At 71.5% G+C, this 56,187-nt stretch carries 52 protein-coding genes and 7 tRNA genes (1 of these 59 only partly in view); 42 read left to right on the top strand and 17 right to left on the bottom strand.

All coding sequences use genetic code 11. The features are described 5' to 3' along the window. Window positions 1-28 precede the first annotated feature (28 nt). Both ACGFZW_RS18935 and ACGFZW_RS18930 read right to left on the bottom strand, forming a co-directional pair. Window positions 29-466 carry a hypothetical protein gene (locus ACGFZW_RS18935; RefSeq protein WP_393894272.1) on the bottom strand — a complete coding sequence of 146 codons (438 nt, stop codon included), beginning with the start codon at window positions 464-466 and terminating at the stop codon, window positions 29-31. Then, window positions 459-827 carry a hypothetical protein gene (locus ACGFZW_RS18930; protein WP_393894271.1) on the bottom strand — a complete coding sequence of 123 codons (369 nt, stop codon included), beginning with the start codon at window positions 825-827 and terminating at the stop codon, window positions 459-461. Before ACGFZW_RS18930 ends, ACGFZW_RS18935 begins: the two co-directional genes overlap by 8 nt. A gap of 117 nt (window positions 828-944) precedes the next feature. Here ACGFZW_RS18930 and ACGFZW_RS18925 point away from each other — a divergent pair, with 117 nt between their 5' ends. The 9 genes from ACGFZW_RS18925 to ACGFZW_RS18885 all read left to right on the top strand — a co-directional run bounded on the left by ACGFZW_RS18925 (window position 945) and on the right by ACGFZW_RS18885 (window position 13,725). Further along, complete coding sequence (locus ACGFZW_RS18925; protein WP_393894270.1) at window positions 945-1,592, top strand: HAD family hydrolase; 648 nt, start codon at window positions 945-947, stop codon at window positions 1,590-1,592. A gap of 385 nt (window positions 1,593-1,977) precedes the next feature. Further along, complete coding sequence (locus ACGFZW_RS18920) at window positions 1,978-3,099, top strand: methionine ABC transporter ATP-binding protein (protein ID WP_393894269.1); 1,122 nt, start codon at window positions 1,978-1,980, stop codon at window positions 3,097-3,099. Further along, the gene (locus ACGFZW_RS18915; RefSeq protein WP_393894268.1) at window positions 3,096-3,836 is read left to right on the top strand and encodes a methionine ABC transporter permease; all 741 of its coding nucleotides are present in this window, start codon (window positions 3,096-3,098) and stop codon (window positions 3,834-3,836) included. Before ACGFZW_RS18920 ends, ACGFZW_RS18915 begins: the two co-directional genes overlap by 4 nt. A 115-nt stretch (window positions 3,837-3,951) precedes the next feature. Beyond that, complete coding sequence (locus ACGFZW_RS18910) at window positions 3,952-4,806, top strand: MetQ/NlpA family ABC transporter substrate-binding protein (protein WP_393894267.1); 855 nt, start codon at window positions 3,952-3,954, stop codon at window positions 4,804-4,806. A gap of 219 nt (window positions 4,807-5,025) precedes the next feature. Next, window positions 5,026-5,661, top strand: coding sequence for a GNAT family N-acetyltransferase (locus tag ACGFZW_RS18905; RefSeq protein WP_393894266.1), 636 nt, complete (start codon window positions 5,026-5,028; stop codon window positions 5,659-5,661). A gap of 143 nt (window positions 5,662-5,804) precedes the next feature. Next, a complete protein-coding gene (gene cbiE / locus ACGFZW_RS18900; RefSeq protein ID WP_393894265.1) occupies window positions 5,805-7,025 on the top strand; it encodes a precorrin-6y C5,15-methyltransferase (decarboxylating) subunit CbiE in 1,221 nt (406 codons plus the stop codon). A gap of 235 nt (window positions 7,026-7,260) precedes the next feature. After that, window positions 7,261-11,427, top strand: a complete 4,167-nt coding sequence (gene cobT, locus ACGFZW_RS18895) for a nicotinate-nucleotide--dimethylbenzimidazole phosphoribosyltransferase (RefSeq protein ID WP_393894264.1) — start codon at window positions 7,261-7,263, stop codon at window positions 11,425-11,427. Window positions 11,428-11,600: 173 nt separating this feature from the next. Then, on the top strand, window positions 11,601-12,833 hold the full coding sequence (gene cobA, locus ACGFZW_RS18890) for a uroporphyrinogen-III C-methyltransferase (RefSeq protein WP_393894263.1): 1,233 nt from the start codon (window positions 11,601-11,603) through the stop codon (window positions 12,831-12,833). 73 nt (window positions 12,834-12,906) lie between these two features. Beyond that, entirely contained in the window at window positions 12,907-13,725 is an 819-nt protein-coding gene (locus ACGFZW_RS18885; protein WP_393894262.1) for a TrmH family RNA methyltransferase, read from the top strand. Between the two features lie 52 nt (window positions 13,726-13,777). On the opposite strand, the gene ACGFZW_RS18880 is transcribed toward ACGFZW_RS18885, so the two are convergent. Continuing rightward, complete coding sequence (locus ACGFZW_RS18880) at window positions 13,778-15,154, bottom strand: protein kinase (RefSeq protein WP_393894261.1); 1,377 nt, start codon at window positions 15,152-15,154, stop codon at window positions 13,778-13,780. 694 nt (window positions 15,155-15,848) lie between these two features. Between ACGFZW_RS18880 and ACGFZW_RS18875 the strand changes: the two genes are divergently transcribed. From ACGFZW_RS18875 to ACGFZW_RS18865, 3 genes are all read left to right on the top strand, one after another. After that, window positions 15,849-16,058, top strand: coding sequence for a hypothetical protein (locus ACGFZW_RS18875; protein ID WP_393894260.1), 210 nt, complete (start codon window positions 15,849-15,851; stop codon window positions 16,056-16,058). Between the two features lie 224 nt (window positions 16,059-16,282). Next, window positions 16,283-17,329 (top strand): phosphotransferase family protein, encoded by a 1,047-nt coding sequence (locus tag ACGFZW_RS18870; protein WP_393894259.1) that lies wholly within the window; start codon window positions 16,283-16,285, stop codon window positions 17,327-17,329. A gap of 73 nt (window positions 17,330-17,402) precedes the next feature. Next, window positions 17,403-17,681 (top strand): zf-TFIIB domain-containing protein, encoded by a 279-nt coding sequence (locus tag ACGFZW_RS18865; RefSeq protein ID WP_393894517.1) that lies wholly within the window; start codon window positions 17,403-17,405, stop codon window positions 17,679-17,681. Window positions 17,682-17,728: 47 nt separating this feature from the next. Here the strand turns inward: ACGFZW_RS18865 and ACGFZW_RS18860 are convergent. The 5 genes from ACGFZW_RS18860 to ACGFZW_RS18840 all read right to left on the bottom strand — a co-directional run bounded on the left by ACGFZW_RS18860 (window position 17,729) and on the right by ACGFZW_RS18840 (window position 18,205). Then, window positions 17,729-17,800 (bottom strand) — tRNA-Val (locus tag ACGFZW_RS18860). A 39-nt stretch (window positions 17,801-17,839) separates the two neighbouring features. After that, window positions 17,840-17,911: transfer RNA gene (locus ACGFZW_RS18855), tRNA-Val, on the bottom strand. Between the two features lie 37 nt (window positions 17,912-17,948). After that, window positions 17,949-18,020: transfer RNA gene (locus ACGFZW_RS18850), tRNA-Val, on the bottom strand. Between the two features lies 1 nt (window position 18,021). Further along, window positions 18,022-18,095 (bottom strand) — tRNA-Cys (locus tag ACGFZW_RS18845). Between the two features lie 37 nt (window positions 18,096-18,132). Further along, a tRNA-Gly gene (locus ACGFZW_RS18840) sits at window positions 18,133-18,205 on the bottom strand. Between the two features lie 177 nt (window positions 18,206-18,382). On the opposite strand from ACGFZW_RS18840, the gene ACGFZW_RS18835 reads away from it, so the two are divergent. The 3 genes from ACGFZW_RS18835 to ACGFZW_RS18825 are packed head-to-tail and all read left to right on the top strand — an operon-like array spanning window position 18,383 to window position 21,144. After that, window positions 18,383-19,453, top strand: coding sequence for a chorismate-binding protein (locus ACGFZW_RS18835; RefSeq protein ID WP_393894258.1), 1,071 nt, complete (start codon window positions 18,383-18,385; stop codon window positions 19,451-19,453). Beyond that, complete coding sequence (locus ACGFZW_RS18830; RefSeq protein WP_393894257.1) at window positions 19,450-20,274, top strand: aminotransferase class IV; 825 nt, start codon at window positions 19,450-19,452, stop codon at window positions 20,272-20,274. Before ACGFZW_RS18835 ends, ACGFZW_RS18830 begins: the two co-directional genes overlap by 4 nt. A 39-nt stretch (window positions 20,275-20,313) precedes the next feature. Beyond that, a complete protein-coding gene (locus ACGFZW_RS18825; RefSeq protein ID WP_393894256.1) occupies window positions 20,314-21,144 on the top strand; it encodes a GNAT family N-acetyltransferase in 831 nt (276 codons plus the stop codon). Between the two features lie 30 nt (window positions 21,145-21,174). On the opposite strand, the gene ACGFZW_RS18820 is transcribed toward ACGFZW_RS18825, so the two are convergent. Next, the gene (locus tag ACGFZW_RS18820; protein WP_393894255.1) at window positions 21,175-21,696 is read right to left on the bottom strand and encodes a DsbA family protein; all 522 of its coding nucleotides are present in this window, start codon (window positions 21,694-21,696) and stop codon (window positions 21,175-21,177) included. A 181-nt stretch (window positions 21,697-21,877) separates the two neighbouring features. On the opposite strand from ACGFZW_RS18820, the gene ACGFZW_RS18815 reads away from it, so the two are divergent. Both ACGFZW_RS18815 and ACGFZW_RS18810 read left to right on the top strand, forming a co-directional pair. Beyond that, window positions 21,878-22,336 carry a hypothetical protein gene (locus ACGFZW_RS18815; protein WP_393894254.1) on the top strand — a complete coding sequence of 153 codons (459 nt, stop codon included), beginning with the start codon at window positions 21,878-21,880 and terminating at the stop codon, window positions 22,334-22,336. 68 nt (window positions 22,337-22,404) lie between these two features. Then, window positions 22,405-22,560 (top strand): hypothetical protein, encoded by a 156-nt coding sequence (locus ACGFZW_RS18810; RefSeq protein ID WP_393894253.1) that lies wholly within the window; start codon window positions 22,405-22,407, stop codon window positions 22,558-22,560. Window positions 22,561-22,596: 36 nt separating this feature from the next. Here ACGFZW_RS18810 and ACGFZW_RS18805 read toward each other — a convergent pair whose 3' ends face one another. Together ACGFZW_RS18805 and ACGFZW_RS18800 are read right to left on the bottom strand one after the other, a co-directional pair. After that, complete coding sequence (locus ACGFZW_RS18805) at window positions 22,597-23,163, bottom strand: CGNR zinc finger domain-containing protein (protein WP_393894252.1); 567 nt, start codon at window positions 23,161-23,163, stop codon at window positions 22,597-22,599. A gap of 228 nt (window positions 23,164-23,391) precedes the next feature. After that, window positions 23,392-23,805, bottom strand: a complete 414-nt coding sequence (locus ACGFZW_RS18800) for an SsgA family sporulation/cell division regulator (protein WP_003959770.1) — start codon at window positions 23,803-23,805, stop codon at window positions 23,392-23,394. 189 nt (window positions 23,806-23,994) lie between these two features. Between ACGFZW_RS18800 and ACGFZW_RS18795 the strand changes: the two genes are divergently transcribed. The 4 genes from ACGFZW_RS18795 (at window position 23,995) to ACGFZW_RS18780 (ending at window position 25,286) form a co-directional block, all read left to right on the top strand. Beyond that, window positions 23,995-24,426, top strand: a complete 432-nt coding sequence (locus ACGFZW_RS18795) for a TIGR02611 family protein (protein WP_393894251.1) — start codon at window positions 23,995-23,997, stop codon at window positions 24,424-24,426. A 53-nt stretch (window positions 24,427-24,479) separates the two neighbouring features. After that, a tRNA-Val gene (locus ACGFZW_RS18790) sits at window positions 24,480-24,551 on the top strand. A gap of 86 nt (window positions 24,552-24,637) precedes the next feature. Next, window positions 24,638-25,099, top strand: coding sequence for an SRPBCC family protein (locus ACGFZW_RS18785; protein ID WP_393894250.1), 462 nt, complete (start codon window positions 24,638-24,640; stop codon window positions 25,097-25,099). 115 nt (window positions 25,100-25,214) lie between these two features. After that, window positions 25,215-25,286: transfer RNA gene (locus tag ACGFZW_RS18780), tRNA-Val, on the top strand. A 159-nt stretch (window positions 25,287-25,445) separates the two neighbouring features. Here ACGFZW_RS18780 and ACGFZW_RS18775 read toward each other — a convergent pair. Then, window positions 25,446-26,171: an exonuclease domain-containing protein gene (locus tag ACGFZW_RS18775; protein WP_393894249.1), complete on the bottom strand. Its 726-nt coding sequence runs from the start codon at window positions 26,169-26,171 to the stop codon at window positions 25,446-25,448. Between the two features lie 277 nt (window positions 26,172-26,448). On the opposite strand from ACGFZW_RS18775, the gene ACGFZW_RS18770 reads away from it, so the two are divergent. The 3 genes from ACGFZW_RS18770 (at window position 26,449) to thrS (ending at window position 30,286) form a co-directional block, all read left to right on the top strand. Further along, complete coding sequence (locus ACGFZW_RS18770) at window positions 26,449-27,015, top strand: DUF4365 domain-containing protein (RefSeq protein ID WP_393894248.1); 567 nt, start codon at window positions 26,449-26,451, stop codon at window positions 27,013-27,015. Continuing rightward, the gene (locus ACGFZW_RS18765; protein ID WP_393894247.1) at window positions 27,015-28,202 is read left to right on the top strand and encodes a hypothetical protein; all 1,188 of its coding nucleotides are present in this window, start codon (window positions 27,015-27,017) and stop codon (window positions 28,200-28,202) included. Before ACGFZW_RS18770 ends, ACGFZW_RS18765 begins: the two co-directional genes overlap by 1 nt. Window positions 28,203-28,306: 104 nt before the next feature. Further along, window positions 28,307-30,286, top strand: a complete 1,980-nt coding sequence (gene thrS / locus ACGFZW_RS18760) for a threonine--tRNA ligase (protein WP_393894246.1) — start codon at window positions 28,307-28,309, stop codon at window positions 30,284-30,286. A gap of 57 nt (window positions 30,287-30,343) precedes the next feature. On the opposite strand, the gene ACGFZW_RS18755 is transcribed toward thrS, so the two are convergent. Continuing rightward, window positions 30,344-30,985, bottom strand: a complete 642-nt coding sequence (locus ACGFZW_RS18755) for a potassium channel family protein (protein WP_393894245.1) — start codon at window positions 30,983-30,985, stop codon at window positions 30,344-30,346. A gap of 67 nt (window positions 30,986-31,052) precedes the next feature. On the opposite strand from ACGFZW_RS18755, the gene ACGFZW_RS18750 reads away from it, so the two are divergent. The 3 genes from ACGFZW_RS18750 (at window position 31,053) to ACGFZW_RS18740 (ending at window position 33,729) form a co-directional block, all read left to right on the top strand. Next, window positions 31,053-31,610, top strand: coding sequence for an HIT family protein (locus ACGFZW_RS18750; protein WP_393894244.1), 558 nt, complete (start codon window positions 31,053-31,055; stop codon window positions 31,608-31,610). 92 nt (window positions 31,611-31,702) lie between these two features. After that, complete coding sequence (locus ACGFZW_RS18745; protein ID WP_393894243.1) at window positions 31,703-32,521, top strand: polysaccharide deacetylase family protein; 819 nt, start codon at window positions 31,703-31,705, stop codon at window positions 32,519-32,521. After that, window positions 32,521-33,729, top strand: coding sequence for a hypothetical protein (locus tag ACGFZW_RS18740; RefSeq protein ID WP_393894242.1), 1,209 nt, complete (start codon window positions 32,521-32,523; stop codon window positions 33,727-33,729). The genes ACGFZW_RS18745 and ACGFZW_RS18740 overlap by 1 nt, the downstream gene beginning before the upstream one ends. A gap of 37 nt (window positions 33,730-33,766) precedes the next feature. Here the strand turns inward: ACGFZW_RS18740 and ACGFZW_RS18735 are convergent, their stop codons facing one another. Both ACGFZW_RS18735 and ACGFZW_RS18730 read right to left on the bottom strand, forming a co-directional pair. Beyond that, window positions 33,767-35,443 carry a hypothetical protein gene (locus ACGFZW_RS18735; RefSeq protein WP_393894241.1) on the bottom strand — a complete coding sequence of 559 codons (1,677 nt, stop codon included), beginning with the start codon at window positions 35,441-35,443 and terminating at the stop codon, window positions 33,767-33,769. A gap of 160 nt (window positions 35,444-35,603) precedes the next feature. After that, window positions 35,604-37,802: an elongation factor G-like protein EF-G2 gene (locus ACGFZW_RS18730; RefSeq protein WP_393894240.1), complete on the bottom strand. Its 2,199-nt coding sequence runs from the start codon at window positions 37,800-37,802 to the stop codon at window positions 35,604-35,606. A 300-nt stretch (window positions 37,803-38,102) separates the two neighbouring features. Here ACGFZW_RS18730 and pgsA point away from each other — a divergent pair, with 300 nt between their 5' ends. The 15 genes from pgsA (at window position 38,103) to ACGFZW_RS18655 (ending at window position 53,886) form a co-directional block, all read left to right on the top strand. Beyond that, on the top strand, window positions 38,103-38,759 hold the full coding sequence (gene pgsA, locus ACGFZW_RS18725) for a phosphatidylinositol phosphate synthase (protein WP_393894239.1): 657 nt from the start codon (window positions 38,103-38,105) through the stop codon (window positions 38,757-38,759). Next, complete coding sequence (locus ACGFZW_RS18720; protein WP_393894238.1) at window positions 38,756-39,835, top strand: phosphatidylinositol mannoside acyltransferase; 1,080 nt, start codon at window positions 38,756-38,758, stop codon at window positions 39,833-39,835. Before pgsA ends, ACGFZW_RS18720 begins: the two co-directional genes overlap by 4 nt. After that, complete coding sequence (locus tag ACGFZW_RS18715) at window positions 39,832-41,037, top strand: glycosyltransferase family 4 protein (protein ID WP_393894237.1); 1,206 nt, start codon at window positions 39,832-39,834, stop codon at window positions 41,035-41,037. Before ACGFZW_RS18720 ends, ACGFZW_RS18715 begins: the two co-directional genes overlap by 4 nt. 49 nt (window positions 41,038-41,086) lie before the next feature. Further along, the gene (locus ACGFZW_RS18710; protein ID WP_393894236.1) at window positions 41,087-41,632 is read left to right on the top strand and encodes a hypothetical protein; all 546 of its coding nucleotides are present in this window, start codon (window positions 41,087-41,089) and stop codon (window positions 41,630-41,632) included. A gap of 129 nt (window positions 41,633-41,761) precedes the next feature. Further along, window positions 41,762-42,673 (top strand): pyridoxal 5'-phosphate synthase lyase subunit PdxS, encoded by a 912-nt coding sequence (pdxS, locus tag ACGFZW_RS18705; protein WP_393894235.1) that lies wholly within the window; start codon window positions 41,762-41,764, stop codon window positions 42,671-42,673. A 7-nt stretch (window positions 42,674-42,680) separates the two neighbouring features. Continuing rightward, window positions 42,681-43,274, top strand: a complete 594-nt coding sequence (gene pdxT, locus ACGFZW_RS18700; protein ID WP_393894234.1) for a pyridoxal 5'-phosphate synthase glutaminase subunit PdxT — start codon at window positions 42,681-42,683, stop codon at window positions 43,272-43,274. Window positions 43,275-43,380: 106 nt separating this feature from the next. Next, window positions 43,381-44,133 carry a YebC/PmpR family DNA-binding transcriptional regulator gene (locus ACGFZW_RS18695; protein ID WP_393894233.1) on the top strand — a complete coding sequence of 251 codons (753 nt, stop codon included), beginning with the start codon at window positions 43,381-43,383 and terminating at the stop codon, window positions 44,131-44,133. 217 nt (window positions 44,134-44,350) lie between these two features. Continuing rightward, window positions 44,351-44,929 (top strand): crossover junction endodeoxyribonuclease RuvC, encoded by a 579-nt coding sequence (gene ruvC, locus ACGFZW_RS18690; protein ID WP_393894232.1) that lies wholly within the window; start codon window positions 44,351-44,353, stop codon window positions 44,927-44,929. Beyond that, window positions 44,926-45,546: a Holliday junction branch migration protein RuvA gene (gene ruvA, locus ACGFZW_RS18685; RefSeq protein WP_393894231.1), complete on the top strand. Its 621-nt coding sequence runs from the start codon at window positions 44,926-44,928 to the stop codon at window positions 45,544-45,546. Before ruvC ends, ruvA begins: the two co-directional genes overlap by 4 nt. A 121-nt stretch (window positions 45,547-45,667) precedes the next feature. Then, on the top strand, window positions 45,668-46,771 hold the full coding sequence (ruvB, locus tag ACGFZW_RS18680) for a Holliday junction branch migration DNA helicase RuvB (protein WP_393894230.1): 1,104 nt from the start codon (window positions 45,668-45,670) through the stop codon (window positions 46,769-46,771). A gap of 162 nt (window positions 46,772-46,933) precedes the next feature. After that, window positions 46,934-47,473, top strand: a complete 540-nt coding sequence (gene yajC, locus ACGFZW_RS18675; protein ID WP_393894229.1) for a preprotein translocase subunit YajC — start codon at window positions 46,934-46,936, stop codon at window positions 47,471-47,473. Between the two features lie 151 nt (window positions 47,474-47,624). After that, complete coding sequence (secD, locus tag ACGFZW_RS18670; RefSeq protein WP_393894228.1) at window positions 47,625-49,409, top strand: protein translocase subunit SecD; 1,785 nt, start codon at window positions 47,625-47,627, stop codon at window positions 49,407-49,409. A 1-nt stretch (window position 49,410) separates the two neighbouring features. Next, complete coding sequence (gene secF / locus ACGFZW_RS18665; protein WP_393894227.1) at window positions 49,411-50,529, top strand: protein translocase subunit SecF; 1,119 nt, start codon at window positions 49,411-49,413, stop codon at window positions 50,527-50,529. Next, entirely contained in the window at window positions 50,526-51,074 is a 549-nt protein-coding gene (locus ACGFZW_RS18660; RefSeq protein WP_393894226.1) for an adenine phosphoribosyltransferase, read from the top strand. The genes secF and ACGFZW_RS18660 overlap by 4 nt, the downstream gene beginning before the upstream one ends. 172 nt (window positions 51,075-51,246) lie before the next feature. Next, window positions 51,247-53,886 carry a RelA/SpoT family protein gene (locus ACGFZW_RS18655; RefSeq protein WP_393894225.1) on the top strand — a complete coding sequence of 880 codons (2,640 nt, stop codon included), beginning with the start codon at window positions 51,247-51,249 and terminating at the stop codon, window positions 53,884-53,886. A gap of 96 nt (window positions 53,887-53,982) precedes the next feature. Here the strand turns inward: ACGFZW_RS18655 and ACGFZW_RS18650 are convergent, their stop codons facing one another. Together ACGFZW_RS18650 and ACGFZW_RS18645 are read right to left on the bottom strand one after the other, a co-directional pair. Beyond that, window positions 53,983-55,212, bottom strand: coding sequence for a DUF349 domain-containing protein (locus ACGFZW_RS18650; RefSeq protein WP_393894224.1), 1,230 nt, complete (start codon window positions 55,210-55,212; stop codon window positions 53,983-53,985). Window positions 55,213-55,466: 254 nt separating this feature from the next. Continuing rightward, window positions 55,467-56,187, bottom strand: the 3' portion of a protein-coding gene (locus ACGFZW_RS18645; protein ID WP_393894223.1) for a peptidylprolyl isomerase. It continues 101 nt past the right edge of the window; only the last 721 of its 822 coding nucleotides appear in the window; the start codon falls outside the window, past its right edge — the gene reads right to left on this strand; its stop codon occupies window positions 55,467-55,469.

Raw genomic sequence — 56,187 nt, 5'->3', positions numbered from 1 at the left:
AGATTCCGCGCCCCGCGGGGCGCGGCGGCTACGCCGACCGGCCCCGGCGCAGCCAGATCAGACCGGTGACGGGCAGGAAGATCGGGATGAAGAGATAGCCCATGCCGTAGTCCGACCAGACGGTGGCATCGGGGAAGGCGGACGGGTCGAGCAGCGTCCAGGTGCCGATCCCCAGGACCCCGAGCAGCTCCAGCGCGCAGCAGGCGAATGCCGCCCTGCGGGCTCCTTCGCCGCCGCGCACCAACGAGAACGTGATGAAGCCGTAGACGGCCGCGGACACCGCGGACAGGCTGTAGGCCAGCGGCGCCCGGTCGAACTGTGCGATCAGCTGGTAGAGCGAGCGGGACGCGGCGGCGACGGTGAAGACGCCGTAGAGCGTGACCAGCAGGCGTCCCGGGCCGGTGCCGAGCGAACGCCTCGCCGGGGCCGTGCCGTCCGACGCGGTGGTCGTGGTGTTCTCAGGCACTGCCGCCTCCCCAGATGTCGAACAGCCGCACTTCCAGCACCGCCAGCACCACGGCCCCCGCCGCGACGGTGGCCGAACCCCAGCGGGTGCGCTCCGCGAGGGACATGAACCCGGTCGCGGGTACGCACGCGGCGGCGCCCAGGAGATAGGAAACGAAGATCGCGGTGCCCTGCTCCGGCGACTGGCCCCGCGCCAACTGCACGACAGCGATGACCAGTTGAACGAGGCCGAGCAGGGAAACGGCGGCCATGCCGATGAAGTGCCAGTCCTTCGTCGGCTGGTCGCGGTACGCGGCGAAGCCGCACCAGACGGCCAGGGCGAGAGCGGTCACCCCGACCACCATCGTCAGTGCGTCGATCACCGGGACCTCCGTGCGGCGTGGCTGCGCGCCGGGGAGTAGAGGGGCATGGGGCGACTTTAATCGGCGTCCGGAGGGCGGCTGCGCCCGGCCCCGTGGCCGCCCGTACGCTGGTGAAACATGAAGATCTCCGCGCAAGCGCTCCTTTTCGACAACGACGGCACCCTCATCTCCTCCCTGGACTCCGTATACCGCTGCTGGACCCGGTGGGCGAAGGAGTACGGCATCACCGAGGAGGACTTCGCGGCGGTCGAGCTGCACGGCCGTCCGGCGGCGGAGATCGCTGCCGATCTGCTGCCGGCCGAGCGGGTGCCCGAGGCGCTGGCCCGGATCGAGCAGCTGGAGATCGAGGACGCCGCTGGCGGAGTGGTCCTGCTGCCCGGGACCCGCGCCCTGCTGGAGAGCGTGCCCGCGGACCGGTGGGCGGTCGTCACCTCCGCCACGGGCCGGCTGGCCGAGGCCCGGCTGGCCGAGGTCGGGGTGCGTGCCAAGCACCTGGTCTCGGCCGACGACATCACCCGCGGCAAGCCGGACCCGGAGCCCTTCCTGCTCGGCGCCCGGCGGCTCGGTGTGGACCCGGCCCACTGCGTGGTCTTCGAGGACGCTCCGGCCGGACTCCAGGCGGGCCGCGCCGCCGGGATGACGACCGTGGCGTTGACCACAACGCACCGGACGGAGGAGCTGGTCGCGGACGCCGTCGTCCCCGACCTGTCCGCGGTATCGGTGCAGGCCACGAACGGCGGGCTGGAGATCACCACCGCGGACTGAGCGCGGAAGGGCCACTGTCCACGGACCGGTCACCCATGTCCGCTATCCGGACTGGGTTGATCGGCCCGTACTCGTGTCTGGTTTACTTGCCGCCATGACCACGACGAGCAGCCGCACCCCTGCGACCGAGGCGATCACGACGCCCGGTGCTCGTTGCCTGTGTCGAATGTGTGACCGCTGAGGGCCCCCGCCTGAGCCTCGCGCCCCGAAGCGAGACCCTGCTTGTGCCGTGTCTTCGTCCACGACGGAACCGGCCGCCCCGCGTCACGGAACCCGGAGCCGGGCCCTGCCCGCCGCCTTCGGCGTCTCTCCTCTGCCGCACTCGCAAGAATGCCCCGTGCCCGGTGGGCGAGCCACCGGGCACACGACAGTGACGGAATTCCCTGTGATCACCACAACGGGCCTGACCAAGGTCTACCGCTCAGGAGACCGCGAAGTCACCGCCCTGGACGGCGTCGATCTGCACGTCCGTGAGGGCGAGGTGTACGGCGTCATCGGACAGAGCGGCGCCGGTAAATCCACCCTGATCCGCTGCCTCAACCTCCTGGAGCGTCCTACCTCCGGCACGGTCACCGTTGCCGGCCAGGACCTCACGGCGCTCGCCGGCAACCAGAAGCGCGCGAACGCCGCCCTGCGTGCCGCACGCAGCCATATCGGCATGGTGTTCCAGCACTTCAACCTGCTGTCGTCGCGCACCGTGCAGGACAACGTCGAACTGCCCCTGGAGATCCTGAAGGTGGACCGCCGCGAGCGGTCCCGCAAGGCCCTGGAGCTGCTGGACCTGGTCGGCCTCGCCGACAAGGCCAAGGCGTACCCCGCGCAGCTCTCCGGCGGCCAGAAGCAGCGGGTGGGCATCGCCCGCGCGCTGGCAGGCGACCCCAAGGTGCTGCTCTCCGACGAGGCAACCAGCGCCCTGGACCCCGAGACCACCCGCTCGATCCTCCAGCTGCTGCGCGACCTCAACCGCAAGCTCGGGCTGACCGTCGTGCTCATCACGCACGAGATGGACGTCGTCAAGACGATCTGCGACTCGGCCGCGCTGATGAGGAACGGACGCGTCGTCGAGCAGGGCACCGTCGCGGACCTTCTGGCGACGCCCGGCTCCGAACTCGCCCGGGAGCTGTTCCCGGTGGGCGGCGAGCCGTCCGCCGAGGACCGTACGGTCGTCGACGTCACCTTCCACGGCGCGGCCGCCACCCGCCCGGTGATCTCCGAGCTGTCGCGCACGTACAACGTCGACGTCTCGATCCTCGGTGCCGCCATGGACACCGTCGGCGGCAAGCAGGTGGGCCGGATGCGCATCGAGCTGCCCGGCCCCTTCGAGGAGAACGTCGTGCCCATCGGCTTCCTGCGCGAGCAGGGTCTCCAGGTCGATGTGGTGGACGCGGCCGAGGACGCCGACACGACCGAAGGCGCCGACTCCGACGAGGCCGCAGGCGCGGCCGCCGACAACGACCGTGCGATCCCGGCTCCCGCCGCCGCGCTGCTGAAGGAAGGTGCCAAGTGAGCTGGACCGACATGCAGCCGCTGCTGTACGACAACACTCTCGACACCCTCTTCATGGTGTGGTGGTCGACGTTCTGGGCCGTCCTCATCGGCATCCCGGTCGGTGTGCTGCTGCACCTGACCGATCGTGGGGCCGTCCTGCAGAACGTCGTGGTGAACAAGGTCGTCGGCGCGATCGTGAACATCGGACGGTCCTTCCCGTTCCTGATCCTGATCGTCGTGCTGATCCCCTTCACCCGGATCGTCGTCGGCGTCTCCATCGGCCCGACCGGTGCGGTGGTGCCCCTGGCCATCGCGGCCATCCCGTTCTTCGCCCGGCTGGTGGAGGCGGCGCTGCGCGAGGTCGACCACGGCCTCGTCGAGGCGGCGCAGGCCATGGGCGGCGGCACCTGGACCATCGTGTTCAAGGTGCTGCTCCCGCAGGCCCTGCCGGCGCTGGTGGCGGCCGTCACGACCACCGTCATCACGCTGATCGGCTACTCCGCGATCGCCGGCGCGGTCGGCGGTGGCGGCCTGGGCAACCTGGCCTACACCTACGGCTACCAGCAGTACGAGACCTCGCTGATGATCACCACTGTCGTGGAGCTGATCGTCCTCGTCACCGTCGTGCAGCTGCTCGGCGACCTCGTCGTCCGGCGGCTCGCCGGCCGGGGCACCCGCGGCTCCGCACGCGTCGGCCTGCGCCGGGCGCGGCGCGTCACCGAGGAGCCGGCCCTCGCCGCGGGGGAAACCGCCTGATCCGCGGGCCCTCCCGCACCACCCGTACCCACCGCATCACCCAAGAGCCCGGACCCTTTGCCGGGTGTACACCACGCGCGACCCCGCTCGCGCGAACCGGAAAGAGGCACTCTTCGTGCGCAACACCGTAAAGATCTCCGTGGCCGTGGCCGCCGCTTCCGCCGTCGCCCTCGGCGCGAGCGCCTGCAGCGCCCCCTCCGACACGACCGCCGGCGACAAGGGCGACAAGAACGCGCCCCTCGTCGTCGCCGCCAGCCCCACGCCGCACGGCGCCATCCTGGACTTCGTCAAGAACAAGCTGGCGGACAAGGCGGGGCTGAAGCTGGTCGTCAAGCCGTTCAACGACTACAAGATCCCCAACAAGGTCACCGACGACGGCCAGGTCGACGCCAACTTCTTCCAGCACAAGCCGTTCCTCGACACCTTCAACAAGGAGAACGGCACGCACATCGTGCCCGTCCAGAACGTGCTCATCGAGCCGCTCGGCGTCTACTCCAAGAAGCTCGACAAGCTCTCCGAGCTCAAGGCGGGCAGCACCGTCTCGGTCCCCAACGACCCCTCCAACGAGGGCCGTGCGCTCAAGCTGCTCGCCGACAACGGCGTGATCACCCTCAAGCCCGGCGTCGGCTCGGACGCCAAGCTGACGGACGTCAAGGACGACAAGGGCATCAAGATCACCGAGCTGGAGGCCGCCCAGACCGCGCCGCGCATCGACGACGTCGACGCCGCGATCATCAACGGCAACTTCGCCATCGGCGCCAAGCTCAAGCCCTCCACCGACGCGCTGGCCCTGGAGAAGGCGGAGGACAACCCCTACGCCAACTTCCTGGCCGTCAAGAAGGGCAACGAGGACGACCCGCGGATCAAGAAGCTCGCCAAGCTCCTGAACTCCCCCGAGGTCAAGAAGTTCCTCCAGGACAAGTACAAGGACGGCTCGGTCATCCCGGCCTTCGGCCCCGCCAAGAGCTGACCCCGCCTCGCGGGCGGCCCGTCGAAGGACGGTCTTCCGCTTCGCCGCACCGTGGGCCCCGGACGTGCAGTGCGCGTCCGGGGCCCTGCGCGTGGCACATCCGCAGGCAGATGCTGCATGCTGGTGCACTCAAGACGGTCAGGGCGGCCCGTGACTTCACGGCATGAACGGCCCGTGACGTTCCCGGAGCACCACGGTCAACGGCGTTGGAGCAGCGGCATGACATCCACCTTTCCGGACATCTCCATCAGCACGGACCGGTTGGTGCTGCGCCCCTTCGAGGAGGCCGACGTGCCCGCCCTCGCCGAGATGATGACCGACGAACTCGTCACCGCCTGGACGACCGTGCCGCACCCGTACACCGTCGACGACGCCCGCGCCTGGGTGACCCGCAAGGCCGCCGCGGTCCGCACCCAGGGCCGCGGCATCGCCCTGGCGGTCACCGAATTTCTCACCCAGCGGCTGGTCGGCACCATCCACGTCGACCGCACCGACTGGCGGGTGCGCAGCACCGAGATCGGCTACGTCACGGCCCCTTGGGCGCGCGGTGAGGGCTACGCCTGCGAATCGGTCCTCGCGGTCGCGCAGTGGCTCTTCCGGGACCTGGAGTTCGAGCGCGTCGAGCTGCGCACGGCCGCCGACAACACCGCCTCCCAGCAGGTCGCCCAGAAGATCGGCTGCATCAGCGAGGGCGTGCTGCGCAACGCCTGGATAGCCCGCAGCCGCACCGAGGACGGCGGCTGGACGGACATCCGTACGGATCTGATCGTGTGGAGCCTGCTGCCCGAGGACCTCGACGGCCTTCCCGCCCGGCTGGCCGACGCCAACGGTTTCACCTACCCCGGGTGGAATTGACCCCACGCCCTCGCTCGGGTCCGGACCTCGCGAGGTAGTCTCGGCCTGCCGCCCTTCGCCACCGGCGAGGACCGGCGCCCCACACACCACGGAACTCGTGTCCTCGCGCGCACCCACAAGCAGCCCCCAGGAGTCTGACGAGCATGGCCGACCGGGTCACGGTGATCGGATGGGACGGCTCTCCGCTGACCGACGCCGCCCGCTCCGCCCTCGGCGCCGCGACGCTGGTCGCCGGAGCCGCCCACCACCTCGCACTGCCCGAAGTCCCGCCGAAGGCCGAGCGGATCCGGCTCGGCAGCGTGACGCTCGCCGCCCGTCGCATCGCCCAGCACCGCGGCACCGCCGTCGTCCTCGCCGACGGCGACCCCGGCTTCTTCGGCGTCGTACGCACCCTCAGGGCCCCCGAACACGGCCTGGAAGTCGAAGTCGTCCCCGCCGTCTCCTCCGTCGCCGCCGCCTTCGCCCGCGCCGGAATGCCCTGGGACGACGCCCAGATCGTGGTGGCCAACAGCCGTGAGCTGCGCCGTGCGGTGAACGTCTGCCGCGCGTACAGCAAGGTTGCGGTGCTCACCTCGCCCGGTGCGGGGCCCGCCGAACTCGCGCTTCTGCTGGGCGGTGTGCACCGCACCTTCGTCATCTGCGAGGAACTGGGCACCGACCGCGAGCAGGTGACAGTCCTCACATCCGACAAGGCCGCCGACCACGTCTGGCGCGACCCCAACGTCGTCATCGTCGTCGGCGGGTCGCCCGCCGGCGCCGCCGCCCAGGGGACCGGCTGGATCGCCGCCCACGAGGTGGGGCACCCGACCGGCCCGCGCGGCTGGGGACTTCCGGCCGGTGCGTACGGCGGCGCCCTCGGCGAGGGCGAGTCGGTCCAGCTGAGGTCCGCTCAACTCGCCCGCCTGGGACCACGGGTGGGCGATCTGGTCTGGGACATCGGCGCCGGCAGCGGAGCGGCCGCCGTGGAGGCCGCGCGGTTCGGCGCCGCCGTCATCGCGGTGGACGCCGACCCGGAAGCCTGCGGGCGCACCGCCGCGGTCGCCCGCCGCTACGGCGTCCAACTCCAGGTCGTGCACGGCCGCGCGCCGCAGATCCTCGAAGACCTGCCGGAGCCCGACGTGGTGCGGGTCGGCGGTGGGGGAGCGGCGGTCGTCACCGCCTGCGCGGCGCGCCGCCCGGAGCGGATCGTCACCCACGCGGCGACCCGCGACGAGGCCGAGGCGATCGGCAAGGCGCTGGCGGACGGCGGCTACGAAGTCGAGTGCGCGCTGCTGCAGTCCGTGGACCTGGACACTTCCGTCTGGGTCGAACGCGAGCGCTCCGTCGTCTTTCTGCTCAGCGGCTATCGCGTTCCACACCCTTGACCTGTACGGCAACCCGCGGAGGGTAGGCTGGCGGATCGTTGCGCCGCCGTTCCGCGTTCGGCTTCGTACGCCAATATCCGGAAAAAGCCGTGGTTTTGGCCGAATATGAAGCTCTAGAGGGCGGACGTGCCGCGAGACGTGCTCGCTCGTTCTAGCTATGAGCGTCGGCGCGTCCCCGGTCGAGCGCGTCGCACGAGCGGTTGGAAGGAGCACTACCAATGGGCGAGGGGTACGCATGACCGACACCGGCCAGGTCCCGGGCGAGGGGCAGCCGGAGAACGCAGGCGGACATCCCGGGCAGCCGCAGCCGGCGGCCGCTTCCTCCCCTGCCGACGCCGGACCGATGGAGCAACCGGGCATGGTCACGCCGCCGGACGCCTACCCCTACCTCGACCCGGCCGACGGCGCCCCCGAGGACGACGATCTGCTGCTGATGCCGAGCGCCCAGGGCGCGTGGAGCGAGCAGCAGGCACAGCAGCCGCTGCCGCAGCCGAACGCACCGGAGCAGAGCGCGCCGTTCGAGGCCGACCCGTCTGCCGCGGGCTTCGCGCCGATGCCCGCCCCGGCCGGCGACCACGAGAGCGGCGGCCGGGATTCCGGTTCCGTCGACCTCGGTGCCGTGCGCATCCCGCAGCCGACCGCGCCCCAGCAGAGCCGTGCCCAGGCGCCCGCGCAGGCCACGCCTCCGCGCCGGCCGCTCCACATGGGTCCGCCCGTCCCGGACGCGACCGGCGGCGTGGTCCGTTCGCTCGCCGACCGCGGTCCTGCGGGCGCACCCGCGCAGCCGGCCGCCCGGCACGCCGGACCGCCGGCCACGGGCCCGGAGTACCTCGACGCCCCCGCGCAAACCGGTGGGCCCGCGGCGGGCGAGCAGCCCGCAGGCGCCGTGACGCAGGGCCTCACCGGTGACGCGCAGCCGTCCGCCGGGCAGTCCTTCCACGACGTGGCGTACGTCGAGCAGGCCTTCGCGGCACCGTCCTACGGCGAGCAGCCCTACGGCGGGCAGTCCTATGCCGAGCAGGCGTACGGCGCAGCGGGCCAGGGGCCGTTGCCCGGTCCGCAGCTCGGCGAGATCCCGTCGCAGGTGCCGGCCTGGAACGACGCCTCGGCACAGGCCGTGGCGACCCCGGTCGAGGAAACCGCGACCCCCGAGGCCCCCGTCGCGCAGGCCGCCGAGGCGCCCGCCGCCCCCGCGCCGCAGGACGCCCCGCCGCCCGCCGAGCAGCCCCAGCCGCTCCCGGCCGAGGGCGCGGCGGAGGAGCCCGTGGCAGAGGAGCCCTCGGCGGAAGAGGCCGCGGAGGACGCGACCGCCGATGCGGACAACGACGCCGTAGTCGCCGACGAGGCGCCGCTGGAGGCCCTCGCTCAGCCGCAGGACGCGGTGGCGGAAGCGCTTCCGGACGCCGCGGTCGCGGAAGCGGGCGGCCCGGCCGCACCGGAAGCGCCCGAGGCACCGGAAACCCCCGAAGCGCAGGAGGCGGCGGAACCGACGGTTCCTGAGTCCCCCGAAACGCAGGAAGCCTCGCAGGCACCCGAAGCTGCCCCGGCACCCGAAGCTCCGCAGGCCGCGGACGCCCCCGAGGCCGTGAGCCCGCCGGCCCCGGAGGCCGCCGACGCGCCGCAGCCCGAGGCGTCCGCGGAGGCGCCGCAGCAGCCCGTCGAGGAGAGCCCCACCGCTCCCGAGGACGAGGCGCCGCTGCCGACAGCCGAGACCCCGGCCACCGACGCGGACGGTGCCGACGAGGCGCAGCCCGCGGCCGACCCGGCCGAGCAGCCCGCCGAAGAGCCTCAGCCCGTGGCCGAGGCGCAGGCCGTCGAGGCCGTCCCGGCCGGCCCGCCCGCGGAGGCCGCCGAGGCCGCGCAGCTTCCCGCCGCGGAGGACCCCGGGGCGCCCGCTCCGGAGGCCGCCCAGGAAGCCGCGTCGATGCCCGCCGCAGCCCCCCAGGGCCCCGTCGCGATGCCCGCCTCTCAGGAGGGCGTCGGCGATGCCGTCATAGAGCAGCCCGAGGCGGAGCGCCCGGACGCCGGTGCACAGCCCGGTGACCCCGAGGACGCCGCAGGGCAGCAGAACTCGGCCGACGAGGCCCCCGCGGACACCGAGGAGCAGGCCGCAGCCCGGACCACCACGGGCGACGAGCAGCCCGGGCCGGCCGGCCCGGACGAGGCGGCGGCACCCGCCGGCGAGTCCGCGGACGCGGCACCCGCCGATGTGGCACCCGTGGATGTGGAAGCGGCCGCCGAAGTCCGGCCCGTGGCCGTGCACATCCCCGCCCAGGCGACGGGTGAACACCTCGCGGCCGAACCGGTTCGGGAACCGTCCGTCTCCTCGGCGGAGGCTCCGGCCGGCGAGCAGCCCGCCGACACCCCGGCCGACGACGCTTCGGCAGACGCGCCTCCCCAGGACCAGGACGGCGCCGAACTCGTCCAGCTCGGCGAGGGCTACGAGGACTCCCAGGACCAGGACCCTGCCGGAGGCGCCGAGCAGGACGACCTCGCGGCAGTGGCCGACGGCCGGCAGCCGCCCGCCGACCCCGACGACCCCGCCGCTCCTTCCGATGAGCCCGGTGCCCCCGGCACTCCCGTTCAGGTTCTGCTCCCCACCCAGCCCCAGCACCAGGACGGCCCGCTCGTGGACCACGGCACGGACCCCAGCGGTCTCCCGATCCCGGCTCCGGCCACCGGATATGACGACTCCGAGCGCGCCGCGGTGCACCGCGTGATGCGCGAGCGCCGCGACATCCGCAACGGCTTCCGCGGCGACCCCATCCCCAACGACGTCCTGCTGCGCGTCCTGGAAGCGGCGCACACCGCGCCGAGCGTCGGCCACTCCCAGCCCTGGGACTTCGTCGTCATCCGCTCGGACGAGACCCGCGAGAAGATGCACCAACTCGCCACGGCGCAGCGGGAGGCGTACGCCAAGTCGCTGCCCAAGGCGCGCGCCAAGCAGTTCCGCGAGCTGAAGATCGAGGCGATCCTCGAAACGCCGGTGAACATCGTCGTCACCGCCGACTCCACCCGGGGCGGCCGGCACACCCTCGGACGCCACACCCAGCCGCAGATGGCCCCGTACTCCTCCGCGCTCGCCGTGGAGAACCTCTGGCTCGCGGCTCGCGCCGAGGGCCTGGGCGTCGGCTGGGTGAGCTTCTTCGACGAGCGGGAGATGGTCCGCGAACTGGGCCTGCCCGAGCACCTCGAAGTCGTCGCCTACCTCTGCATCGGCTTCGTCGACGAGTTCCCGGACGAGCCGGAGCTGATGCAGGCCGGCTGGGCCAAGCGCCGGCCGCTGTCCTGGGTCGTCCACGAGGAGACGTACGGACGCCGGGCGCTGCCCGGCGAGGCCCCGCACGACCTGCTCCAGGAAACCCTGCAGGGCATCCGCCCGCTGGACGCCAAGGCGCTCGGCGAGGCATGGGAGCGGCAGAAGCGGATGACCAAGCCCGCCGGGGCGCTGGGCATGCTGGAGATCATCTCCGCGCAGCTGAGCGGGTTGTCCCGCAAGTGCCCGCCGCCGATCCCCGAGCCGGCCGCCGTCGCGATCTTCGCCGGCGACCACGGGGTGCACGCCCAGGGCGTGACGCCGTGGCCTCAGGAGGTCACCGGCCAGATGGTCGCCAACTTCCTCGGCGGCGGCGCGGTCTGCAACGCCTTCGCCAATCAGGTGGGCGCCGAGGTGTGCGTGGTGGACGTCGGCGTGGCGGGTGACCTTCCCGCCACCCCGGGGCTGCTGCCCCGCAAGGTCCGCCCCGGCACCGACGACTTCACCGTCGGCCCGGCGATGTCCCACGAGGACGTGCTGAAGGCGATCGAGGTCGGCATCGACACCGCCCGCGACCTCGTCGCGGCCGGTAACAAGGCGCTGCTGACGGGCGAGATGGGCATCGCCAACACCACCACCTCGGCCGCGCTGATCGCGGTCTACACCGGCGTCGACCCGGTCGAGGTCACCGGCCGGGGCACGGGCATCAACGACGAGACCCACGCCCGCAAGGTCGATGTGGTCCGCCGCGCCCTGGAACTCCACCAGCCCGATCCGGCCGACCCCATCGGCGTCCTCGCCGCGGTCGGCGGCTTGGAGCACGCCGCCCTCGTCGGTCTGATCCTCGGCGGCGCCTCGCTGCGCACCCCGGTCATCCTGGACGGCGTCAGCGCCGGCGCCGCGGCTCTGGTGGCCCGCGCCGTCGCCCCCGAGGCCCTGGCAGCCTGCATCGCCGGTCACCGCAGCGCTGAGCCCGGCCATGTCGCGGCCCTGACCAAGCTCGGCCTGCGCCCGCTGGTCGATCTCGACCTGCGCCTCGGTGAGGGCACCGGCGCGCTGCTGGCCCTCCCCGTGGTGCAGAGTGCCGCCCGCGCCATGCACGAGGTCGCCACCTTCGACTCCGCCGGTGTGACGGAGAAGAGCTGACCTGCGGCCCGCCCGCGCATGACCCCCGGCCCGCAGCCCCATAGGCTGTGGGCCGGGGCCATCACTCCTCACGTACCGCCCCGGGGCCGTACGACCCCCTCCAGCCGCTCCAGAGCCGCAGTGGCTGAGCCAGTCGCCGTACTCGCATCACCCGCACAAGGAGCCGTACCACCATGGCTGAGCACGTCGCCGAACACGCTGCCTACCCCGTCGGACTGCGGCTGTCCGGCCGTCGCGTGGTCGTCCTCGGCGCCGGCCAGGTCGCGCAGCGCCGGCTCCCCTCGCTCATCGCCGCCGGCGCCGACGTCCTGCTGATCTCGCCCTCCGCCACGCCCTCCGTCGAGGCGATGGCCGACACCGGGGAGATCCGCTGGGAGCGTCGCCGCTACGAGGCCGGTGACCTCGACGGGGCCTGGTACGCGCTGATCTCCACCGACGATCCCGCCGCCAACACGGCGGCGTCCCAGGAGGCCGAGGACCGCCGGGTGTGGTGCGTCCGCGCGGACGACGCGGAGGCCGCCACCGCCTGGACCCCGGCCACCGGCCACAGCGAGGGCGTCACCGTCGCGGTGCTCACCGGCCGCGACCCGCGCCGCTCCGCCGGCGTCCGCGACGCCATCGTCGAGGGGCTGCGCGAGGGCACCCTGGCCGCCCCGCACCACCGCAGCCGCGCCAAGGGCGTGGCCCTGGTGGGCGGCGGACCCGGCGACCCCGATCTGATCACCGTGCGCGGCCGCCGCCTGCTCGCCGAGGCGGACGTCGTCATCGCCGACCGGCTCGGCCCCCGCGATCTGCTGGCCGAACTCCCGCCGCATGTCGAGGTCATCGACGCCGCGAAGATCCCCTACGGCCGTTTCATGGCCCAGGAAGCGATCAACAACGCCCTGATCGAGCACGCCAAGGCGGGCAAGGCCGTGGTCCGCCTCAAGGGCGGCGACCCGTTCGTCTTCGGCCGCGGCATGGAGGAGGCCCAGGCACTGGCCGAGGCCGGTATCTCCTGCACGGTCGTCCCCGGCATCTCCAGCACCATCTCCGTCCCCGGCGCCGCGGGCATCCCCGTCACCCACCGCGGGGTGGCCCACGAGTTCACCGTCGTCAGCGGCCATGTCGCCCCCGACGACGAGCGCTCACTGGTCGACTGGCCCGCGCTCGCCAAGCTGCGCGGCACCCTCGTCGTCCTGATGGGCGTGGAGAACAGCGGTGCCATCGCCGCCAAGCTCATCGAGCACGGCCGCCCCGCCGACACCCCGGCCGCTGTCGTGCAGGAGGGCACCACCGCCGCGCAGCGCAGGGTCGATGCCACCCTCGCGACCCTCGGTGAGACCGTACGGGCCGAAGGCATCCGTCCCCCGGCGGTCATCGTCGTCGGGGACGTCGTCGGCGTCAGCGCACCGTCCCCCGAGTAGCCGCCCGTTCCCGCAAGCAGCCGATGCCGTACGCGGCATGGGAACCTCGACACCGACAAGGCACTATCTTCCCGTGGCAGAAATCATCACCGTCGATGACCCGGACGACCCGCGCCTGAGCGACTACACCGGCCTCACCGACGTCGAGCTGCGGCGTCGGCGCGAGCCCGCCGAGGGGCTCTTCATCGCCGAGGGCGAGAAGGTCATCCGCCGCGCGAAGCACGCCGGCTACCGGATGCGGTCCATGCTGCTCTCGGCCAAGTGGGTCGACGTCATGCGCGATGTCATCGACGAGGTCCCTGCACCGGTCTACGCCGTCAGCCCCGACCTCGCCGAGCGCGTGACGGGCTACCACGTCCACCGCGGCGCCCTGGCGTCCATGCAGCGCAAGACCCTGCCCGAGGCCACGGAACTTCTCGGCACGGCGCGCCGGATCGTGGTGATGGAGGCGGTCAACGACCACACCAACATCGGGGCGATCTTCCGCAGCGCCGCGGCCCTCGGCATGGACGCGGTGCTGCTCTCCCCGGACTGCGCGGATCCGCTCTACCGCCGCTCGGTGAAGGTCTCCATGGGCGCGGTGTTCTCCGTGCCGTACGCCCGCCTGGAGAGCTGGCCCCGGGACCTGGCGGTGGTACGGGAGGCGGGTTTCAAGCTGCTGGCGCTGACCCCGGCCGAGCAGGCGACCGCGATGGACGAGGCCGCCCCGCACACACTGGAGCGTGCTGCCCTGATGCTCGGCGCGGAGGGCGGCGGCCTGACCACCGGAGCCCTGCGTGCCGCCGACGAATGGGTCCGTATCCCGATGGCGCACGGCGTGGACTCGCTCAACGTCGGCGCGGCCGCCGCGGTCGCCTTCTACGCCGTCGCGACGGGCCGTCCGGAGTCCTGACCGGCCGGCGAGAAGCTCCGACCGGCCACAGGACCGCGCGAGCCCCCTGCGGTCAGCTTCCCGTCCGCCCGGCCACGGAGCGGCCGGTGTCCAAGCCGTCGCCCGGTGCGTGACCGGTCTCGGCGCGGGTGACCGGCCCCGGCCGGTCCCCGCCCATCCCGCGCGCCGGGCCCTGGCAGCCCTGCGCCGCCGCGATACCGAGCGCCACCAGCAGCGTCACCGTCACGAAGACGATGATGCGCTGCCGGAGCAGCTTGCGGTCGGGACCGGGCCGGCGCCCTCCCGACGTCGTACGCACCGAGGAGCGCGCCCCGCTGCGACCGGGCCGCGCCGCCGGAACGCGCCCCGAGCGCCGTCCGCCGGGCCGTGGCCGTGACCCGGCACCGGAGGCCGGTCCGGCGGGCCGGGGAGTGGCCTCCCGCGGCGACGGGGGCCGGCTCGCCTGCGGTCTCGGCGTGGAGGTGCCCGTCGCCCGCCGCTCGGTGCGCTGACGTGCGTACTCCTCGGCACGCTGCCCCGTCGGCCGGTCCGCCGTCCGGCGCTCCCCATGGCTCCAGCCGCTCGCCCCGCCGGCCGGCTCACCCTCCAGGGGGCCGCTCGACAGGCCGTGCGCCTCGCGGGCGGCGATCTCCTTCAGCCGTAGCGACAGTGACAGGGTGCTCGGGCGGTCCGCCGGGTCCTTGGCGAGACAGGAGGCGAGCAGTGGTGCCAGTGCGTCAGGCACCCCCGCCAGTTGGGCCTCCTCGTGCACCACGCGGTAGAGCATGACCTCGGAACTGCCCTGGCCGAAGGGCGAGTCGGCGGTGCAGGTGTAGGCGAGCGTGGCACCCAGCGCGAAGATGTCCGTCGCGGGCGTCACCGCGGCCCCGCGCACCTGTTCCGGCGCGAGGAAGCCCGGCGAGCCGACGGCGGTGCCGACGTGCGTCAGGGTGCTGGCGCCGGTGGCCCACGCGATACCGAAGTCGATGATCCGTGGCCCCTTGGGCGACAGCAGGATGTTGGACGGCTTGAGGTCGCGGTGCACCACGCCCGCGTCGTGGACGGCGAGCAGGCCCTCGGACAGCGCGGCGCCGATCGAGGCGACCTGCGCGGGGGACAGCGGCCCTTCCTCGTTGACCTTGTCGTGGAGGGACGGGCCGGGGACGTACTGGGTGGCGAACCAGGGCCGGTCCGCGTCGAGATCGGCCGCCACCAGCCGGGCGGTGCAGCCGCCGCGGATACGCCGGGCCGCCGAGACCTCGCGCGCGAACCGCGAGCGGAACTCCTGATCCTCCGCCAGGTCCGGGCGGATCACCTTCAGCGCGACCCGCTGTCCGCGCTTGTCCGATCCGAGATAGACCACGCCCATCCCGCCCGCGCCGAGCCGGCGGTGAAGCCGGAACGTCCCGACGACACGCGGGTCCTCGCGTCGGAGCCGCATCATCGCCATGTCCGTCCCCTACCTGCGGTGGGGAGGCCCCACTCCGCTGCCAACCGTCTGACGTGGCACAGCTTACGGATTGACGGCTCCCTGTGCTGATAGGCCGCGCATGCGTCGGGCACCGGATTGCCGTCGGCGAACGGGATTACGCACGGCGGGTCGCAAACCACCGCCGTACGCCCCCGATTCCGGCGCGAACGGTCAATGCTCCGCCCCGGCAAGGAGATTGACGTACCGAAAGGTAGGTTTCGCGGGCGCCAGGGAGCATGCCGACGCGCACCTGTGTCGCCGGCCGCGGCCGACGAGCACGCGCGGCGGTGGCGCCGGAACGGCGGCCTGGGGGAGAGGGCGAGTGAGGGACGTCACCCAAGCGAGCCCCGTCCGGACCGGACGGGGGCCGCGAGAGTGGCATACACACGCCGATTCCCTCTCTCCGCTGCAGCGTTCGGCCTCCGGACGGCCGGCGCCACGGGCTGCGGGGCCCGCTCCCCTCGGGGGTGCCCTCAGGGTCAGCGCCCCGGCTCTCCACCCAGGGGAGTACGCAGAACCCCCTCCCGTCATCCTCCTGGAGGCCCGTCAATGGGTACGACGGCATGACGACCCGAGCCCCACGGCTGCCTACTGTGGTGTTCAAGCGGCGGGCGACAGCACTCGTCCCCCGAGGTCAGACGCCCGCCGCCCCAGACACGACAGGAGCAGGACGATGGCGGACACCACAGGGCGGGCGGCCCTTCGAGCGCACGGGCGGCGAGTCGCCTCGGCGCTCGGCGGCCGACAGCCCTCCGGCACGCGCCATCCTCTCGTCGCGGTCGCCATGGTCATGCCGCTGGCGATCCTCCTGTCCGTGGTCTTCGGCGGCTGGGAAGCCGTCCTGACACAGGCGTCGTCCGTGGCCGGAATGCTGGGGCGCTGACAGGCGCCCCGGTCCCGGGAGAGCGGCCCGGGACGGGGACTTCCGGCAGCAACACCCCGTGGGGACGGGGGTAGGCGGACGGCACGACGGCCGGGCATCTGGGGAGATGCCCGGCCATCGAGCATCTCGCGGGGCCACCTGCCGGGCATGCGCGCCGGGACCGCGCGTACGATCCCAGGCCGGGCCGCCCACGGCCCGCACGGCTCGCAGCCCTCGGGGGACGGATGACCAGCACATTGCTCGACCGCTTGGCCGCCCTGTCGGCTGCCGCGGCGACGCACCCCGAGGCGCCGCAGGCAAGCGGACCGGCGCCGACCACGGCCACGTCCGTGCTCGCCGACCGCCCGGACGGCACGGTCGTCCGCACCGGCCACACGGTCGCCAAGGCCCACGCCCCCGACAGCGACACCACCGCCCTCGCCACCCGCCTCCGTATCGCCGCTCACCCCTCGCTGCACGGCATCCTGCTGCCGCCGCTCCCGGTCACCGCCCCCGACGGCTTCCTCACCCTCACCGAGGAGGGCCGGGCGCTGACCCGCTGGCCGTACGGCAGTCCGGTCCCGCCCGACGACCCCGACGCCGCGCCCTGGGAGGAAGCCGCCCGCCTGCTGGCACGTCTGCACGCCGTCGACCCGGCCCAACTGCCCGGCCCGGTGCCCCCGATGCGCGGCCCGGCCAAGGCCGCTCGCGCCCTGGCCCGCCTGCGCGACGCGCTCGCCCCGGTAGGAGGCGCCATCCCCGCGCCCCGGGCGCCCCGATCCGAGCCCGGGCCTCTCGCCGAGGCGGCCAGGTCCATCGAAGCCGCATGGGCCCTGCTGCCGCCCTGGGCGCGCGGCGCCGCTCCGGGGCCGCAGCCGGCCCTCCTGTGCCACGGCGATCTCCACCTCGGCCAGCTCGTACGCCACCCGGCGACCGGCGGCCGGTGGCTGCTCATAGACATCGACGACCTGGGCCTGGGCGACCCCGCCTGGGATCTGGCCCGCCCCGCCGCCTGGTTCGCCACCGGCCTGCTCGCCCCGGACATCTGGGCGCGCTTCCTGGCCGCCTACCGCACAGCCGGCGGCCGCGCCGTGCGTCCCGACGGCGACCCCTGGCCCGACCTGGAAATACCCGCCCGCACGCTGACCGTGCAGACCGCCGCCCTCGCCGTGGCCAAGGCCGCGGGGGAGTCCCGCCCCCTCGACGAGATCGAGACGGCGGTCGTGGACGCGTGCGCCCGCATGACCTCGCTGCCGCGGCAGTTGGCGCCCGCCGCGCGCAACGTAGGGTGAACACCTCGTCGCCGGAAGGACTTTCCCGCGACGCCGCAGTGAGAAGCAATGAATGACAGGAGTTGAGCCGACGATGCAGTGCCCCAAGTGCCATGCACCGATGCACACGTACAACCGCAATGGCGTTCAGATCGAGCAGTGCGCAGGCTGTCGGGGGATCTTCCTGGACTACGGGGAGCTGGAGTCGCTGACCCGCCTGGAGTCGCAGTGGTCCCAGCAGGCCCCGCCCCCGCCGCCCGCCCCGCAGGCTTACCCGGCGGCTCCCGCCTGGGGCGCCCCGCATCAGGGTCACCACGGACACCACGGCCATCATGGTCACCGCAGCTTCGGACGGATGCTCTTCTCGTCCTGATCAACGACTGAGGGCCGGAGCGAATGCTCCGGCCCTCAGCTGCTGTGTGGACGATACTGGGATTGAACCAGTGACCTCTTCCGTGTCAGGGAAGCGCTCTCCCGCTGAGCTAATCGTCCTCGGGACCGCGGATCTCGATGATCTCCGCAGGTGCTGCGTGCGCGATACTGGGATTGAACCAGTGACCTCTTCCGTGTCAGGGAAGCGCTCTCCCGCTGAGCTAATCGCGCGGGACGGAAACCCGGTAATGCGTTGCCGGGGATCCAGTGGACGATACTGGGATTGAACCAGTGACCTCTTCCGTGTCAGGGAAGCGCTCTCCCGCTGAGCTAATCGTCCTTGGAGGTGGAGACGGGATTTGAACCCGTGTAGACGGCTTTGCAGGCCGTTGCCTCGCCTCTCGGCCACTCCACCAGGAGTGAGGGGGTTCGGGAAAAGATCCCCCACATCGAGCGGACGACGAGACTCGAACTCGCGACATCCACCTTGGCAAGGTGGTGCTCTACCAACTGAGCTACGTCCGCAGGTGTGTCTCCCAGACTACGTCCGGGAGCTACTCGGCCTCCGGTGCGCTTGCGCGTCCCGGCGACGTGTTGAACTCTAGCGGATTCCGGGGCCAGTACAAAAACGCGTTTGTGCAGCGTGCTGCGCTGCTCGCTCGGCCGAGGCGGCGATCGGGCCACCGCCATAGACTCACTGACGTGCACGACTTCCCTCCCATGGCGCGCTTCGGGGGTCTCATAGCCACCGACCTGCGCGATGTCACCAGCGATCCCGCGGCCCTGGACTCCACCGGCTGGTGGGCGGTGATCGCGGACTTCGAGGGTGCGGTGGTCTGCGCGCGCTTCGCGGACGTCCGGCCCGCCACCGCCGCGCACGCGCCCGCACCGGGCCGCTGGAGCGGACCGCAGCCGGCCGCCTGGCGCAGCTCCCTGGACCGGGACGCCTATACCGCCAGCGTACGGCGCATCCGTGAACACATCGCGGCCGGCGAGGTCTATCAGGTGAACCTCTGCCGCGTCCTGACCGCGCCGCTGCCCGATCCCGCCCGCGCCGACGTGGACGCGCTCTCCGCGGTGCTCGCCCTCGGCAACCCCGCGCCGTACGCCGGCACGGTCCGGTTGCCCGCCCATGGCGTCGAGGTGGCCACCGCCTCGCCCGAGCTGTATCTGCGCCGGGCAGGGCGCACCGTCGAGTCCGGACCGATCAAGGGCACCGGGCGGATCGCCGAGGACCTCTCCGAGAAGGACCGGGCGGAGAACGTGATGATCGTGGACCTGGTCCGCAACGATCTCGGCCGGGTCTGCGCGAGCGGCACGGTGACCGTCCCGGCACTCTGCGCGGTCGAGGAACACCCCGGCCTCGTCCACCTCGTGTCCACCGTGCGCGGCGAGCTGGCCGAGACGCACGAGAAGACGGCCTGGGCGGACCTGCTCGGCGCCACCTTCCCGCCCGGGTCGGTCACCGGCGCCCCCAAGTCCAGCGCCCTGCGCATCATCGACGAACTGGAGACCGCGCCCCGCGGTCCGTACTGCGGCGGTATCGGCTGGGTCGACGCCGACCGCCGCACCGGCGAGCTGGCCGTCGGGATCCGGACGTTCTGGATCGACCGCGCCGCGCCCGCGGGTCCGGTGCTCCGCTTCGGCGCGGGGGCGGGCATCATCTGGGACTCCGATCCCGACCGCGAGTGGGCCGAGACCGAGTTGAAGGCGAGCAGGTTGCTGGCGGTAGCGTCGGGCCTGCACGCCGCGAGTGGAGGAGAGCGACGATGAAGATCTGGCTCGACGGGGGACTACGGGACGCCGACGGCGCCCGCGTCTCGGTCTTCGACCACGGCCTGACGGTCGGCGACGGAGTCTTCGAGACCCTCAAGGCCGAGGAGGGGCGTGCCTTCGCCCTCACCCGCCATCTGGAACGGCTGACGACCTCCGCCAGGGGGCTCGGACTGCCCGACCCCGACCTCGACGAGGTGCGGCGAGGCTGTGCGGCCGTCCTGGAAGCCAACCCGATGGCGCTGGGACGGCTGCGGATCACCTACACCGGCGGCGTCTCGCCGCTCGGCTCGGACCGCGGCGATCTGGGCGCGACGCTGGTGATCGCGCTGTCCGGCACCCATCGGCGGCCCGACACCACGGCGGCCGTCACGGTGCCCTGGACGCGTAACGAACGCGGCGCGCTCGCAGGGCTGAAGTCGACGTCCTACGGCGAGAACGTCGTCGCGCTCGCCCGTGCCCGCGAACAGGACGCTTCCGAGGCGCTGTTCGCCAACACCGTCGGCGCGCTCTGCGAAGGCACCGGCTCCAACGTCTTCGTCGTCCTCGACGGCGAACTGCACACACCGCCGCTGGCCTCCGGCTGCCTGGCGGGCATCACCCGGGCCCTGACGGTCTCCTGGGCGGGCGCCAAGGAGACCGATCTGCCCCTGGACGTACTGGAGCGGGCCGAGGAGATCTTCCTGACCTCCACGCTGCGCGACGTCCAGGCGGTCACCCGGATCGACGGGCGCCAACTGGCAGACGCACCCGGCCCGGTGACGGCCGAGGCCATGCGGATCTTCGAGGAGCACGCGGCGGCGGATTTCGATCCGCGGTGAGGACGTGCCCGGCGGCCGGGCGGCGGGTAGAAAGACTGCGTGACCACAACGCTGCGGCCCGCGGGACCGGAAGAACGACGTGACGACGGGGGCCGGGCCCGTGTCTACGACGTCTGCGTCAACAGCCGCCGGGCGGGCGGTATCCGGCTGGGCACGGACCCTCGGTTCGGCCCCACGGCCGGCCGGATCGAGGCCCTCCGGATCGAAGCCCCCGACCGGCGGCGCGGCCGTGCCACGGTGGCCGCGCTCGCCGCGGAGGAGGTGCTGCGCGGCTGGGGCTGCCGGCAGATCGAACTGACCGTCCCGGCGGAGACCGAGGCCGCGGTGCGGCTCGCCATCGCTCTCGGATACACCGAACGCAGCCGCACCCTGGCCAAGCCCCTCATCGAGCCGCCCCCGCTCCCCGAGGGCAGCGTCGCCCGGCCGCTGAGCGAGGAGGAGTACCCGGCCTGGCGGGACGCCGCGCTCGCGCTGCACGTCCGTACGCAGATCGGCCAGGGCATGTCCCCCGAGCGTGCCGAGGAGACGTCTGCGGCCGGGCACCGTGCGCTGCTGCCGGAGGGCGTGGGGACGCCCGACCAGGCGCTGCGCGTCCTCACTCACGACGACGTGCGGGTCGGCACCCTCTGGGTCGCGCTGCGGATGGCGGAGCAGCCCGGCGGCTACGTCGTCGATGTGCAGGTCGCGGCGGCCCACCGGGGCCGGGGCCACGGGCGCACCCTGATGCTGGTCGCCGAGCGCGAGAGCCTCTCCGCCGGCCGCACGTCCCTGGGTCTCAACGTCTACGCCGACAACACCCCGGCACGGAGCCTCTACGACTCCCTGGGCTACCGGCCCACCGCCTACCTGCTGTGGAAGCCGTTGCTGTGAGCGGCAGGCCGGCCCGGAGGGCGCCCGGTGTCAGCCCTGCCCCGCCAGGAGGCGGTCGGCGATCTCCTCGATCCGGGCGCGCAGCCCCTCCTGGCTCTTGCCGCCGTCCAGCCGCTCACCGTCGATCACATACGTCGGGGTGCCGCTCACCCCGATCGCCTTGCCCTCGGCCTGGTCCGCGTCGACGATCAGCAGATGCCGGCCGTCGATCAGCGCGGTGTCCATCTCCTCCGCGTCGAGGCCCAGCTCCGCGGCCACCTCCAGCAGCAGCTTCTCGCCGCGGCTGCCGAGCTCGCCGGCGCGGGCCAGCACCGCCTCGATGAACGGCCACCCCTGGCCCTGCTCGATGGCCTCCTCGGCGGCCTGGGCGGCGACGTAGGCGTGCTTGTGCTTCTCCAGCGGGAAGTGCCGCAGCCGGATCTCCAGGCGGTCGTCGTAGCGCTCGCGTACCGCCCGCAGGTCCTCCAGGGCGGCATGGCAGTCCGGGCACTGCAGCTCGCACCACACATCCAGGACGGGGCGGGCGGGGCGGGAGGTGGTGGCATCGTTCATGAGGCCAGTCTTCCAGCCCGCGGACCGCCGTCCGCAGCGGGACGGAAACCGGACCGGGGGAGGAGCGAACCCGGAAATGTCCCTGAGGACGGCACGGAACATGGTCGCCCGAGCACCGGAGAGGGCAGGATGGAAGGCAGGAGCGGATTGCCGCTCGCACATCCATCGGCAGGAGGACCGGATGCTGACCTCGACCGTGTGTGCCGCGGTGTCGGCGGCGGGCCTGGGCATCGCCGCGCTGACCGCGTACCGCAAGCGGTTCCTGACCGCGACCCGCATCGCCGCCTTCTCCCTCATCCCCATCGGCCTGGTGATGACCGGCGTCATCGACTGGGTCACCGACCTCGTCTTCAAGCCGACGGTCTGGGCGGGCTTCGGCATCCTCGCGATCTCGGCCGTGCTGTTCCTGCTGGCCAGGGCAGTGGAGCGCCGCAGGGGCGGCGTGGGAAGCCGCAAGGAGCGCAAGGCGGCGAAGTCGTCCCGGGCCGAAGCCGTGGCGCCGGCCGCCTCGGCTCCCTCCCTGAGCGCCGGCCGCGGTGCCGCTCAGCCGGCCGCGAAGCCGCGGGAGCGAGGCAAGGAGGCTGCACCCAAGGATGACTTCTCGGACATCGAAGCGATCCTGAAAAAGCACGGGATCTGATGAACTACCGCTGCTGAGGGGCTCATTGGGCGTCTCGGGACGATCAACTGCGCCATGATGCGCGCGAGATGAACGATGAGTGCGCCCTGGCCCGGGACGACGCCCCGGCCCCCGAACCGCGCGGCTGTCTTTTCGCGCTGTCCCAGCCGCCGCTGATGCTCTTCCTCGGCGTTATCGGCTTTCTGCTCCTTCTCGGCGCCGTACACGACCTGTACGTCCTGTGAGGCCGCCTGCCCGTTGCCGGGCGGGCGGTACGCCGCTCAGCCCGCGGCCTCCCGCCGCCGGGCCCGGTAGGCGGCGACGTGCAGCCGGTTGCCGCAGGTGCGGCTGTCGCAGTAGCGCCGGGACCGATTGCGCGAGAGGTCGACGAAGGCGTGCCGGCAGTCCGGCGCCTCGCAGTGCCGCAGCCGCTCGCGCTCGCCGGCGACCACGAGGAACGCCAGCGCCATCCCGCCGTCCGCTGCCAGGTGGTCGGAGACCGAGGCGCCCGGCGCGAAGTAGTGGACATGCCAGTCGTAGTTGTCGTGGTCGGTCAGCCGCGGTGTGGTGCCGGCCGAGGCGACCAGGAAGTTCAGCAGCTCGGCCGCGGTGTGGTCGTCGTCGGCCGCGAAGACCTGGGCGAAGCGTGCGCGGACGTCCCGCACGGCCGCCAGATCGTCCTCGCCGAGGGCGCCCACGTCGCTGACGTCGTTGCGCTGCACGAACTCCTGGAGGGCGGCGAGGTCGGTGAGGCTGTCCGGCGCCCCGGGTGCTTCGCCCTCCGGGGCGGTGTTGAGCAGATCGACGACCGCGTCGAGCGCGCACCGGGTGTCATGGGTGATCATCACGGTTCGCTCCCTGGCCGGATGGGGCCCGACGCGTGCCGACCCCGGTGTTCGTTGCCGAATGGTCGCCGACTCTAGCGCTTCGAACAAGCCTCGGCGCCGCCTCCGCGGTGGGTCCGCGGCGACGGCGCCGAAGTGTGCCGTATGAACTTGTCGGTCCTGCGCCGTCGCCCCGAGTCGGACGGTCGCAAGTCGTGAGCGGTTGGGTGCGGTGGATGGCTGTGGTGCGTCTCAGCTCTCCGCGAGGATGTGGGAGAGCTCCGTGTCGAGATCGAAGTGCCGGTGTTCCGTACCGGGTGGCACGGCGGCGTCGGTCCTCTTGAGGAACGATTCGAGGGCCCGTGCGGGGGCCTCGAGAAGGGCTTCGCCCTCCGGGGAGCTCAGGGCGATGCAGACCACGCCCTGTCCGTGGCTCCGGGACGGCCAGACGCGGACGTCTCCGGTGCCGGTGGGCCGGTGCAGGCCCTCGGCGAGGAGGTCGCGGGCGAAAACCCACTCGACGGTCTCCTCGGCTCCGGTGTGGAAGGTGGCGTGCACGGCGTAGGGATCGGCCGTGTCATACCGCAGGCCCGCGGGTACAGGCAGTGAGGACTCGCTCGACACAACGAGGCGCAGGTGCAGCTCGCAGCTGACCGTGGTGTTCATAAGCGCCAGGGCCTTTCGCTCAGTGTGCGCTCGGGGATTCGCACGTCGGCGAAATCGACATGCCACCTACGGTGCCGTTGTAAACCCCTCTGACGGTTTTGGGTGGCTTCAGGTACCTCTTACGGCGGATTGCGGGATCGTCCTCGGCGGTAATTCCGGTGGACGGATCTCGTCCGGTAAGTTGGCCTTATGAATACGCAGAGTAACGGGGGGCCGGAAGCCGACGAGGAGGGTGCCGCGACGACTGAGCGCCCGCTCGGATCGAGGGCGCCGCGCTTCATCAAAAGCTCCCGGCCGCTGCACCTGAGCTGGCAGGTCGGAGTCTTCGTGGTCGGCCTCGCGGTGGTGGTGGCCGGAGTGATCATGCTGCCGCTGCCGGGACCCGGCTGGCTGGTGATCTTCGGCGGTATGGCGATCTGGGCGACGGAATTCGTCTGGGCCCAGTTGGTGCTGCGCTGGACGAAGGTGAAGGTCACCGAGGCGGCCCAGAAAGCGCTCGACCCGAAGGTGCGGCGACGCAACATCATTCTGACCACCATCGGTCTGGTGATCATCGCGGTGGCGCTCGCGGTGTATGTGTGGAAGTTCGGTTTCGCGATGCCGTGGAACGTCTCCGAGTGATCCACAAATGGTCGGGAGCCCCCGCCCACGTGGGGTAATGTTGGCGGTGCGCCGGGCGATTAGCTCAGTGGGAGAGCGCTTCGTTCACACCGAAGAGGTCACTGGTTCGAACCCAGTATCGCCCACCCCGGACGACGGCCCGGAGACATCAAGTCTCCGGGCCGTCGTGGTTGTTGAGCGCGTGTTCACCGCCGTCGCGCACACTGGGATCATGTCCACCTGGTCAGGCCGCCTGCATCGCCACACGTTCCGCAGCGTATGGCTGCTCGACGCACCGCCCGGCGTCGTCTACGCCGTGCTCGAACGCGTCGAGGCGTATCCCCGGTGGTGGCCGCAGGTGCGCGAGGTGACCTCGATCGACGAGCGCAGCGCGGAGACCCGTATCCGGTCACTGCTGCCGTACGACCTGACGATCGTGGCCGCCGAGAAGGTACGGGACCCCGGGACGGGCGTGCTGGAGATCGTGATGAGCGGGGACCTGGCGGGCTGGGCGCGCTGGACGATACGCCCCGGCAAGGGCGGGACGCGGGTGGTCTACGAGCAGGAGGTCGAGGTCTGCAAGCCGCTCCTGCGGAGGCTCGCGCCCCTGGGGCGGCCGCTGTTCCGCCTCAATCACGCCTGGATGATGCGGGCCGGACGGCGTGGCCTGGCGAGGTGGCTGGCCCGTGGGTGAGGGCGGCCGGGAGGCCCGGCGGGTCCGCCCGGAAGGGTGCGGCACACAAATTTGATGAAAGGCCGTCGCGACCTGTATTGTTCAGGTCGTTCGCGGGGAAAGCCCGCCGACACCCGGGCGATTAGCTCAGTGGGAGAGCGCTTCGTTCACACCGAAGAGGTCACTGGTTCGAACCCAGTATCGCCCACCGGGATCAAGAACCGGGCCGCCAAATGGCGGCCCGGTTCTTTTTGTTGAGATCTGGCGGAGAGCAGCCGGAGACAGTCGGAGAACTGCCGGAGATCCGACTTTTCCGCGGGCACGGTGGAAACCGTGGCCGGTGAATGCCGGAAATTCTGAGGCGCTATCAGGCGGCGGCGGGGAGTTCGGGACGCAGCGGCCAATGGGGGTCGACGGCCTCGGGGGTGCCGCTGCGGTCGAACCACGCCTGCAGCCCGCGGGCCTGCGCGGCGTACCAGACCGCTTGCCGGGTGTGCAGCTCGCGCGGCTGCAGCCCCTCCAGGCGGTCGGCGAAGCGGTGCCCCAGCGCCCGGACGACGCGCAGCGCGGCGAGGGCGTCGGCCGCCGCCTCATGGGCGCCGGTCAGCTCGACCTCGTAGTGCGCGCACAGGTCGGTCAGGGTGCGGCGGCCCTTGCGGTAGCGGTCGAGGTGCTTGTCGAGGACCCGCGGGTCCAGGACGCAGAGCGACCGGCCGCCGAGGTAGGCGTCGAACGGGGTGGCGCGGTGCCGTTTCAACTCGCGGTCCAGCAGGGTGAGATCGAACGGGGCGTTCATCACGACGAGCGGCCGGCCCGCCACGGACTGGGCGACCAGGGCCCGGGCGATCTCCTCCAGCGCCGGTGCCGGCCACCGGCCGTTCAGCGCGAGATGGTCACCCGTCAGGCCGTGTATCGCCGTCGCGGCCTCGGGTATCTCCACGCCCGGATTGATCAGCCAGCGGGTGATCCGCGGCGCGGAGCGGGGGGTCTCCTGGACCACCAGGGCCGCGGAGACGACCCGGTCCCGCTCGACGTCGATCCCCGTCGTCTCGGTGTCGAAGGAAGCAAGTGGACCGTCATACCAGCACGGCATCATCCCAACTCCTCGGGCTCGTGCGGCGGGTGACGGTGTACGTCACCCGAGCTGGTGATACCCGAGTGGCCGGGTGGTCGAACCGCCTTTGTTTGCGGAGCACTTGACGCGGAGAAAACCACAGGGACGGGCCGACGCGTTCCGCGCGGTCCGACGGCGGCGCTCTCGGGTGCCACCGGGCGCAGCCGAGAGCACGCTGGATCTCCTTTCCCGCGCGGGCGGCTGTCTCCCCGTCATCCACAGGTTTCGATCGGCACAGCCCGGAAGGCATGGAGCGATGACGCTCGCGCAGCCCGAACCGGGCGGGCTGCTGCCTCAGCGGATCACCCCGCGGCGCGGCGGACTCGCCACCACGGCCTGCATGGAGACCCTCCAGGTGGGCTATCTGCACGCGATCGCCGCCGCCTCCGGGTGCTCGCTGTCGCAGCCCTTCCCGGACAACGGAATCGACTGGCACGTCAGTCACGGCGGGGCCGGCCACACCATCGACGACGAGGTCACCATCAAGGTGCAGCTCAAGTGCACCTACCAGACCGCACCGCGCCCGCCGGGGCCCACCTTCGCCTTCACGCTCGACAACGATCACTTGGTGAAGCTGGCCCGTACGCCCGTGGCGGTCCACAAGATCCTGGTGGTGATGCTGGTGCCGCGGACGCAGGAGGACTGGCTTCGGGCCGGTCACGACCACCTCGAACTGCGGCACTGCTGCTACTGGACCAACCTGGCCGGCCACCCGGTGACCGGCCGGCGCAGGACCACCGTGCGGATCCCGACCACGCCGGTCTTCGACGACCGTGCGCTCTGCGACATCATGACGCGCGTCGGGGCGGGAGGGAGACCCTGATGTACCGGCCGACCGATGAATACGACGCGAGGCTGCTGGACCCCGCGCAGCTCGACCCCGCCGTGCTCAGCGCGCTGCTCGCCCGGCACGGCTGGCGCCGCAGGGGCGGAACCGCCGGACACTACGCCCGGTGGACGCCGCCGGGCGGAGGGGGCGGCACCAGCCTGCTGGTGCCCCACGATCGCCGCTTCCCCGACAGCGCGGAGCTGCTGGCCGAGGCGCTGGCCGCCCTCGCGCGGAGCGCGGTGCCCTCCGCCGAGGAGGTGCTGGTGGGGCTGGCCGTACCCAGCGACGAGGTGCGCTGGGAGCGAGGGATCCCGGAGGACGGCGCCGGGGCCGCGGCCTGGCTTGCCCAGGAGCAGCTGCGCGGTGCCGCGCGCTCGACGCTGATCGCCGGAGCTCTCGGCACCTGCTCGCGCGCCGGCTTCTACGGGGCACGGCACAAACGGCAGGCCGAGAAGTTCATGGCCGCGGTGCTGGTCGGACCGGCGTCGGCCGGGCGCCGGATGACCGCGTTCGTCCCCGTCCGGGCCGGGCGTACGGCCGTCGCCGGATTGCAGCGGGCGCTGCACGCGGCGCGGGACGCGACCGACTACCAGCGGGCCACCGGCGGCATGGAGGCCTTCGACGCGGCGGTGGAGCTGGGCGTCTGCTACGAGCTGGTCCAGGCGTTGATCGCGCTGGTACGGGACGCCGAGGGGGTGCGGATCACGGTGGAGTGGTCGCCGGCGGCCGGCGCCCCGGCCGGCAGCGCGGCCCGCCCCGAGCCGGTGGAGTTCTCCCCGGGGGACCTGCCGGCGCTCCAGCAGGCCGCAAGGCGCTATGTGCGCGGTGAGCCGTCGCTGCCGGTGCGCTTGACCGGTGCGGTCGTACGGCTGCGCCGGGAGCGGCCGGGCGGGCCGGGTACGGTGCGGTTGCGGGTCCTCGCCGGGGCGGATGTGGTGCAGGTGCGGGTCGCCCTGGGTGAGGAGGACTACCGGATCGCCGCGCACGCCCATCTGGTGGGGCTGCCGGTCCGGGTGACCGGGCGGCTGGAGAGCCGGGGCGGATTCCGGCGCCTCACCGGCGGCCGCGAGGTCACGCCCGTACAGGTCGACGACACCGAGCGGGACCGGCTGATGAAGTCGCTCCAGGAGAATCTGGACTTCTTCGAGGAGGCGTGCGGCGGGCCGCTGTCAGACGACTGAGCGGCGCCCGGGGCAAACCGTTTCGCGGTGGGGTCGGGTGGCTCGGTACGATTCGGCTGCGCAGCAATCGCTGACGTGCAAGAGACATGAGTTTGGAGAGACCGGTGTCAGACGTCCGTGTGACCGTCCAACGCGATTCCGAGCGGGAAGAACGCGTGGTGACCACGGGGACTACGGCCGCCGAGCTCTTCCAGGGCGAGCGCAGTGTCGTCGCCGCTCGGGTGGCCGGGGAGCTGAAGGACCTGGCCTACGAGGTCACCGATGGCGAGGTGGTCGAGCCCGTCGAGATCACCTCCGAGGACGGCCTGAACATCCTGCGGCACTCCACCGCGCACGTGATGGCCCAGGCCGTGCAGGAGCTGTTCCCGGAGGCGAAGCTCGGCATCGGGCCGCCCATCAAGGACGGTTTCTACTACGACTTCGACGTCGAGAAGCCCTTCCACCCGGACGACCTCAAGCGCATCGAGAAGAAGATGCAGGAGATCCAGAAGCGCGGGCAGAAGTTCGCGCGCCGGGTCACCACCGACGAGGACGCCCGCGAGGAGCTCGCCGGCGAGCCGTACAAGCTGGAGCTCATCGGCCTCAAGGGCTCCGCCGCCGAGGCCGCCGAGGGCGCGTCGGCCGAGGTCGGCGCCGGCGAGCTGACCATCTACGACAACCTCGACGCCAAGACCGGCGAGCTGTGCTGGAAGGACCTCTGCCGCGGTCCGCACCTGCCCACCACCCGGAACATCCCGGCCTTCAAGCTCATGCGCTCGGCCGCGGCCTACTGGCGGGGCAGCGAGAAGAACAAGCAGCTCCAGCGCATCTACGGCACCGCCTGGCCGACGAAGGACGAGCTGAAGGCGTACGTCGAGTTCCTGGCCGAGGCCGAGAAGCGCGACCACCGCAAGCTCGGATCCGAGCTGGACCTGTTCTCCATCCCGGAGGAGCTGGGCTCCGGTCTCGCGGTCTTCCATCCCAAGGGCGGCATCGTCCGCCGTGAGATGGAGAGCTACTCGCGCCGGCGCCACGAGGACGCGGACTACGAGTTCGTCAACACCCCGCACATCTCGAAGGAAGAGCTCTTCGTCACCTCGGGGCATCTGCCGAACTACGGGGAGGCGATGTTCCCGCCGCTGGAGTTCGACGGGCAGAACTACCGCCTCAAGGCGATGAACTGCCCCATGCACAACCTCATCTTCAAGGCGCGCGGCCGCTCCTACCGCGAACTGCCGCTGCGGCTCTTCGAGTTCGGCACGGTCTACCGCTACGAGAAGTCCGGTGTCGTGCACGGTCTGACCCGTGCCCGTGGCTTCACCCAGGACGACTCGCACATCTACTGCACCAAGGAGCAGATGGCGAGCGAGCTGGACTCCCTGCTCACCTTCGTCCTTGACCTGCTGCGCGACTACGGCCTGACCGACTTCGAGCTGGAGCTGTCCACCCGCGACGACTCCCCGAAGTTCATCGGTGAGGACGCCGAGTGGGAGGAGGCCACCGACGCGCTGCGTCAGGCGGCCGAGAAGCAGGGCCTCCCGCTCGTCCCCGACCCGGGCGGCGCCGCCTACTACGGCCCGAAGATCTCGGTGCAGGCCAAGGACGCGATCGGCCGCTCCTGGCAGATGTCGACGATCCAGGTGGACTTCCAGCAGCCGAAGCGGTTCGGCCTGGAGTACACCGCGGCGGACGGCACCAAGCAGCAGCCCGTCATGATCCACCGCGCGCTGTTCGGCTCCATCGAGCGGTTCTTCGCGGTGCTGCTCGAACACTACGCGGGCGCCTTCCCGGCGTGGCTCGCACCGGTCCAGGCGGTCGGGATCCCGATCGGCGACGCGCATGTGTCCTACCTCCAGGACTTCGCCGCCGCGGCGAAGGCCAAGGGGCTGCGCGTCGAGGTCGACGCCTCCTCGGACCGGATGCAGAAGAAGATCAGGAACGCGCAGAAGAGCAAGGTGCCGTTCATGGTCATCGCGGGTGACGAGGACCTCGCCAACAACGCGGTCTCCTTCCGCTACCGCGACGGCTCGCAGAAGAACGGCATTCCGCGCGACGAGGCGATCGCCGAGCTCCTGGACGTCGTGGAGCGCCGCGCCCAGGTCTGATGGTGGTTCCACCCGGTACCGGGCCCCGGCGAGCGCACCCCGCTCGCCGGGGCCCGGTCAGCTTTCGCCCTCCTGCCGGAAGCGCCGCATCAGCCAGGAGGAGAACGAGCCCACCACCGCCCCGACCAGGGCGACCCCCACGCACATCAGCCCTGCGGCGGTCAGTCGTCCCCGCAGGGTGACGGGCGTGGAGTCGCCGTAGCCGGTGGTCGTCAGCGCGGAGCAGGCCCACCACACGGAGTCGCCGAAGGTCCTGATGTTCGCCCCGGGGGCATAGCGCTCGTCGTGCAGTACGGCCAGGCTGGCGGCGAAGCCCAGCAGCAGCGCGGAGAGCCCGGAGTACGTCATCACCCGGGCCTCCAGCGCGAGCCGCGGCTGCTGCCTGCGCCGCTGGAGACGCTCGTGCAGGTCGACCATGCGCAGCGGGCGCAGCAGCGGCAGCACGGTCACGATCAGGTCCAGCCAGCGGGTGCGCACGAAGCGCCGCCGGTTGTCGGTGAAGGCCAGCCGCGCGAGATATTCGGCGACGAAGACGCCCCAGCTGACGACCGTGACGGTCTCCCACAGGGCGTGCCAGCCGGGGGAGAGGTGGGGCATCAGGACGCGGACCGCGTAGGAGGTGAGGAAGAGGAGCGAGGCGAGGAGAAGGTAGGGCTCGGCGCGCTGTTCCCACCTCCGCAGCCGCTCTTCGTTGTCCACCCGCCCAGCATCGTGGAGCCGACCGCGGGGCCCGCCCCAACGACACGCCTCGAACAGGCGAAGTCATATGCTTGCCCGTATGACAAGCGAGCCGGAGCAGCAGATCGGAGTCGGGACACAGGACGCCTTCCAGCGCCTGTGGACGCCCCACCGGATGGCCTACATCCAGGGGGAGAACAAGCCGACCGGTCCGGGGGCCGATGACGGCTGTCCGTTCTGTTCGATTCCCGCGAAGTCGGACGAGGACGGCCTCGTGGTCGCGCGCGGCGAGCAGGTCTACGCGGTGCTGAATCTGTACCCGTACAACGGCGGCCACCTCATGGTCGTGCCCTTCCGGCACGTCGCCGACTACACCGAGCTGACCGGCCCGGAGACAGCGGAGCTCGCCGAGCTGACGAAGCAGGCGATGTCCGCGCTGCGTACGGCCTCCGGGGCGCACGGCTTCAACATCGGGATGAACCAGGGCACCGTCGCCGGCGCCGGGATCGCGGCCCACCTCCACCAGCACGTCGTACCGCGCTGGGGCGGCGACACCAACTTCATGCCGGTGGTCGGCCACACCAAGGTGCTGCCTCAACTCCTGGCCGACACACGGGCAATGCTCGCGGACGCCTGGCCCGCGTAGACCGCCTCCCGTCCGGGTGCGCAAAGCGACACGCACTCGGACGAATTGGGCATATCGCCCTAATTTGGAATGACTGCCCCTCTAATGGTGTGGTGACTTCCCTGGATCGCCGCTCCGTGCTGCGCGCGGCCGCCTCGGCCGCGGCCGTCGGCGCGCTCGCGTCGGGTTGTGCCCGTGCCGGCACGGGCTCCTCGGCGGTACGGGTCACCGACCCGCCGCACTCCGAGAGGGCCGGTCCGCCGACATCCAGCCCGGGTGCCGCCTCGCCGTCCCCGGTGCACGCCGCCCGCCCGCCGACCCGGGCGCCCGGCCTGCCCGTGGAGATCGAGCACGGCCCGCGCGACCGGCAGGCGGTGGCCCTGACCTTCCACGGGCGGGGCGACCCCAAGCTGGCCACCGCCCTGCTGGGCGAGGCGGAGCGGGGCGGCGCAAAGGTCACCGTGCTCGCCATCGGCGACTGGCTCGACGAGCATCCCGCGATGGCCCGCCGGATCCTCGACGGCGGCCACGAGCTGGGCAATCACACGATGCACCACCGCAATATCTGTGCGCTGCCGGCCGACGCGGCCTACGCCGAGATCACCCAGTGCGCCGACCGCCTGCGGCGGCTCACCGGAAGCATCGGCAGCTGGTTCCGCCCCTCGCAGACCCAGCGGTCCACCACCCTGGTGACCCGGCTGGCCCGTAAGGCCGGCTACCCGCACATCCTCTCCTACGACCTGGACTCCCTCGACGCGGACGACCCCGGGGCGCCGGCTGTCCGGCGCACGGTGGTGGACGGCGTCGAACCGGGCTCGGTCGTGAGCCTCCACCTCGGGCACGCCGGCACGGTGGCCGCGTTGCCCCCGATCCTCGACGGCCTCCGCCGGCGCGGTCTGCGCGCGGTGACGACAACGGAGCTAGTGACGTGATGGCTGACCGGACCCGTACTCAAGACCGCACGACGCAGTCCCGCCCCGGCCGCCGGGCCGCACTGCTCGCCGTGGCCTGCGCGCTGGTGGCGGCCGGCTGCGGCGGCGGCAGCGAGATCAAGGCCGCCGAGAACAGCCCGCACCCGCCGAAGCCGTCACCGGCGAAGGCCGTCAAGCCGGGCCTGCCCGGGATGCCGCCGCTGCTGGATCAGAACGACCTCTACGCGGCGGACCGCCCCAACAAGCTGTCACCGGTCGTCAAGGACTTCCCCTCGCGGGTGTACGTACCCAACACCGGGTCGGACACGGTGAGCGTCATCGACCCGAAGACGTACAAGGTCATCGAGACGATCCCGGTGGGTGTGCAGCCCCAGCACGTCGTGCCCTCGTGGGACATGAAGACGCTCTGGGTCAACAACAACCGGGGACACGACCTCACCCCGATCAACCCGGCCAACGGCAAGGCCGGCAAGAAGGTCGACGTCCACGACCCCTACAACCTGTACTTCACGCCCGACGGGAAGTACGCGGTCGTCATGGCCTCGATGGACCGGCAGCTGGTCTTCCGCGACCCGCACACCATGGAGGTGCGCAAGACGGTGCCGGTCAGCTGCGCGGGCGTCAACCACGCCGACTTCTCGCCCGACGGCAGGTACTTCGTCGTCTCGTGTGAGTTCTCCGGCGAACTGCTGAAGGTCGACACCGCGAAGATGAAGGTGATCGGCCAGCAGAAGCTGCCGTTCGAGGGCGCCATGCCGCAGGACGTGAAGATCTCACCGGACGGCAAGACCTGGTACATCGCCGACATGATGGCCGACGGCATGTGGGTCCTCAACGGTGACACCTTCGACAAGCCCAAGCTGATGCCCACCGGCAAGGGCGCCCACGGCCTCTACGTCAGCCGCGACTCCAAGCACATGTACATCTCCAACCGGGGCGAGGGCACCATCTCGCTCCTCGACTTCAAGAGCGGCGACCTCGTCGACAAATGGCGGATCCCCGGCGGCGGCAGCCCCGACATGGGCGGCGTCTCCGCGGACGGCAAGGTGCTGTGGCTGTCGGGCCGTTACAACTCCGAGGTCTACGCCCTCGACACGCGCACCGGGAAGACGCTGGCGAAGATCCCGGTGGGTGAGGGGCCGCACGGCCTGGCCGTCTATCCGCAGCCGGGCCGGTACTCCCTCGGACACACCGGGATCTTCCGCTAGGGCCGATCCGCACGTCGTGGACAGGGCCTAGGCGGGCCTAGGCGTTGTACTCGTCCGCCTTCGCCGGCTCGACGCCCTGGATCATGCCGCTCAGCACCAGAGAACGGTTGTCGAAGCGCTCGGTGTCCACGCCGTTCTCCTTGAGCACGCTCATGGCGGCGGCGTGGACCGTGCGCAGCACCGGGGTGGCCGCGCGCAGCGCGTCGTCGGCCATGAAGCGGTGGCGCCAGGGCTTGTCGGCCCAGACGTGCCGGAGGCCGAAGGGCTCGGGCAGGACGAGCTTGCCGCCGAGGAAGTCAAGGACCGGCGGGAACCAGGTCAGCGGGGCCCGGGCGGCGAGCCGGACGACCTCGCCCGGCTCGATCAGCGGCAGCGTCTGGGTCTTGGTCTCCCAGAACCGTACGACCTTGGCGACGTCCTTGGTCTTGGGTTCGGGCTTGGTGGTGAAGAGGGCGTTCACCGGCCCCAGCGCATGCCCGGTGACCTCGATGCGCAGCGTCTCGTGCAGCACCGTGACGGTGATCATCAGCGTGATCACCAGCTGGCCGTCCCAGAGCACGAACTGGACGCCCAGATAGTGCCGGTTGCCGCTGCCGAACTGCTGCTCGTTGCAGATGCGCTCTATCTCGTGCCCGCGCACCTGGAAGGCCTCCACCTCCGTGCCTTCCGGGTGGGCGACGGCCGTGGCCTTCTCGCCGACCGGGGAGACGATCCAGTGGCGCACCGACGGAGGCTGCTGGAAGCCGCCGGTGTGCAGCGGGCTGCGCTCCAGCAGGCGGAGCCGGTCGTGGATGACCCGGATGACGTCCCAGCTGCGGAAGGGGTGGATCTCGGTGCCCTCCTGCGCCGGCCGCAGCTCCTCGGCCAGCTGCCAGCTGCCCCAGCGTGTGCCCATGCCGAGTATCCCCTTGGGGCCGGCGTAGAAGACGACGTTGCTGCGCTGCTCGGCGGAGACCTTGGCGAGGTTCTGCCGGAGGGTCTCGGCGGCGATCTCGTTCGGGTCCTGCGGCACCGCCTCGGGGATCTTCGCGGCCACGCCGCCGCCGTCGAGCAGGCCCTTCCAGGCGTCCCGCATCATGACGGCGGTCTTCTCGCAGATCTGCTTGGCCAGCCACCAGCCGACCACCGGGGCGACCAGCATGGCTCGGGCGTACAGCGCCCAGAAGCCGGTGAGCGGCAGCTTGATCATGAAGAACACCGCGGCGCCGCCGAGCACCAGCAGCAGCACGGTGCCCAGCAGGGAGACGCCGCCCTTGTCCTTGGAGAGCATCTTCTTGAGCTGGAAGGCGCCCAGCCACAGCAGCACGCCGGGCAGGAAGAGCAGGCCGAACAGCACCATCAGCATCGTCAGCTTCGCATCGCGCTGCTTGCGGACGCGGGTGGCGGACAGGCAGTGCTCGACGACGGTCTGCGGCTCGGTGCCGAAGGACTGGATGAGCGCCTTGCGGCCGCCGCCGAGCATGCGCACCTGCACGGCGCGGGCGTACGCCTCACCGAGGTTGGGTGCGAACAGTGACAGCTTCGGCTTCTTGATCTCCGACGTGCCGGACTCGGAGTCGGCCGTGGAGATGTCGGTGAGCGGACTGTCCCGATAGGCGACCGAGGCCAGCGCCTGGGTGGCCGCCGTCTGACCGGAGCCTCCCAGGAGCGGCACCTGCGCACCGGGACTGAAGTCAAAGCCGTCTGCCACTACCGCCCCCATCACCGCACGCATCCGATGATGCGGCTCTTTCCCGACTACCGCTCGCGGCACACCTGCTGGGCCTGCGGCCTCTTGCTCTCTCCCCGCCCCACGCCCAGCCGGCAGGCTCTCAGCGTACAGCCGCCGCCCGGCCCGAGGGAGTTGAGCGGGACAGCGGCTGAGCAGCCGTTAACTATGCGCCGTTTTCGGCTTGTTCCCGCAGCTTCGCGGCGAGCTGGGTCGGCATCGGCTCGTGTCGCAGGTAGACGCGCTGGAATCGGCCCGTTCCGTGCGAGAGGGAACGCAGATCGACGGCGTACCTGTCGATCTCCAGCTCGGGGACCTCCGCGCGTACGAGAGTGCGGCCGGCCCCTGACTGCTCGGTGCCCACCACCCGGCCCCGGCGCCCCGAGAGATCGCTCATCACCGTGCCGACGAAGTCGTCCGGAATCAGCACGGTCACCTCGGCGACCGGTTCGAGGAGATCGATCCGGGCCTCGGCCGCCGCCTCGCGCAACGCCAGGGCGCCCGCAGTCTGGAACGCGGCGTCGGAGGAGTCGACCGAGTGGGCCTTGCCGTCCAGCAGGGTGACGCGGATGTCGACGAGGGGGTGCCCGGCGGCGACCCCGCGCGCGGCCTGGGCGCGTATGCCCTTCTCCACGGACGGGATGAACTGCCGGGGCACCGCGCCGCCCACCACCTTGTCGACGAATTCGATGCCGGAGCCTCCCGGCAGCGGTTCGACCTCGATCTCGCAGATCGCGAACTGTCCGTGGCCGCCGGACTGCTTCACATGGCGGCCGCGTCCCGCGGCGGCGGAGCCGAAGGTCTCCCGCAGCGACACCTGGTGGGTGACGGTGTCCACCTGCACGCCGTAGCGGGTTCGTAGGCGCTCCAGTGCCACATCGACATGCGCCTCGCCCATGCACCACAGCACCACCTGGTGGGTGTCCTGATGGTGCTCCAGCCGCATCGTCGGATCCTCGGCCACCAGGCGGGCCAGGCCGTGCGAGAGCTTGTCCTCGTCGGCCTTGCTGTGTGCCTGGATGGCGACCGGCAGCAGCGGGTCCGGCATGGTCCAGGGCGCCATCAGCAGGGGAGCGTCCTTGTCCGACAGGGTGTCGCCGGTCTCGGCACGGGACAGCTTCGCCACGCACGCAAGATCGCCGGCGATCGCCTGCGGCAGGGTGCGCTGCTGCTTGCCGAAGGGCGCGGACAGTGCGCCGACCCGCTCGTCGACGTCATGGTCCTCGTGGCCACGGTCCTGCAGGCCGTGTCCGGAGACATGCACCGTCTCGTCCGGGCGCAGGGTGCCGGAGAAGACGCGGACGAGGGAGAGCCGCCCGACGTAGGGGTCGGAGGAGGTCTTGACCACCTCCGCGGCGAGCGGGCCGGCGGGGTCGCAGGTCAGCGGCGGGCGGGCGGCTCCGTCGATGCCCGTGACGGGGGGTGCCTCGCGCTCCGCCGGAGTCGGGAAGCCGCCGGTGATCAGCTCCAGCAGCTCGATGGTGCCGAGCCCCTGCCGGGACCCCTCGGCGGCCGGAGCTGCCGCCAGCACCGGGTGGAAGGTGCCGCGCGCCACGGCCGTCTCCAGATCCCCGGTGAGTGTCTTGATGTCGATCTCCTCACCGCCGAGATAGCGGTCCATGAGGGACTCGTCCTCGCTCTCGGCGATGATCCCTTCGATCAGCCGGTTGCGTGCCTGCTCGATCAGGGGCAGCTCCTCCGCGGTGGGCGCGCGCTCGGTGCGCTCACCGGAGGAGTAGTCGAAGACCCGCTGGGAGAGCAGGCCGATCAGACCGTGCACGGGGGCGTGGCCGTCGGCGCCCGGTGTGCCGTACAGCGGGAGGTACAGGGGGAGCACCGCGTCGGGGTCCTCGCCGCCGAAGGTGCCGCGGCACAGCTCGGTCATCTCACCGAAGTCCGAGCGGGACGCTTCCAGGTGCGTGATGACCAGGGCCCGCGGCATGCCGACCGCCGCGCACTCGTCCCAGACCGCACGGGTGGCGCCCGCCACCCCGTCCGCAGCCGAGACCACGAAAAGGGCCGCGTCCGCGGCGCGCAGACCGGCCCTCAATTCCCCGACGAAATCGGCGTACCCCGGGGTGTCCAGGAGATTTATCTTGACGTCGCCCCAGTCCACCGGGACCAGGGAGAGCTGGATGGAGCGCTGCTGGCGGTGCTCTATCTCGTCGTAGTCGGACAGACAGCCGCCGTCCTCGACCCTGCCCGCCCGATTGACGGCGCCGGACGCCAGCGCGAGCGCCTCGACCAGGGTGGTTTTTCCCGAACCGCTGTGGCCGACCAGCACCACGTTCCGCAGGGCGGTGGGCCGGTCGGCCGTCGACGCCCTTCCGGCGGCTCCCGGGCGTGTACTCGACTTCTCGCTCATGTGTCTCGCCTCCAGGTCGACACTTTGCGGTGATTCGAGCTTTCCACCGTGGTCATGATGCGTCCATACGTGGCGCAAGGGGGCGGTCGGGGAGCTGAGCGGTGATCTTGCGAAAAAAGGGCCCGGGAGCAGGGTCGACGGGCTCATGGGTGCACCTGGGGGCGCGCGTCGATGCCTGCGAGCCCTGGCTTGCGCCCCACGCCGTGACGCATTGACGGCTGCCGGGGAGCGCCTGGCTACGATGGGCCAGCCGGTGGCCCCTTTTGACCGCACGGCCCGCATCGACCCTCCGGGAAGGCCATGCTGAACAAGTACGCGCGTGCGTTCTTCACGCGTGTTCTCACGCCGTTCGCCGCCCTGCTCATCCGCCTCGGGGTCAGCCCGGACGCGGTCACCCTGGTGGGAACCGGCGGCGTGGTGGCCGGCGCCCTGATCTTCTTCCCGCTGGGCGAGTTCTTCTGGGGCACGATCGTCATCACCCTGTTCGTCTTCTCGGACCTGGTCGACGGCAACATGGCGCGGCAGCTCGGCCGCTCCAGCCGCTGGGGCGCCTTCCTCGACTCCACCCTCGACCGGGTCGCCGACTCCGCCGTCTTCGGCGGACTCGCCCTCTGGTACGCCGGGCGGGGCGACAGCCTGATGCTCTGCGCGATGGCGATCTTCTGCCTCGCCAGCGGCCAGGTGGTCTCCTACACCAAGGCGCGCGGGGAGGCCATCGGGCTGCCGGTGAACGTCAACGGCCTGGTGGAGCGGGCCGAGCGACTGGTCATCACGCTGGTCGCGTGCGGACTGTCCGGGTTGCACGCCTTCGGCGTGCCCGGTATCGACATCCTGCTGCCGATCGCCCTGTGGATCGTCGGCGTCGGCAGCGCTGTCACCCTCGCCCAGCGCGTGGTGACGGTGCGCCGTGAATCGGCCGAGGCCGACGGAATCGCCCAAGGGGGGAGCGGCGCATGAGCCGTGAAGAGGGAACGGAAGACGGCCGAAGCGCCGGCCGCACGGCGCGGAGCGGGCTGCTGGGGCTGGACATCGACAAGCTGACCGACGGGCTCTACGGCCTGGGCTGGAGCACGGTCAAGAAGCTGCCGGAAGGCGTCGCCGTGCGGCTCGGCAGGCAGATCGCCGACCTGGCCTGGAAGCGCCGCGGCAAGGGCGTCCTACGCCTGGAGTCCAACCTCGCCCGCGTGGTGCCGGATGCCTCGCCCGAACGCCTCCGGGAGCTGTCCCGGGCCGGGATGCGCGCCTATCTGCGCTACTGGATGGAGTCCTTCCGGCTGCCCGCCTGGAGCGAGCAGCGGATAAAGGCCGGTTTCACTCCCCAGGACGTGCACTACCTGGAGGAGGGGCTCAAGAGCGGCCGGGGCGTCGTCCTCGCGCTGCCCCACATGGGCAACTACGACCTCGCGGGCGTCTGGGTCACCACCAAGCTCGGCGTCCCCTTCACCACCGTCGCCGAACGCCTCAAGCCGGAATCCCTCTACGACCGCTTCGTCGCCTACCGCGAGGGACTGGGCATGGAGGTGCTTCCGCACACCGGCGGGGCCGCCTTCGGCACCCTGGCGCGGCGGCTGCGCGCCGGCGGCCTGGTCTGCCTGGTCGCCGACCGCGACCTGTCCAGCTCGGGCCTGGAGGTCAAGTTCTTCGGCGAGGCGGCCAAGATGCCGGCGGGCCCCGCGATGCTCGCCCTGCAGACCGGAGCGATGCTCCTGCCCGTCACGCTCTGGTACGACCGGACCCCGACCATGCGGGGCAGGGTCCACCCGGAGATCGAGGTGCCCGAGACCGGCACCCGCACGGAGAAGGCCGCGGCGATGACCCAGGCCCTCGCCGACGCGTTCGCCTCCGGGATCGCCGAACACCCGGCGGACTGGCACATGCTCCAGCGCCTCTGGCTCGCCGACCTGGAGCCCCGCGAGGAGACCGACGGAGGCGCGGCGGCCCCTGGCGGCCCCACCCCGGGCGACCCGGCAGGCCCGCCGTCCGACGCCCCTCCCGCTGCCCACGGCGACGCCGCGGAAACGGAGAAGGCGTGAGAATCGGCATCGTCTGCCCCTATTCCTGGGACGTCCCCGGCGGCGTCCAGTTCCACATCAGGGACCTCGCCGAACATCTGATCCGGCTCGGCCACGACGTCTCCGTCCTGGCTCCCGCCGACGACGACAAACCGCTGCCGCCGTACGTCGTCTCCGCGGGTCGCGCCGTCCCGGTGCCCTACAACGGCTCGGTCGCCCGGCTGAACTTCGGCTTCCTCTCCGCGGCCCGGGTACGCCGCTGGCTGCAGAACGGCGCCTTCGACGTCATCCACATCCACGAGCCGGCCTCGCCGTCCCTGGGGCTGCTCTCCTGCTGGGCGGCCCAGGGACCGATCGTGGCGACGTTCCACACCTCCAACCCGCGCTCGCGGGCGATGATCGCCGCGTACCCGATCCTGCAGCCCGCGCTGGAGAAGATCAGCGCCCGGATCGCGGTGAGCGAGTACGCCCGCCGCACCCTCGTCGAGCACCTCGGCGGCGACGCCGTGGTCATCCCCAACGGCGTCGACGTCGACTTCTTCGCGCGGGCCGAGCCGAAGGCCGAGTGGCAGTCCGCCCCCGAGGGTGGCGCGGACGCGGGGCCCGGCGGGAGCGGCGCGCGCACGATCGGCTTCATCGGCCGGATCGACGAGCCGCGCAAGGGCCTGCCGGTCCTGATGAAGGCGCTGCCCGCGATCCTCGCCGAGGTGCCGGACGCCCGGCTGCTGGTGGCCGGCCGCGGCGACGAGGAGGAGGCGGTCGCCGCCCTGCCCGCCGAGATGCGCTCCCGGGTGGAGTTCCTCGGCATGGTCACCGACGAGGACAAGGCCCGGCTGCTGCGCAGCGTCGATCTGTACGTCGCACCCAACACCGGCGGCGAGTCCTTCGGCATCATTCTCGTCGAGGCCATGTCGGCCGGTGCCCCGGTCCTGGCCAGCGACCTCGACGCGTTCGCCCAGGTCCTTGACCAGGGCGAGGCGGGAGAGCTCTTCGCCAACGAGGACGCGGACGACCTCGCCGCCGCCGCCGTACGCCTGCTCGCCGACCCCGAGCGGCTGGCCGAGCTGCGCGCACGCGGCAGCAAGCACGTCCGCCGCTTCGACTGGTCGACGGTCGGCGCCGACATCCTCGCGGTGTACGAGACGGTCACCGACGGCGCCGCCTCGGTGGCCACCGACGAGCGGGTGGGGCTGCGGGCCCGCTGGGGCCTGGCCAAGGAGTGAGCGACGACCGGTGCGGCGGGCGCCGCGGCGGCCGGTACTGTGACCCGGCGTGACCACCTTCATCTGGATCGCGGCCGCGGTCGTCCTCATCGGCGTCTATCTGAGCTGGACCGCCGGACGCCTCGACCGCCTGCACGCACGGATCGACGCGGCCAGGGCGGCCCTCGACGCCCAACTGCTCCGGCGGGCCTCGGTCGCCCAGGAGGTGGGCACCTCGGGTGTGCTCGACCCCGCCGCTTCCATCGTGCTCTACCAGGCGGCGCACGAGGCCAGGCAGGCCGAGGAGGACCACCGCGAGGTCGCGGAAAGCGAGCTGAGCCAGGCGCTGCGCGCCATCTTCGCCGAGGAAGCCCAGCTGGAGGCCGTACGAGAGGCCCCCGGCGGCGAGCAGACGGTCGCCGAGCTGACCGCGGCGGTCCGCCGCGTGCCGATGGCGCGCCGGTTCCACAACGACGCCGTACGGGCCGCGCGCGCGGTGCGCCGTCACCGGGTGGTGCGCTATCTGCGGCTGGCGGGCCACGCGCCGTTCCCGCTGGCCTTCGAGATGGACGACGAGCCACCCGCGGTGCTCGACGACCGCTCGGGCGGAAACTGACCGTGGCCGGCCGCGCGGCGTCGCCGGCCGTAACGAGCCACTGACCTCTAATTGGCCCTTTTCGCAGGCCACTCGCAAAGGGTTGTGTGGGCGGCAACGTAAAACCACCCGCACTGAGTGAGGTCCACCGTGTCCAGCACGCCCACCACGCCCCAGCACCCCGAGACCGGAACCGCGCGCGTCAAGCGCGGGATGGCCGAGCAGCTCAAGGGTGGCGTGATCATGGACGTCGTCACGCCGGAAGAGGCGAAGATCGCCGAGGACGCCGGCGCCGTCGCCGTCATGGCCCTGGAGCGGGTCCCGGCCGACATCCGCAAGGACGGCGGCGTGGCCCGCATGTCCGACCCGGACATGATCGACGGCATCATCAACGCCGTCTCCATCCCGGTGATGGCCAAGTCCCGCATCGGCCACTTCGTCGAGGCCCAGGTCCTGCAGTCGCTCGGCGTCGACTACATCGACGAGTCCGAGGTGCTCACCCCGGCCGACGAGGTCAACCACTCCGACAAGTGGGCGTTCACCACCCCCTTCGTCTGTGGCGCCACCAACCTCGGTGAGGCCCTGCGCCGCATCGCCGAGGGCGCGGCCATGATCCGCTCCAAGGGCGAGGCCGGCACCGGCAACGTCGTCGAGGCCGTCCGCCACCTGCGCCAGATCAAGGGCGAGATCGCCCGGCTGCGCGGCTACGACAACAACGAGCTGTTCGCCGCCGCCAAGGACCTGCGTGCGCCGTACGAGCTGGTCAAGGAGGTCGCCGAACTGGGCAAGCTGCCGGTCGTGCTGTTCTCCGCCGGTGGCGTGGCGACCCCGGCCGACGCGGCCCTGATGCGCCAGCTCGGCGCCGAGGGCGTGTTCGTGGGCTCCGGCATCTTCAAGTCCGGCGACCCGGCCAAGCGCGCCGCCGCGATCGTGAAGGCCACCACCTTCTACGACGACCCGAAGGTCATCGCGGACGCCTCCCGCGACCTGGGCGAGGCCATGGTCGGCATCAACTGCGACACCCTCCCCGAGTCCGAGCGCTACGCCAACCGCGGCTGGTAGGGCGTCCATGACCACCCCCACCATCGGAGTACTGGCCCTCCAGGGCGACGTCCGCGAGCACCTCACGGCGCTCGCGGAGTCGGACGCCCTGGCGCGGCCGGTGCGCCGTGCCGAGGAGCTGGAGGGGCTCGACGGCCTGGTCATCCCGGGCGGCGAGTCCACCACCATGTCCAAGCTTGCCGTCGTCTTCGACATGCTGGAGCCGCTCCGGGCGTTCGTCCGGGCCGGCAAGCCGGTCTACGGCACCTGCGCCGGCATGATCATGGTCGCGGACAAGCTGCTGGACGGCCGCGAGGACCAGGAGACGCTCGGCGGCGTCGACATGATCGTGCGCCGTAACGCCTTCGGGCGGCAGAACGAGTCCTTCGAGGCGGCTGTGGACATGGCCGGTATTCCCGGCGGGCCGGTCGACGGCGTCTTCATCCGGGCGCCGTGGGTCGAGTCGGTCGGCGCGTCCGCGGAGGTCCTCGCGACGTACGGCGGCCACACCGTGGCGGTCCGGCAGGGTAACGTCCTTGCCACGTCTTTCCACCCGGAACTCACCGGCGACCACCGCGTTCACGCGTTCTTCGTCGATATGGTGAGGCGCGCGGAGCGCTGATCCCGGGGCGGTGACGGCGACGGGCGGCGCGTAATGCGGCCCGGCGCCGTCCCGGTAGGATCTCAGGCGTTCGTTTCTCAATTGGTTACGCGAAGGAGACAGGCGGATGTCCGGCCACTCTAAATGGGCTACGACGAAGCACAAGAAGGCCGTGATCGATGCCAAGCGCGGCAAGCTCTTCGCGAAGCTGATCAAGAACATCGAGGTCGCGGCCCGCACCGGCGGCGCCGACGTGGACGGCAACCCGACGCTCTTCGACGCCATCCAGAAGGCCAAGAAGAGCTCGGTGCCCAACAAGAACATCGACAGCGCGCTCAAGCGCGGTGCGGGTCTTGAGGCGGGCGGCGCCGACTACGAAACCATCATGTACGAGGGCTACGGCCCCAACGGCGTCGCGGTGCTCATCGAGTGCCTCACCGACAACCGCAACCGCGCGGCCTCCGACGTCCGGGTCGCGATGACCCGCAACGGCGGTTCGATGGCCGACCCGGGCTCGGTGTCCTACCTGTTCAACCGCAAGGGCGTGGTGATCGTCCCCAAGGGTGAGCTGACCGAGGACGACGTGCTCGGCGCGGTCCTGGACGCGGGCGCCGAAGAGGTCAACGACCTCGGTGACACCTTCGAGGTGCTCAGCGAGGCCACCGACCTGGTCGCGGTGCGCACCGCGCTCCAGGACGCCGGCATCGACTACGACTCGGCCGACGCCAACTTCGTCCCGACCATGCAGGTCGAGCTCGAAGAGGAAGGCGCGCGCAAGATCTTCAAGCTGATCGACGCGCTGGAGGACAGCGACGACGTGCAGAACGTCTTCGCCAACTTCGATGTCTCCGACGACGTCATGGCCAAGGTCGACGCCTGACGCCTGACGGCTCCGCCCGGCCGAACCGGCACCGCACACGCGGAGTTGGCCACCGGCCGCGGTGATACCTCGTTTTTTCGGTTTCGGTTTCGGTTTCGGTTGTTGAGCGTTGCGCGGTGCGACGGGCCGGCGGGACACACCCCGCCGGCCCGTCGCATTGTCAGTGGCAGCCGATAGCCTGCAGGAACACATGGTCGAGCCGGAGGGGAGGGGCCCGATGAAGGTTCTTGGCGTGGACCCGGGGCTGACGCGCTGCGGAGTCGGCGTGGTGGACGGCGTCGCGGGCCGCCCGCTGAGCATGGTCGGCGTCGGTGTCGTCCGGACCCCGGCGGACGCCGACATCGCGCACCGACTCGTCCTGATCGAGCGCGGCATCGACGCATGGCTCGATGAGCACCGGCCCGAATTCGTCGCCGTGGAGCGGGTGTTCAGCCAGCACAACGTCCGTACGGTCATGGGCACCGCCCAGGCCAGCGCGGTCGCCATGCTGTGCGCCGCCCGCCGCGGACTGCCGGTCGCGCTGCACACCCCCAGTGAGGTCAAGGCAGCCGTCACCGGCTCGGGCCGGGCCGACAAGGCCCAGGTCGGCGCCATGGTGACGCGCCTGCTGCGGCTCGACGCACCACCGAAGCCGGCCGACGCGGCCGATGCTCTCGCCCTGGCCATCTGCCACATCTGGCGCGCCCCCGCGGTCAACCGCCTCCAGCAGGCGCATGCCGCGGCCCGCCGCGCCGCCCCCGCCTCCCTCCCGTCCCCCGGCCCGCGCCGGGTGGCACCCCAGAAGGGCACCCGATGATCGCCTTCGTCTCCGGCCCGGTCGCGGCCCTCGCCCCGGACACCGCCGTCGTCGAGGTCGGCGGTGTCGGCATGGCCGTGCAGTGCACCCCGAACACCCTGTCCGGGCTGCGCATCGGCCAGCAGGCCAAGCTCGCCACCTCCCTCGTCGTGCGGGAGGACTCCCTCACCCTCTACGGCTTCGCCGACGACGACGAACGGCAGACCTTCGAGCTGCTGCAGACCGCCAGCGGCGTCGGCCCCCGGCTCGCCCAGGCCATGCTGGCCGTGCACTCCCCTGACACCCTGCGCCTGGCCGTTTCCACCGGCGACGAGAAGACGCTCACCGCGGTGCCCGGCATCGGCAAGAAGGGCGCGCAGAAGCTGCTCCTGGAGCTGAAGGACCGCCTCGGCGCGCCGGTGGGCACCGCCCGCGCCGGCGTCGGCAGCGCCGTCACGGCCGGCTGGCGCGACCAGCTGCACGCCGCGCTGATCGGCCTCGGCTACGCCACCCGGGAGGCGGAAGAAGCCGTCGCCGCGGTCGCCCCGCAGGCCGACGCGGCGGTCGCCGACGGGGGGCAGCCCCAGGTGCCGCAGCTCCTCAAGGCCGCCCTGCAGACCTTGAACCGGGCGCGGTGAGCCGCGCCTCCCGGGGTCCGGCGGTCCGTCGCGGCCGGCCCGGCGCCGCCGCGACTCCAGGCCCCCGACCGCATCACCACGCAGGCGGCCCGGCCGCCCCGACCCCGCGAGGCAATCCGTAGTGAACTGGGACGACACCGCACCGTCCGCCGCCGATGACATCGCCGCCGACGCCGCCACCGGCGCGGCCGACCGGCTCGTCGGGGCGGACGCCGACGGCGAGGACACCGCTGTCGAGGCCGCTCTGCGGCCCAAGGACCTCGAAGAATTCGTGGGCCAGGAGCGGGTGCGCGAACAGCTCGACCTGGTGCTGCGGGCGGCCCGCGCGCGGGGCGCCACCGCCGACCACGTCCTGCTGTCCGGAGCCCCGGGGCTCGGCAAGACCACCCTCTCCATGATCATCGCGGCCGAGATGGGCGCCCCGATCCGCATCACCTCCGGCCCCGCCATCCAGCACGCCGGAGATCTCGCCGCGATCCTCTCCTCCCTCCAGGAGGGCGAGGTCCTCTTCCTGGACGAGATCCACCGGATGTCCCGGCCCGCCGAGGAAATGCTCTACATGGCGATGGAGGACTTCCGCGTCGACGTGATCGTCGGCAAGGGCCCGGGCGCCACCGCCATCCCCCTGGAGCTCCCGCCCTTCACCCTGGTCGGCGCCACCACTCGGGCCGGCCTGCTGCCGCCCCCGCTGCGCGACCGCTTCGGCTTCACCGGCCACATGGAGTTCTACGCCCCCGTCGAGCTGGAGCGGGTCATCCACCGCTCGGCCGGCCTGCTGGACGTCCACATAGAGGCCGACGGCGCCGCCGAGATCGCCGGCCGCTCCCGCGGCACCCCGCGTATCGCCAACCGCCTGCTGCGCCGCGTCCGTGACTACGCCCAGGTCAAGGCCGACGGCGTGATCACCCGCGAGATCGCCTCGCAGGCCCTGGGCGTCTACGAGGTCGACGAGCGCGGCCTGGACCGCCTGGACCGTGCCGTGCTGACGGCCCTGCTCAAGCTGTTCGGCGGCGGCCCGGTCGGGCTGTCGACGCTGGCCGTCGCGGTGGGGGAGGAGCGCGAGACGGTCGAGGAGGTCGCCGAGCCCTTTCTGGTGCGCGAGGGCCTGCTCGCCCGTACGCCCCGTGGCCGGATCGCCACCCCCGCGGCCTGGGCCCATCTGGGGCTCGTCCCGCCGCAGCAACAATCGGGAGGAACCGGTCAGCAGGGCCTGTTCGGAGGCTGACGGCGCGGAGACTCGCCGGGTCAGGAACTGCGGTGCGATGCTGGGCGTTGTTCCACCGGTGGCTACTCGCTTAGACTCCGCCGATGCCGTCCGAATGGACCGGCATTCCCACCCCCGTATATCAGACCGCGCATCAGCGGTCGTGCGAAGGATTTCCGTCCCGTGAGTATCGTGACTCTCCTCCCCTTCATCGTCCTCATCGGGGCCATGTTCCTGATGACCCGCTCTGCGAAGAAGAAGCAGCAGGCGGCCGCCCAGATGCGCAATGAAATGCAGCCCGGCACCGGCGTCCGGACGATCGGCGGCATGTACGCCACCGTCAAGGAAATCCACGAGGACACCGTCCTCCTTGAGGTTGCTCCCAGCGTGCACGCCATTTACGCCAAGAACGCCATTGGCGCGGTTCTCCCCGACGAGGAGTACAACCGCATTCTCGATGGTGCCGACCCGGTCTCCCACGACGAGCCGGTCGTCCCGGACGACGCCTCGTCGCTGACCGGCGCCACCGCCGCCGACGCCCCCGAGACGGGCGACAAGGCCGACAAGATCGACCTGGGCAAGGGCGAGACCCCGGCCGAGCCGGCCGCCGCGGCCGATGAGCCCGCCGCCGAGGAAGCCGCCAAGGCCGACTCCGACACCGCCAAGAGCGACACGGAGCCCGCCAAGGACGACAAGAAGGCCGGCGGCGCCGACGCGAAGTAGTCCCGCCCCGGACGGAACCGCGGAGCACCCCTGAGCGGTGCACCGCGGTTCCGGGACGGTCTAGGCTCCGGCGGGGGCACGTCCCCACAACACTTCGTGGCCGCTCGGCAGACACCCGAAGCCGAGTGGTTGGACAGGGAGATACGAGAAGGTGGCAGCACCGAAGAAGGGCCGCAGGGCGCCCGCGAGCCAGGGTCATCCGGGGCGCACCCTGGTCCTGATCCTGATCGCGATGGTCGCTCTGGTCGGAGGCATGTTCTACTCCGGCACGCTGACGCCCCGACTGGGCATCGACCTGGCCGGTGGCACCAGCTTCACGCTGGCGGCCCAGAATCAGCCGGGCAAGCCCAACGCGATCAACGAGACCAACATGAACACCGCCGCCGGCATCATGGAGCGGCGGGTCAACGGCCTCGGTGTCACCGAGTCCGAGGTCCAGACGCAGGGCAGCAACCACATCATCGTGAACATCCCCAAGGGGACGGACGCGAAGCAGGCCCGCCAGCAGGTCGGTACCACCGCCCAGCTCGGATTCCGGCCGGTGTTGACCACCACCGCCGGCGCCAAGACCCCCGACCCCTCGGCCAGCCCCTCCCCGGGCGGCAAGAACGGCAAGGGCGAGGACGGCAAGAGCAAGGTCGGTCCGGGCACCAAGGACGCCGGCAAGCAGAGCGCCGGTTCCTCCCCGCAGCCCGGCGCGAGCGCCACGACACAGGGCAGGGCCGTCACGGACTCCCTGAAGAAGGCGCCGTCCGCCACGCCGACCCCCTCCGGCAAGCCCAAGCCCTCCATTCCCCCGGTGCCGCCCACCGGTGGCGCCGCGGACCTCCCGCCCGCCGTGCAGAAGCAGCTCGCCGCGCTGGACTGCTCCACCAAGGAGAAGCGCGCCACGGCCGGCCAGCAGGCCGCCAACTCCAAGCCGACGGACACGATCGTCGCCTGCAAGGACGACGGTTCGCAGAAGTACGCGCTCGGCCCGGTCGCCGTCGAGGGCACCGACGTCAAGGACGCCAAGGCCGTCTTCGACAGCCAGCAGGGCCAGGGCTGGATCGTCCAGATGGACTTCACCTCCGACGGAGGCAAGAAGTTCGCGGACATCACCGGCAAGCTCGCCACCAAGACGCAGCCGCAGAACCAGTTCGCGATCGTCCTGGACGGCGCGGTGGTCTCCGACCCGCGCGTCAGCCAGCAGCTCAACGGCGGTAACGCCACCATCTCCGGCGGCTTCACCCAGCAGTCCGCCGAGGACCTCGGCAACATGCTGTCCTACGGCGCGCTGCCGCTGTCCTTCAAGATCGACGACGAGACCACGGTCACCGCGGCCCTGGGCGGCGAGCAGCTGCACGCCGGTCTGATCGCCGGCGCGATCGGTCTGGCCCTGGTCGTCATCTATCTGGTCGCCTACTACCGCGGCCTGGCGCTGGTCGCGCTGGCGAGCCTCGCGGTCTCGGCGGTCCTGACGTACACGATCATGACGCTGCTCGGCCCGGCCATCGGCTTCGCGCTGAACCTACCGGCGGTCTGTGGCGCCATCGTCGCCATCGGTATCACCGCCGACTCCTTCATCGTCTACTTCGAACGCATCCGGGACGAGATCCGCGAGGGCCGCACGCTCCGCCCGGCCGTCGAACGCGGCTGGCCACGCGCCCGCCGCACGATCATGGTCTCCGACTTCGTGTCGTTCCTGGCCGCAGCGGTGCTGTTCATCGTCACCGTCGGCAAGGTGCAGGGCTTCGCGTTCACGCTCGGCCTGACCACCGTCCTCGACGTCGTCGTGGTCTTCTTCTTCACCAAGCCGCTGATGACGCTGCTGGCCCGGCGGAAGTTCTTCGCCGACGGCCACCCGTGGTCCGGTCTGGATCCCAAGCGACTGGGCGCCAAGCCCCCGCTGCGACGCCGCCGCGGTACCGCCCCCACCGAGACGAAGGAGGCGTGAGATGTCGAAGCTCGGAAACATCGGCGCCCGGCTCTACCGCGGCGAGGTCGGCTACGACTTCATCGGCAAGCGGAAGATCTGGTACGGCATCTCGATCCTCATCACCATCACGGCCATCGTCGGCCTGGCGGTACGGGGCCTGAACATGGGCATCGAGTTCTCCGGTGGTGCGGTCTTCACCACCCCCGAGACCTCGGTGTCCGCCTCGGAGGCACAGCACAAGGCCGAGTCCGCGGCCGGCGGCCGCCAGGCCGTGGTGCAAAAGCTCGGCGGCGGCTCGCTGCGCATCCAGATCAGCGGCCTGGACACCAAGCAGGCCGTCCCGGTCCAGGAAGAGCTCGCCAAGGACCTGAACGTCCCGGTCAAGGACGTCAACACCCAGCTGGTCGGCCCGAGTTGGGGTGAGCAGATCGCCAACAAGGCCTGGCTGGGCCTGGGGATCTTCATGATCCTCGTGGTGATCTACCTCGCCATCGCCTTCGAGTGGCGTATGGCGCTGGCCGCCCTGATCGCGCTGATCCACGACCTCACGATCACGGTCGGCATCTACGCCCTGGTCGGCTTCGAGGTCACCCCCGGCACGGTCATCGGTCTGCTGACGATTCTCGGTTACTCCTTGTACGACACGGTCGTCGTCTTCGACAGCCTGAAGGAAGCCTCCAAGGACATCACCAAGCAGACCCGCTTCACTTACAGCGAGATCGCCAACCGCAGCATCAACGGCACCCTGGTGCGCTCCATCAACACCACCGTCGTGGCGCTGCTGCCCGTCGCAGGCCTGCTCTTCGTCGGCGGCGGCGTGCTCGGCGCGGGCATGCTCAACGACATCTCGCTGGCCCTGTTCGTCGGCCTCGCCGCCGGTGCCTACTCCTCGATCTTCATCGCCACCCCGCTGGTCGCCGACTTCAAGGAGCGCGAGCCGCAGATGAAGGCGCTGGTCAAGCGGGTGCGGGCCAAGCGCGCCGCGGCCGCGGCCAAGGGCGCGGGCCCGGAGGAGCCGCAGGACTCGGACCCCGCCGGGGCGTCCGGATCCGACGACGACACCGCGGTCGTCGGACCGCGCTCCCAGCCCGCTTCCCGTAACCGCGGACGCGGCCGTCCGTCGGGCAAGCGCCGATGAGCGCCCCCACGGAGCTGCGCGAGCTGCTGCTCAGCCGGATCGCGGACGTCCCGGACTACCCGCAGCCGGGTGTGATGTTCAAGGACATCACCCCGCTGCTGGCCGACGCGGCTGCCTTCGGCGCGCTGACCGACGCGTTCGTCGAGCTGTGCCGGGAGTACCGCGCCGACAAGGTCGTGGGCCTCGAAGCCCGCGGGTTCATCCTCGCCGCGCCCGTCGCGGTCCGCGCCGGAATCGGCTTCGTCCCGGTCCGCAAGGCCGGCAAACTGCCCGGCGCGACGCTCGGGCAGACGTACGCGCTGGAGTACGGCACCGCCGAGATCGAGATCCACGCCGATGCGCTGGCCCCGGGGGACCGGGTGCTGGTGATAGACGACGTGCTCGCCACCGGTGGCACCGCAGACGCCTCCTTGCAGCTGATCCGCCGCGCGGGCGCCGATGTCGCGGGCGTCGCGGTCCTGCTCGAGCTGGGATTCCTCGCCGGACGGGCCCGGCTGGAGCCGGGCCTGAAGGGCGCCCCGCTGGAGGCTCTGATCACGGTCTGAGCCGACCTCCCGGCTCACCACGGCACCAGGGGCACCCGGAAGAATCCGGGTGCCCCTGGTGCTGTGTCATGTACGGAATCATGGCCGCGGGAGAGCCGCGGCCATGAGGTCGATACCATGGCACCCCGACCCGTTCGTGGTCTTGTGGTCCGGAACCGCTTGAGGAGTGCTCTTGCCAGACGAGGCCCAGCCGCTCTCCCCCGGACCGCGTCCGGCGGATTCCCCCGCCGCGCGTCCGGACGAGCCGAAGCCCCAGGACGCGGCTGCCTCGGACACGCCGAAGCCCGAGCGGCAGAGCGCGTCCGACGGCACCGCCGCGCCCCGGCCCTCGGCGGACCGGCCCGCTGCCGCGTCCCCGGCTCCCGCGGACCGCCCCGCCGGGGGCGCCTCCGCAGCCGGCCCGGCGGGCTCCGCGGCCCCGGCGCCCAAGGCCGGTCCGCCCGCCAAGGCAGGTCCGTCCGCGACACCGGCTCCGGCCCCCAAGCCACTGCCGCCCGCCCCGGCCGGCCGCTCCGGATCGCCCAACCGCGTCCGCGCCCGCCTCGCCCGGCTCGGCGTCCAGCGCTCCAGCCCCTACAACCCGGTCCTGGAACCGCTGCTTCGCATCGTGCGCGGCAACGACCCCAAGATCGAGGCGGCGACGCTGCGCCAGATCGAGCGGGCCTACCAGGTCGCCGAGCGCTGGCACCGCGGCCAGAAGCGCAAGAGCGGCGACCCGTACATCACCCACCCGCTCGCGGTGACCACGATCCTCGCCGAGCTGGGCATGGACCCGGCCACCTTGATGGCGGGCCTGCTGCACGACACCGTCGAGGACACCGAGTACGGCCTGGACACCCTGCGCCGCGACTTCGGCGACCAGGTCGCGCTGCTCGTCGACGGCGTCACCAAGCTGGACAAGGTCAAGTTCGGTGAGGCCGCGCAGGCCGAGACCGTCCGCAAGATGGTCGTCGCGATGGCCAAGGACCCGCGGGTGCTGGTCATCAAGCTCGCCGACCGGCTGCACAACATGCGCACCATGCGCTATCTCAAGCGGGAGAAGCAGGAGAAGAAGGCCCGCGAGACGCTGGAGATCTACGCTCCGCTCGCCCACCGCCTGGGCATGAACACCATCAAGTGGGAGCTGGAGGACCTCGCCTTCGCGATCCTCTACCCCAAGATGTACGACGAGATCGTGCGGCTGGTCGCCGAGCGGGCGCCCAAGCGCGATGAGTACCTGGCGATAGTGACCGACGAGGTCCAGGCGGATCTGCGCGCCGCCCGCATCAAGGCCACGGTCACCGGCCGGCCGAAGCACTACTACAGCGTCTACCAGAAGATGATCGTGCGAGGCCGCGACTTCGCCGAGATCTACGACCTGGTGGGCATCCGCGTCCTCGTCGACACCGTCCGCGACTGCTACGCGGCGCTCGGCACCGTCCACGCCCGGTGGAACCCGGTACCGGGGCGGTTCAAGGACTACATCGCGATGCCCAAGTTCAACATGTACCAGTCGCTCCACACGACGGTCATCGGGCCCAACGGCAAGCCCGTCGAGCTGCAGATCCGCACGTTCGACATGCACCGCCGCGCCGAGTACGGCATCGCCGCGCACTGGAAGTACAAGCAGGAGGCCGTCGCCGGCGCCTCCAAGGTGCGTACGGACATCCCCAAGGGTGCGGGCAAGGGCGCGGGCCAGGACACCGTCAACGACATGGCCTGGCTGCGGCAGTTGCTGGACTGGCAGAAGGAGACCGAGGACCCGGGCGAGTTCCTCGAATCGCTGCGCTTCGACCTCTCCCGCAACGAGGTCTTCGTCTTCACGCCGAAGGGCGACGTCATAGCGCTGCCGGCGGGCGCCACCCCGGTGGACTTCGCCTACGCGGTGCACACCGAGGTCGGCCACCGCACGATAGGAGCACGGGTCAACGGGCGTCTGGTACCGCTCGAATCGACCCTGGACAACGGCGACCTGGTGGAGGTCTTCACCTCCAAGGCGCCCGGCGCCGGGCCGTCCCGCGACTGGCTGGGCTTCGTCAAGTCCCCGCGCGCCCGCAACAAGATCCGCGCCTGGTTCTCCAAGGAGCGCCGGGACGAGGCGATCGAGCAGGGCAAGGACGCCATCGCGCGGGCCATGCGCAAGCAGAACCTGCCGATCCAGCGGATCCTGACCGGCGACTCGCTGGTCACCCTCGCCCACGAGATGCGCTACCCCGACATCTCCTCGCTGTACGCGGCCATCGGCGAGGGCCACGTCACCGCGCAGAGCGTCGTGCAGAAGCTGGTGCAGGCGCTCGGCGGGCAGGACGAGGCCACCGAGGACATCGCCGAGTCGACGCCGATCAGGCCGCGTTCGAAGCGGCGCTCCAGCGCCGACCCGGGCGTCGTGGTCAAGGGCGTCGACGATGTGTGGGTCAAGCTCGCCCGCTGCTGTACGCCTGTGCCGGGCGATCCCATCATCGGCTTCGTCACCCGCGGCAGCGGCGTATCGGTGCACCGCGCGGACTGCGTCAACGTCGATTCGCTGTCCAAGCAGCCCGAGCGGATCCTCGAGGTCGAGTGGGCTCCCACCCAGTCCTCGGTCTTCCTGGTCGCCATCCAGGTCGAGGCCCTGGACCGCTCCCGGCTGCTGTCGGACGTCACGAGGGTGCTGTCCGACCAGCACGTCAACATCCTCTCCGCGGCCGTCCAGACCTCCCGCGACCGGGTCGCCACCTCCCGATTCACCTTCGAGATGGGCGATCCCAAGCACCTGGGGCATGTCCTGAAGGCCGTGCGTGGCGTGGAGGGCGTCTACGACGTCTACCGCGTGACCTCGGCTCGCAGGCCTTGACGGCAGGCGGTCGCCGCCCGTGCGCGGCGGTCGCCCACGACATGACGAGGGCCCCGGCAGGCATCGCCTACCGGGGCCCTCCGCCGTGTTCGGTGGTCAGCCGCCGAACTCCTCCAGGCCCTTCAGCGCCTGGTCCAGCAGTGCCTTACGGCCCTCCAGCTCACGGCCGAGCTTGTCCGCCTTGGCGTCGTTGCACTGCGCCCGCGCCGTGTCGATCTGCTTCTCCAGCTTGTCGACGGCGTCCTGGAGCTGGCCCGTCAGCCCCGCGGCGCGCGCCCGCGCCTCGGGGTTGGTACGCCGCCACTCGGTCTCCTCGGACTCCTGGATGGCGCGCTCGACGGCGTGCATCCGACCCTCGATCTTCGGGCGGGCGTCCCGCGGCACGTGGCCGATGGCCTCCCACCGCTCGTTGATCGAGCGGAACGCCGCCCGTGCCGTCTTCAGATCGGAGACCGGAAGGAGCTTCTCGGCCTCGGCGACCAGCTCCTCCTTGCGGGTCAGATTCTCCCGCTGTTCGGTGTCGCGCTCCGCGAAGACCTCGCTGCGCGCCTGGAAGAAGACGTCCTGCGCGCCGCGGAAGCGGTTCCACAGGTCGTCCTCGTGCTCGCGCTGGGCGCGGCCGGCCGCCTTCCAGTCCGCCATCAGCTCGCGGTAGCGGGCGGCCGTGGCCCCCCAGTCCGTCGAGTTCGACAGCGACTCGGCGTCGGCGACCAGCTTCTCCTTGGCCTTGCGGGCATCCTCGCGCTGCGCGTCCAGCGACGCGAAGTGCGCCTTGCGGCGCTTGGAGAAGGCCGAGCGGGCGTGCGAGAAGCGGTGCCAGAGCTCGTCGTCGGCCTTGCGGTCCAGACGCGGCAGGCCCTTCCAGGTGTCGACCAGCGCCCGAAGCCGCTCGCCCGCCACCCGCCACTGCTCGCTGGCAGCCAGCTCCTCGGCCTCGGCGACCAGCTTCTCCTTGGCCTGACGGGCCTCGTCGCTCTGCTTGGCCTTCTGCGCCTTGCGCTCCTCGCGCCGCGCCTCGACCGTGGACACGAGCTTGTCCAGCCGCTTCCTCAGCGCTTCCAGATCACCCACCGCGTGGTGCTCGTCGACCTGCTGGCGCAGATGGTCGATCGCGGTCGTGGCGTCCTTCGCCGACAGGTCGGTGGTCTTGACCCGTCGCTCGAGGAGGCCGATTTCGACGACCAGGCCCTCGTACTTGCGCTCGAAGTAGGCGAGGGCCTCCTCGGGAGATCCCGCCTGCCACGATCCGACAACCTGCTCGCCGTCGGCGGTACGCACGTACACGGTCCCCGTCTCATCGACGCGGCCCCATGGGTCGCTGCTCACAGCGCCTCCTCCACATGATGCCGACGAGGGCGTGCGGCCCCCCGGCATCGTCCACAGTTTCTGTCCGGCAGAGCCTCGCCCTGGCCGGTCCGACGGGCTGTCTTGCGGTGAGGGTGGCAGGCCGTCGGAGCAGGCACCCTACACAACGCCAATCTAGGCGAACGGCGGTCGGCTGTCCGCATCCAGCACGACCAAAATTCCGCGGTTCGCACACGGGGGCGACGGCACTTCGCCCCCGGCGGGCCGGGCAGCCGTCAGGATTTCGTGACGGTCGCCCGGTTGATGACGACGGTGGCGTTCGGCGCGGTGTTGTTGGTTGCCGGATCGGCCGTCGAACCCGCTTTGGCGATCTTCCGCAGGACGTCCATACCGCCGGTGATGGTTCCGAACGGTGTGTAGTTGGGGGGCAACTCGCTGTCCTGGTAGACGAGGAAGAACTGGCTGCCGCCGGAGTCGCGGGTCTTGTCGCTCTTGCCGTCGTAGCGGTTGGCCATCGCGACCGTGCCCGCCGGATAGACGTTGCCCTTGATCCGCGGGTCCTTGAGGTTCTCGTCCGGGATGGTGTAGCCGGGGGTGCCCTTGCCGGTGCCGGCCGGGTCGCCGCACTGCAGGACGTAGATGCCCTGGTCGACCAGGCGATGGCACCTGCTGTGGTCGAAGTAGCCCTGGCCTGCGAGGAAGGCGAAGGAGTTCACGGTGTGCGGCGCCTTGCGGGCGTCAAGCTTCAGCTCGATCGGGCCGCAGGTGGTGCCGAGCTGCACGGCGTACGAGGCCGAGGTGTCGACCGTCATCGCCGGCTCCTTCTTCCACGTCTTCTTGGACGGGGAGCCCTTCGCGGGCTTGGCGCAGGGGTCCGGCGCCTTCGTGGGAGTGGCCGCGGCCCGGTCGGAGTCCGCGCCGCCGGCCAGCCCCGCCGAGGCGTAGGCGGCGGCACCGGCGGCAAGGACCACGGCCAGGGCGGACGCCATGATCACA

The sequence above is a fragment of the Streptomyces sp. NPDC048248 genome, from assembly GCF_043201875.1.
Lineage (GTDB): Bacteria > Actinomycetota > Actinomycetes > Streptomycetales > Streptomycetaceae > Streptomyces.
This window is presented reverse-complemented; position numbering and strand designations above follow the sequence as displayed.

Bases quoted from the DNA above. Each gene is read 5' to 3' on its own strand.
- ACGFZW_RS18925 (WP_393894270.1), top strand. From the start codon at position 945: ATGAAGATCTCCGCGCAAGCGCTCCTTTTCGACAACGACGGCACCCTC.
- ACGFZW_RS18905 (WP_393894266.1), top strand. From the start codon at position 5,026: ATGACATCCACCTTTCCGGACATCTCCATCAGCACGGACCGGTTGGTG.
- cbiE (WP_393894265.1), top strand. From the start codon at position 5,805: ATGGCCGACCGGGTCACGGTGATCGGATGGGACGGCTCTCCGCTGACC.
- cobT (WP_393894264.1), top strand. From the start codon at position 7,261: ATGACCGACACCGGCCAGGTCCCGGGCGAGGGGCAGCCGGAGAACGCA.
- cobA (WP_393894263.1), top strand. From the start codon at position 11,601: ATGGCTGAGCACGTCGCCGAACACGCTGCCTACCCCGTCGGACTGCGG.
- ACGFZW_RS18880 (WP_393894261.1), bottom strand. From the start codon at position 15,154: ATGGCGATGATGCGGCTCCGACGCGAGGACCCGCGTGTCGTCGGGACG.
- ACGFZW_RS18875 (WP_393894260.1), top strand. From the start codon at position 15,849: ATGGCGGACACCACAGGGCGGGCGGCCCTTCGAGCGCACGGGCGGCGA.
- ACGFZW_RS18870 (WP_393894259.1), top strand. From the start codon at position 16,283: ATGACCAGCACATTGCTCGACCGCTTGGCCGCCCTGTCGGCTGCCGCG.
- ACGFZW_RS18865 (WP_393894517.1), top strand. From the start codon at position 17,403: ATGCAGTGCCCCAAGTGCCATGCACCGATGCACACGTACAACCGCAAT.
- ACGFZW_RS18830 (WP_393894257.1), top strand. From the start codon at position 19,450: ATGAAGATCTGGCTCGACGGGGGACTACGGGACGCCGACGGCGCCCGC.
- ACGFZW_RS18820 (WP_393894255.1), bottom strand. From the start codon at position 21,696: ATGAACGATGCCACCACCTCCCGCCCCGCCCGCCCCGTCCTGGATGTG.
- ACGFZW_RS18815 (WP_393894254.1), top strand. From the start codon at position 21,878: ATGCTGACCTCGACCGTGTGTGCCGCGGTGTCGGCGGCGGGCCTGGGC.
- ACGFZW_RS18810 (WP_393894253.1), top strand. From the start codon at position 22,405: ATGAACGATGAGTGCGCCCTGGCCCGGGACGACGCCCCGGCCCCCGAA.
- ACGFZW_RS18800 (WP_003959770.1), bottom strand. From the start codon at position 23,805: ATGAACACCACGGTCAGCTGCGAGCTGCACCTGCGCCTCGTTGTGTCG.
- ACGFZW_RS18795 (WP_393894251.1), top strand. From the start codon at position 23,995: ATGAATACGCAGAGTAACGGGGGGCCGGAAGCCGACGAGGAGGGTGCC.
- ACGFZW_RS18785 (WP_393894250.1), top strand. From the start codon at position 24,638: ATGTCCACCTGGTCAGGCCGCCTGCATCGCCACACGTTCCGCAGCGTA.
- ACGFZW_RS18775 (WP_393894249.1), bottom strand. From the start codon at position 26,171: ATGCCGTGCTGGTATGACGGTCCACTTGCTTCCTTCGACACCGAGACG.
- ACGFZW_RS18770 (WP_393894248.1), top strand. From the start codon at position 26,449: ATGACGCTCGCGCAGCCCGAACCGGGCGGGCTGCTGCCTCAGCGGATC.
- ACGFZW_RS18765 (WP_393894247.1), top strand. From the start codon at position 27,015: ATGTACCGGCCGACCGATGAATACGACGCGAGGCTGCTGGACCCCGCG.
- ACGFZW_RS18750 (WP_393894244.1), top strand. From the start codon at position 31,053: ATGCTTGCCCGTATGACAAGCGAGCCGGAGCAGCAGATCGGAGTCGGG.
- ACGFZW_RS18740 (WP_393894242.1), top strand. From the start codon at position 32,521: ATGGCTGACCGGACCCGTACTCAAGACCGCACGACGCAGTCCCGCCCC.
- ACGFZW_RS18735 (WP_393894241.1), bottom strand. From the start codon at position 35,443: ATGCGTGCGGTGATGGGGGCGGTAGTGGCAGACGGCTTTGACTTCAGT.
- ACGFZW_RS18730 (WP_393894240.1), bottom strand. From the start codon at position 37,802: ATGAGCGAGAAGTCGAGTACACGCCCGGGAGCCGCCGGAAGGGCGTCG.
- pgsA (WP_393894239.1), top strand. From the start codon at position 38,103: ATGCTGAACAAGTACGCGCGTGCGTTCTTCACGCGTGTTCTCACGCCG.
- ACGFZW_RS18720 (WP_393894238.1), top strand. From the start codon at position 38,756: ATGAGCCGTGAAGAGGGAACGGAAGACGGCCGAAGCGCCGGCCGCACG.
- pdxT (WP_393894234.1), top strand. From the start codon at position 42,681: ATGACCACCCCCACCATCGGAGTACTGGCCCTCCAGGGCGACGTCCGC.
- ACGFZW_RS18695 (WP_393894233.1), top strand. From the start codon at position 43,381: ATGTCCGGCCACTCTAAATGGGCTACGACGAAGCACAAGAAGGCCGTG.
- ruvC (WP_393894232.1), top strand. From the start codon at position 44,351: ATGAAGGTTCTTGGCGTGGACCCGGGGCTGACGCGCTGCGGAGTCGGC.
- ruvA (WP_393894231.1), top strand. From the start codon at position 44,926: ATGATCGCCTTCGTCTCCGGCCCGGTCGCGGCCCTCGCCCCGGACACC.
- secF (WP_393894227.1), top strand. From the start codon at position 49,411: ATGTCGAAGCTCGGAAACATCGGCGCCCGGCTCTACCGCGGCGAGGTC.
- ACGFZW_RS18660 (WP_393894226.1), top strand. From the start codon at position 50,526: ATGAGCGCCCCCACGGAGCTGCGCGAGCTGCTGCTCAGCCGGATCGCG.